Consider the following 40,532-nt stretch of genomic DNA (forward strand, 5'->3'; position numbering starts at 1 on the left):
TTCCCCGGATTTGAATAAAATTGAACACTTTTGGGAGCGCCTGAAGAAGGAGGTGGGAAAACTCAAGAACCAGTGTGAAGCCCTTTATGATGCCATCATAGAAGCTTTTAAGATATTGTCCTAACTCTCCCTTTCTTTGCTATAGCAACCATTTAAGGATTTGATATAAGGGTTGATACGGGGATAGGGGGACGCTCCAGACGCGGGCAACTCCAGACACGCAGATGAAGGCAATTCTATTACTCCCTATTCCCTAAGATTTAGTAATCTCATAAATATGGCGATTCATTTGCATCGATTCACTTAAATCGACCATCGGTAAAGGATAATCCACCCCCATCTGCACACCAAACCGTTTTTGTTCCACTGCTAATAACTTCCACGGTTGATGAATTTTAGTCGGTGGAACATGGGCTAATTCAGGCAACCAATGCTTAACATATTGTCCTTTAGGATCATACTCTTGAGATTGTTTAGCAATATTAAAATAGCGGAATCCACGTCCATCATTGCCAACTCCTGCCAAATAATTCCAATTTCCCCAATTGCTACAGGGATCATAATCGATTAAACACGATTCAAACCATTCCGCGCCCATGCGCCAATCCATACCCAAATTTTTGGTCAGAAAACTGGCGACATTTTGCCGACCTCGATTCGACATAAACCCAGTGGTGGATAACTCTCTCATATTGGCATCTACTAAAGGAAATCCAGTAATTCCCTGTTGCCAGCGTTCAAATTGTTTCCAATCCTGTTTCCAGGGTAAAGATAATCCTTGCAGTCCAGAGGCGTAAAAAATTTTATTCCCATGTTTGGCACAAATGAAGCGAAAATAATCGCGCCACATGAGTTCAAAAATTAGCCAATAAGTCGATTCATTTTTGATTCGTTCCGATTCATAGTTTTGCACTTCTTCATGAATCAAACGGGGAGATAGACAACCGAAGGTTAACCAGGGAGAAAATTTAGAAGAGCCATCTGCCCCTAACATTTGATTGCGAGTTTTTTTATAATGTTCTAAATGATTGCCCTGCCAAATATAATCTTGTATCCGTTGTAGTCCTGCTTTTTCTCCACCCCTGAAAAATAAAACGGCTCTTGGATCGGAGCGGGGGTGTTCTAGTCCCCACTCTTCTAAGCTGGGGAGAGTTCCCAGATCGACGTTAAGGGAATTCGGTAAGGGTGGAAGAGCATCAGGAGTAAGAAGGGTAGGACGTACCCTAGAGCTTTTTTCAACGGGTTTCCGATAGGGGGTAAAGACTTCGGGGATATCGGCGATCGCCCAAGGTAAGTCTTCAGGGTGGTACAATGTAGACCCCCAAAAGCCCTGGGTACTAATCTGATGTTGGCTTAAGGCTTTATTGAGTTCAGTTTCTACTAACTTTTCTTCTGCTGTGACTTCCTGATGATAATAAAGGGCACTGACGTTTAGGGTTATGGCTAACTGGGCAATCACGTTTTCCGGTAAGCCTTGGCGGATAATCAGATCGCTCCCTAGATCTCTTAAGGTTTGGCGCAAATTAGCAACACTTTCCAGGAGAAACTTAGCTCGAAAAACCCCCATCTTGGGAAATCCAAAAGAGGTGTTCTGTAACCAACGAGAGTCAAAACAATATACAGGAATCAACACAGCGCCGGTTTTCAGGGCTTGGTTTAGGGGTTCATGATCGTGCGATCGTAGATCGTTACGATACCAAAGAAGGATGGGTTTTTGGCTCATCAGTCTACGAGATCTCCTGGTGATATTTGCCTAGGGGATGGATCGATTGATTTAGCAGGCTTTTCTTCAGTTTGCCATAAAAGAGAAAGGCTTTATAAGATTGAATCGATAAACCGGGTAATGAACATGGCGAATTTGGCGGTATTGGAACAAACAGTAGCATCTATGTTTAATCCCCAAGTAGTGGCTCCTCCTGCGGGGGAAGTAGTAGAGGAACTGTTGGCTTGGGAAAAGTTGGCGAAAAGGGAGAAAATGCCCTATGGCTTCGAGCAACTGAGCGGAGCTTGGCGCTTATGTTGGATCACGGGGGAAAAACAGGGGCGATCGCTCAATTTAACGCAGATGAGGTTAGCGCAGACCTTACTGCGATTGATTCCGATTCAATTGGTGTATCATCCGTTGGCTGATTTAGAAGGTATCGATCGAGAGAAATTTGAAGCGGGGGAAGTAGAGAACCGGATTCAAATTGGTTTGTTTACTCTAGTGGTTTTTGGGCCGGCTAAACGGTTAAAGTCTAATTCCCTGCTAGCTTTTGACTTTACCACCATGCAAATCAAGTTCTTCGATAAAGTCTTATTTTCTACTCTGATTCGCAACGGAGAAAATCGCAATGCCCGATTTTATGGTGCGCCCATCCGCGAACTAGCGTTTTTCAACTATTTTTTAGTCCAAGATAAGTTGATTGCTGCTCGCGGGCGGGGCGGTGGGTTAGCCTTGTGGGGACGCAGTGCTGGTTGAGTCATAGACTTCTGGCAGAAGGTGAGGGAATAGGGGAGACGGGGAGAAATAAACCCATACCCTCATGCATTAGATTTCCTCCGTTGTTGCACTTTAGTGTTCCGAACATTTTAGGGCTAAACCCCTACAACGAATTGCAGCTAATGCACTATTTTAGATGAAACAATAGTTAAAAGAAAAGAATGAAAAAAATAGCGGGAAAAATATTTTTGCTGCTAACGATCAATTACTTGGCGGCATTTGTTTTTCAGTTGGGTTTCCTGATGGGAATAATCTACAGAGATATTTTTTTAGGGGCGGCAATAGGTTCTATATCTCTTCCTGCCCTTCTTCTACAACCCTGGTCTTTTTTTATTGTTGCTTTTTTTATTGTTGCTGCACCCTCTGGTGTATTATGGTGGCCTCTTGTGACGACGGGAATCACGATTGTACTCTACAACTTGGTTGGCAGATCGAAATTCCGGACACCAATCGACTTACTCTGCTCAACTACCCGTAGCCGAATTGCTAAGATCTGCTGGATATCTTTTGTGGTCGTGGCTTTGTCTCTTGGAGTTTCTAGGTTAGTGGATTTTCCACCCAAAAGGAGCGGGATTCCAGAATTATATTATCTGGAGAAAGCAGTTGAAAAAATCTCACCGCTTGAAGATTCCAAATACTACTATAAAGCATCTTTTATAGACTCGGAATGGCTCTGGAAAGCAAAATTGGATGAAGAACAATTTTTTTCATTGATGTCAGACTTAGGTCTAGAGCCAAAAACCGGATTAACTGAGGAAAGTAATTTTTTTCTACAAGGCCCGTATTGGTGGGAACCCAAGATTTATGAAGGATCTATGGTCTATTCGACTCCTGAGTTTCCTGATAAAAATCGCGGCAATGATGGTTTCCATGCATTGGCATCATGGAGTCCAAATGACGAAGTCATGTTTATGTGGATAAAAGAGAATTTTTAACTTCCAACAAATCACTGGTCGTGACGGTGATATCAAGTCCGTTGAATTATAGCCCTGCGCGCTAGGGAATTGGCACGAATGGCGATAGCTTGTATTGCTTAGGCTCTAAGGCTTCAAGCTGTACTCCATAGAAGAGAGAATCGCTATAACTTGTAAGTACCATACCGCGCAGCGCTATAATTACAAGCTGTAGAGACAAGGTGTGCCTTGTCTCTACCGTGATGGCGATCGCGTACATCTAGGGGTTAATTGCTTGTTCTGTTAATCCATTGAGTGCTTCAGCCATCTTATTAATAACCTGCGCCCCACAACCCTCTAGGGCATGTCGTTGGCTGAGGTAGCGCGGATCATTATAGGCAATTTTTACGCCCTGCTCATCTTGAAAAATGAGCAGCTTCTGCGGCAAGTCAATACCGATGCTTTGCTGACACCGCATGAGTGGCGTTCCAGCCATAGGGTTACCGAAAATCACCACACGGGTAGGCGGTAGCTCTAAATTAGCATTCGCAGCGTTCTGGGTATGATCGACAGTCGTAAAAACATTCAACCCATTCGATTCAAGGACTTGAATGAAGCGTTTCTCTGTTTCTTCGACGCTATAGGCACTCGGCTTAATCACCAGACCTCTAGCCGTTCGATTTTGGGCTGTTGCTGAGGGTTGGGACATAAGGGGGCTGAGGGCAAATCCTAAACTCAATGATAGGCCCAACGCAATGAGACTTAGTTTACGCATACTCACAAACCGGAAGATTTCACCCACAGCTTATCGCTCTGGCTCTGATTTGGTAACCAACTGAGACACAGAAACGACGCGATCGCCTGACAGTGATCTGCGTCGCCAAGGCGGCTCAATTACCATCACAGTTCAGCTCGTATGAAGATCATCCTCCACGATGAGGGGTGTCACCCATTAAATAGAAAATTTTGAAGACAATAAAAACATAAGAAATGAGGAAGAATACCATGCTATCCACAAAAGAAAGACTATCTGACTACATCTCACATCTGTTTGCTTCAGTCGGAGCCATGAATGCAATCTCTGCCGAAGAATTCTTCTTCTTGCAAGTCATGTCCCAAACCTTTGGAGTTGGAACCGAAGAACACAAAGCCGCTTGTCGCATCCTAAGAGGAGTACAACGAGGAAAGGTTCAGGTGATTGGTAAATCCTTAGCCAGCTAGGGAATCGGGAATAGGGAAACTAGGTTTTCCCACTTCTCAGTACAGGATAAGAAGCTTGAAAAGAAGAAGCAGATGGGGTTTGATCGCAATTAGCATCTTCATCACAAACCCCACGCACTACTATAATCAACTTTAAAAAGCACTTCAACCCCATTGGGGATAACAGAAAATTAAAGCATTTTTTATAACTTTATTTTTGCTTGTATTACTGAATGCAACAACTCTGAATTTGAGTCAACTAGCATTAGGGTTTGAAGGTAAAGTGCTTAGTGTCCTGAGTCCTCTTGTCTCATTTAAGAAAGGGTAAGTCTCAACAACTGCAAGGGTTATGTGGGGCTTGGGGAAGGGAAAATCTCAAAGAGAGTTTCAAAGAGCGCCGTTGGTGTCTCGAATCGACTCACTTATATTGAGTGTAAGTGATGCTTATAAATCCGCTACCGATCGCACATAAGCCTTCTGACCCCTGATGAAAGGGGCGATCGCCACAGCTCGATCGCGTTTGTTTTTTGATCGAGAACATTTTACAATCCAGCTTAAGGTATAGACTTTTAGCAATGCAACATCTAAAATGATGAGGCAAGAAGTAATCCTACTTGGATTGCTTAAGTCTAGCTCCTCTTTTCCTCCCCAATGGATGATTGACTCACCCATGAACACCTTCAGTCAAACGATTTGGTTAGTCCCGGCTTATGCCATCCTCGGTCTATTAATGACAATTCCTTGGTCACCGGGTTTGATTCGGCGAACCGGCCCTCGACCGGCTGGTTATATTAACTTATTAATGACATTGGCGGCTTTTATCCATAGTCTCCTCGGTTTACGGGAAGTGTGGGGTGCGCCCACTCACTATTCCCTCAATTGGCTCCATGCCGCTAATCTGGATATTACTTTTGATGTTGAAGTTTCAGCCACCACGGTCGGTGCATTAGTGGTGATTTTGGGCTTGAATATTCTCACCCAAATCTATGCCATGGGCTATATGGAAATGGATTGGGGTTGGCCCCGATTCTATGCTCTGCTGGCTGTTTTTGAGGCAGGGATGGCGGTTCTCATGCTGGCCAACTCCTTATTTTTCAGCTACGTGATGTTGGAAATCCTCACCTTGGGAACTTACCTGCTGATTGGCTTCTGGTTTAATCAGTCTCTGGTGGTGACGGGTGCAAGGGATGGGTTTCTGACCAAGCGAGTCGGTGACTTAGTTTTACTCATGGGTGTAGTTGCTCTTTACCCCCTGGCCGGAACCTGGAATTATGATGAATTAACCGTTTGGGCGAATACGGTAGAGTTGAATCCGACAGTCGCCACTTTATTGGGTTTAGCACTGCTGGCTGGACCGTTGGGGAAATGTGCTCAATTTCCCCTACAACTGTGGTTGGATGAGGCAATGGAAGGGCCGATGCCAGCAACGGTACTCCGAAATGCGGTCGTGGTTTCTACCGGGGCTTGGGTGTTAATTAAGATGCAGCCGGTTTTGGAGTTATCGCCCTTTGTGGTGAATACAGAAATTGCGGTGGGGGCGTTTACTGCCGTTAGTTGTGCGGCGATCGCCTTAGCTCAAGTGGATATTAAACGTGTATTTTCTTATGCCACCAGTAGTTATTTAGGCATTGTGTTTATCGCAGTGGGGACTGGAAACAGTCAAGGAGCGTTAATGCTGCTGTTGACCTATGCGATCGCCATGGCGCTGATGTTAATGGCGGTAGGCGGTATTATCCTAAACAATATTGCCCAGGATATTACTCAACTGGGTGGATTGTGGTCTCGTCGTCCCATTTCTGGTATTTGCTATGTAGTCGGCGCTCTCTCATTAGTGGCGGTTCCTCCCCTCGGATGTTTCTGGGGACTTGCAGAAATTGCCCATGGGTTATCCCCAACTTTATTAACCGTTTTGTTATTGGTGAATGGATTAACCGCCTGTAGTTTAGCGCGGGTGTTCGGACAACTATTTACGGGTTCCATTACAGATTGGACAAAGCGATCGCCAGAAGGATTATGGGCACTCGTTTTACCGATGATGGTTTTACTCGGTGTTGCCCTCCATTTACCCCAATTATTAGCCGTTTTAGGACTATTACCTGCTCTGAGCTTAGTAATACAACCCGCCTCTTTATTGCTAATTGGCTCGACTATAATCGGTGCTGGGATTGCCTTATTCCTCTATGTTGGCGACCGAATCCCCAAACCCATTAAACTTCCTGTTCCAGGAATTCAAGATTTCTTTGCCTACGATTTCTACACTGCCCAACTCTATAAAGTAACGGTCATCGCTATTGTGGGATTTCTGGCCAAATTTATTGATTGGTTCGATCGCATCTTAGTCGATGGTGCAGTGAATTTGATCGGTCTGTTCACCATCGCCAGTGGTGAAGGTTTAAAATACAACACCACGGGACAAGTACAGTTTTATGCCCTCTCGATCCTTATGGGCACCATTCTCTTTGGATTATTACTCGTTTATCCCCTAATTTCTGCTTTCCCTTAATCAACCCTCCCTATGCTATCTGCCTTACTCCTGATTCCCTTATTAGGCGCGATCGCCATTTTCCTCTATCCTAAACCCCAATCGAGTCGGGCGATCGCCACTATTGCCAGTCTTGCCAGTTTCGGTTGGAGTCTCTATTTACTCAAATTATTTGACCTCAACCCACCAGAATTGAGCGCAGTCCAATTTAGTGAATTCCATACTTGGATTCAACCCCTGGGTCTAAACTATAGTGTCGGTGTTGATGGTCTCTCCTTGCCTCTGCTCGTTCTCAATGGCCTTTTAACCCTCATTTCCCTCTACACCAACCGTAAAGATCTCGAACGCTCTCGTCTTCATGACAGCCTGATCTTACTGATTAACGGTGGAATTGCCGGCGCTCTAATGGCGCAAAACCTGCTCTTATTTATCATCTTCTATGAATTAGAACTGATTCCTTTTTACCTACTCATTGCCATTTGGGGAGGAGAAAAACGGGGTTATGCTTCAACCAAGTTTCTCCTCTATACCGCCGTTTCCGGCTTAATGGTAATCGTAGGATTCTTAGGACTTGTGTTCCTGGGTGACTCGGGTAGTTTTGAGTTTAGCGATCTAGACATCAATAGCCTGGATCTGATTACCCAAATCCTTCTCTTGACTGCACTCCTGATTGGATTTGGTATTAAAACTCCCCTAGTTCCCCTCCATACCTGGATGCCAGATACTTACGTTGAAGCCTCCCCCAGTACCACGGTACTGCTCGGTGGGATTTTCTCTAAGTTGGGAACCTATGGCTTATTGCGCTTTGGACTGCAACTGTTTCCTGTAGGTTGGGAAACCATTGCCCCAGGGTTAGCCATTATTGGGACAGTCAGCGTCATTTATGGAGCCTTAAGTGCGATCGCCCAACGGGACATTAAACGCATGGTCGCCTATAGTTCGATTGGTCACATGGGGTATATCCTGGTTGCAGGGGCGGCAGGGACTGAGTTGAGTGTTTTGGGGGCGATCGCCCAAATGATTGCCCACGGCTTAATTCTTGCCCTCCTCTTCTTCCTTGTCGGTATTGTCGAACAAACCACCGGCACCCGCGATCTGGAGGTTCTCAACGGCTTAATGAACCCCATTCGCGGCCTACCTCTCACCAGTGCCCTCCTGATTTTAGCCGGAATGGCTAGTGCTGGTATCCCTGGTCTAGTTGGATTTGCGGCTGAATTTATCGTCTTTCAAGGCAGTTTTGCTACCTTCCCCATTCCTACCCTACTGTGCATCCTCTCTTCAGGATTAACAGCCGTCTATTTCGTCATCTTAATTAACCGCACTTGTTTCGGTAAATTAGATAATTCTCGCGCTTATTATGCCCGCGTTACCCTGAGCGAACAATGGCCAGCCTTAGTCCTAACCGCCATTATCCTCTTTTTAGGCATTCAACCCAATTTCCTATTGCGCTGGATGGAACCAACCACCAACCGCATCGTCGCTGAACTGCATCAACCTGCTCGGATTGAAATTGCTCAAAACTTACCCATATAGAGGAGATCTCGACTATGAAATTAACAACTTTAGGCACATTAATGGCGGCTATTTTAGCCCTCCCCATTTCCCTCGCTGTCTCTGGAGCAACCCAGGCTCAAAACACCTCCATTAGCAACTTAAATCGAGAGGAAAATACCACTATTTCTGGCACAATTACTGGTTGGGGAGAAACCGATGAAAATGAGTTTATTCTCCAAGATTCCACCGGAACTATAGTCGTCGATGCTGGCCCCCGTTGGTCGCAAGACTTGAATCTGAATATCGGAGATGAAATCACGGTCACCGGAGAATTCGATGATGGAGAATTTGATGCCTTTTCCCTCACCTATGCCGATGGCACAGTGGTAGACATTCGGTATCATGATGATGAAGAATATGATGACTAGCGGGTAGCCTGTACGGTGGGCAGGAGGAGTGGCGAAGCGATCATATTCAACTTCTACACCTCTTGCCCTGTCCACCCTACTAAGCTTGTTCTTGCGATCGCAGTGAAGCAGAGGTAAGTTGTGAGTCGCCTGCTTGAGTTAATTGAAGAAGAACTCAAGAAAGATCTTGAACTTCTGAAGGAGCTAGAAGACACAAGACGTTACGAAACTCGTCCAATTCGTAGGCGTAAATATGATGCTCAGATTCAACAATTAAAACAGACAATTTAGGATCGTGAAACTGAGTTGAAAGCCTTAACGGAAGAAATAATGCCAGAACCCGAAATAGCAAAACTTGTGCCAAGGCAACCGCCGAAATTTACCTTTGAAGTAGTAACGGTAAACGGTCGAGGTGAAATCACTGAGCGGAAAAATGGGGAAGCTCAATATTACCGGGAAAACTTGGGCAAGGGAATATATCTAGATATGGTCAAGATCCCTGAAGGCACTTTCTTGATGGGGTCACCCAAAAATGAGTTAGAGCGTAGTAATAATGAAGGGCCACAGCATCAGGTAAGAGTCTCTAGTTTTTTCATGGGTCGCTATGCCATAACTCAAGCTCAGTGGAAAGCAGTTGTTAATAACGTGCCAACTATTGAGGAAGGACTTGATCCTGATCCTTCAGTTTTTAAAGGAGAGAACCGACCTGTAGACAGGGTTTCTTGGCAAGATGCAGTAGAGTTTTGTGCCAGATTATCTCAATATACGGGTAGAGCGTATGGTTTACCTTCAGAAGCTCAATGGGAATATGCTTGTCGAGCAGGAACAACAACCCCATTCCATTTTGGAGAAACCTTAACAACAGATATCGCTAACTATTATGGCAACTCCACTTATGGTAAAGGGCCAAAAGGAGAAGATCGAGAACAAACCACTGCTGTTGGTTCTTTTGGCGTAAGCAATGGCTTTGGTCTCTATGATATGCATGGAAATGTCTGGGAATGGTGTGCAGACCCCTGGCACTCAAATTATGAAGGAGCGCCAGAAGACAGGTCAGTATGGGATGAAGAACAGAATGATAATTGTTATAATGCCTATAATGATTTTTTAGTCAATTTATTCAAGAGCAATCGCCCAAGAGTTATACGCGGCGGTTCTTGGGAGGACGATCCTGGGGAATGTCGCTCTGCGTTTCGGAGCTACGGCAATTCCGACCTTCGATTCGACGACCCTATCGGGCTGCGGGTTGTCCGTCTCCCACCCAGGACGTTTTAGCTTCTCTGCCCTTTTGCCCTTTATATCAATTAACAATGAATGGATGATGGATAATGGAGAATAGAGAATGAATGCAACTATTTCTTGGTTTCCTCTGTTATGTAGTCGAGTATAATGCACCGCCCTCCACTACAACGTTCTTCGTTCTTCATTATTAATTTTTCATTATAAGAGCCATGGCCATGGAAATCGATCGCTCCAAGAACTCAACCCAAGTTCAGGCCGCAGACTATTTTCAGAGTCTGCAACAAGAGCATCAGCAAGAGCTAGAGACTATTATTACCGCACTCGAGAAACTCACCAACCTCCCAACCGAACAAATTGAAGCTGACTTCAAAATGCTCTTAGAACACTGGGTTGAACCAGAGGAAACGCCAAAGTTTCTCAATCAACGCACTAGAGCCTTTTACGAGTGGATAGAAAGCCATAGAGACATGAATTTGCCGGTATTATCGGATCGCGCCATCAGTCGCGAAAGTATTTATGGAGAAGAGAGCTGAACCATTACCTCATTGACACCAACTTACTGCTTCGCAGTATTCAAGTGACCCACCCCATGCACCCGGAAGCTTCCAGGGCCCTCGGTACTCTCTTGCAAGGTGATGATCGGGTTTGTCTGTGTTCCCAAAATTTCATTGAGTTCTGGAACGTTTGTACTCGGCCTATAGCCAAAAATGGTTTGGGAATGTCTGTTGAACAAGCGGATGCGGAGTTGACCCGACTAGAAGGGATTTTTTCAGTTCTCCCCGATCTACCAACCATTTATCCTCAGTGGCGACAATTGGTCAAGCGCTATCAAGTCAGAGGAGCGAATGTCCATGATGCTCGACTGGTTGCTGTCATGTTAGCTAGTAACTTGACCTATATCCTAACTTATAATACGGCGGACTTTCGGCGATTTTCCGAAATTACGGTCGTTCATCCCTCTGAAGTCATCCCTTAAAAGATTCGGACAGTTTAGGTTGAGGCGATGTGAATTGTTAATAATTCATTGCTACCGGGAGCGCCATGGCGATCGCTTTTCGGGGAAGAGTTTACAAATTTCTTACCAGGAATAGGTCACAGTTCCATTGTCATCACAGGGATTTATTTGCATACCGACCAGAGCAGCAGCAGTTATTTGGATATTTAATAATATTTCCCATTGCCTATTCCTATACAAATGTTGCCCTGCCCACCCTACTATATATATAGTGTTATCCAATGGGTTTAACTTGCTTGCGCTTAGGACTTGACAAAATGCACACAGCCTTAACGGGTTAGCAACCTCTATTCCCTGTTCCCTAGTAAAACTATGCCTGAAACTCTAGAGTCACCAACCACAAAAATTCCGCCTTCAACCCACAAATATGCCGAAGTCATCCATCGTCTAGAAGCCGGTGGTTCCATGTTACCGGATACCCCGGAAAACCTGATGCAAATTATCGGCATTTATAAAGCCTATGCTGTGCCGATGGATTTCTATTGGCGAGATTTACTCTATATTGCCGAGCGCGTTTTTCTTGACCCTTTACCCTTCTTTAAATACTTCTTACCCCAAGAGTATTTAGATCTCCCTAATCACTATGCCGGAGACACCGCAGATTTTCGAGTTTGGCAAAAAGGAGAAGCCAGCGCTCACCCGGAATTATTGGAATTTATGGACAAGGGAGAACTGAAGAAAAAACTCCCAAAAATTTTCCATCATCTCTGGCACGATCGCGTAAACATGGAGTTTGCCGAAGCCTGTATGCGTGCCATGCTCTGGCATCAAGGAATGGGGGGTCAGTTTTATGACTATCTGGAGAGTGAGGAATATCTCGCCAACTGTGATAAGGCCATTAAAGCTTATTTTAAGGGCAATCCCTTGATGTTGGGACTCTATAAGCTCTTCCCGCAAATGTTCTACGAAAAGGTGCGCGAACTCTCCTACTACGCTAACTTGGGCTTATTCTGGGAAGTCATGGCTCCCGTGTTTTTTGAAATGAGCGATCTTTATGATGCCGGAGAGTTCAAAACGGTCCCCGATGCCATGAATTTTCTGGTTAATGGTATCTTCATTGCTGCCGGACGACCCATTTATCACCATGTCTATATCGGTGATGAATGTTATGAAATTATTCCCAAATCTAAAGGGTTTATGTGGCTCTATGAAGCAGCATTGCCCTATGTGGAAGCCGTGTTTTACCGTACTGCGCCCTTCCGAGGAACCAAGTCCTACAACGCCCAAGCTAAACAAGTTCCCGAAGAGCAAAAAGACTTTCACTATGGCATTCTCTACGCCGATGTTTTCCCGGTGGGAACCGCAGGCATTCCCCCAACTCTTTTAATGCAAGATATGCTCCATTTCCTCCCTCCTTATTTAGAAGAGTATTACCAAAAATACTGTCGAGGAGAATATGATATGCTGATTCAGTTGGGAATTACCTTCCAGCGATCGATGTATAATGTTACCTCTGCGGTTATTCAAGCTTTAAGAGTTGCCCTACTGTATCCCTTAGACGATCCTAACCCCGAACACTTATTAAAAAATCGCCAATTCTTTGAATCCCAAATGGATCGCTTCCTCCGCCCAGAAGCTCGTTTACCCGATATCCAAAGCCAAGATTATCGTTGATTGCCCCAACCCCTAGAAACTAAGTTTTCCCTATTCCCTATTCCCGAAAAAATGCCCAACATTGTTGAAATTGCAGTCAGTAATGATGCCTTCTCCACCCTCGTCACAGCCGTTAAAGTGGCTGGGCTAGTTGAAGCACTCCAACAACCTGGCCCCCTCACGGTTTTTGCCCCCAATGATGATGCTTTTGCCAAATTATTACCGGGAACCGTAGAGAGTTTGGTGCAGAATATTCCCCAACTTCAGCGTATCCTGACCTATCATGTGGTTGCTGGACGCTATACAACCGATGAATTAAAGAATCTCGGAAGTGTGACCTCTCTGGAAGGTTCCCCCATTCCCATTCGCTGTGGTGAAATTTTTGAAGTGAAAAATGCCACGGTTTTAGCCCCAGATATTGAAGCCAGCAATGGCATTATCCATGTGATAGATACCGTGATTTTGATGGGGTAAGAGCCTCTTTTTTCTGCCGATCCTAGTGGTTAGAGATCGGTTGATCGCTGTTGCAGAATGCGCTCGGCGATCGCCAAATCAATGGGAGTCGTTACTTTAATATTCGTTTCTTCTCCCCTGACAATTTTTACTGGTAACTGGCATTGCTCAAATAAAGCTGCATCATCGGTGACTTCCCAGCCCTTGGCGCGTCCCTTTTCATGACAGTCTTTAATTGCGTCTACCGCAAACCCTTGGGGCGTTTGGGCAGCCCAAAGATCGGCGCGGTTGGGGGTACTTTCAATCCAATGCTCGGTATTGACCACCTTAATGGTATCTTTGACAGGCACAGCCGCAATTAACCCCTCGCACTCTTGAAGGGCGATCGCACACCGGTCAAACAGCTCCGGAGTCACCAAACACCGGGCCCCATCATGGATCAAAACCCTCTCAGCGCCCTCTGGCAGCGCCTGTAGGCCGTTGTAAACCGATTCTTGGCGCGTCGAACCCCCCACAATCAAATGGATGGGTTTTTGCAAGCCTAAGCGACCGATAATCTCCTCAAACGCCGGAAAATCAGTCGGTTGTCCCATAATTCCAATCCACTCAACAGTTTCCGCTGCTTCTGCTGCTCGTAGCGTCCAAGCCAGTAAAGGATCGCCCAATACGGTTAATAAGAGCTTATTGCGATCGCTCCCCATCCGCTTGCCCATCCCTGCTGCTGGAATCAATACATGCATAGTCCTTATGAATTAACAATTAATAATTTTCATGTCGGCGACAGCCGAAACAATTGATTTGTAGGGGCGGGTTTTACCATTAACTAGAATACCTACGAGTCAATTTCCTAAACCCGCCCTCCTTCTCTGTGTCTCTGTAGTTTACCATCTACGATACGCCAGCTAGAAGCCGGGTTTCTTCAAGAAACCCAGCTTCTGGGAACACAAGGACATTAATTCTCTGGACTAAACCGGGCTAACATCTCCTCACGAGAAGCCTGCATACAGACTGGAATCAACTCTTCTAGAGACCGTTCCATCATGCTGTCTATCATTCCCCCTAACTCCTCATCCAAAGAACCAAACCGCGTTCTTAATAACGTTTCAATGGTCACTCGTTAGCCTGTTGAACACCTTCTTGTATCCCTTGTTGAATACCTTCTTGTATTCCTTGTCGAATACCTTCTCGTACTGTATCTTCTCGCCATTTTAAGTAAGCCGGTGATAATTCCATAACTAACTCCTGGTCTTCGGGATTGAGATCTATCTTAGCTTGTACATTAATTCGCCATATCCCAATGAGTTCTAGGATATTACGCCGTTGTGGATCATTTTCTGGCAGTTCTAGCACTTGTTCGATCGCTCTTTTCTGGGTTCCCCCTTTTCCCAACAGTCTTAACCAGAGGGTTTCTGGGGTTTCTGGGAGTTGGTTAATCGCGATGATTCCGGTGTGGAAAATCTCAGCAAACCGGTAAACTCCGGTACACCAGTTTTCTGCGTCTGAGTGAGCGCCACAGAGATCTAAGACTCTTTCCGATACAGTGGAGGTTAAAATCCACAGGGTAGGTAAGGTTTGGGTCTCTATCGGTTGTGTATCTCGCTTGGCTTGACGGTAGAATTCGCCATGGATGTACAGCAGTTTAAGGACACAACTGCTAATTTCTCGTTTACTGGGACAGTTGCGAAAGGGTTCCCACAGGCAAGGCGTAGAAGCCAGTTGAGCCAGTAAACCCAAGGGTGGAGGATTGCTGGGAGGTTCCGGGGAGGGCTGGAAAAAGAGGTCAATTTGCAAGGTTTCCCCTGGAATTTCGCGGCTAACTTCCACAGTTCCTAGGGGTTCGAGGAGTTCTTTCAGGTAGGCTTTGGCAAATTGATCGTGGGGTTGACGAGTCATTTCGATGAAAATTGCTCTGTGGGCCTAAGACAACGGATACAATGCAAGCGTTCATATATTCTACAGAAGGTCATGAAAGTAGTAGCCCTTGTTCCGGGTGGCATTGGGGATCAAATCTTATTTTTCCCGACTCTCGATCGCCTGAAACAATCCTATCCCAAAGCTGAAATCGATGTCATTGTTGAACCTCGGTCAAAGGGAGCATATCGCGTCAGTCAGTCCGTCAACGATGTGTTTGCCTTTGACTTCAAAGACCGCAACTCTCCAGCAGACTGGGGAAACCTATTGGGCATTTTACGCGATCGCGAATATGAAATTGCCCTCTCCCTCGGTCAACGCTGGACAGTCGGACTCCTTCTCTGGCTCACGGGTATTCCTACCCGCATCAGTTACCAAGGCCCGGGGTCAATGTTCCTCTCTAAACCCATTCCCCTGAAAACCGAGCAATATGCGGCTCATATGTATTATGACCTGCTCCAAGGTTTGGATATCACCAGCCCTTGTCCCGAACTCTCCATCAATGTGCCCAAAAAAGACATTGAATGGGCCGAAAAGCAGCAGCAAGACCTCGGTATTGGTGAAGGGGGCTATCTCTTAATTCACGGTGGGTCTAGCCAATTAGCCCAAACCAAAGGCATTGATAAAATTTATCCGGTGGCAAAATGGCAAGAAATTGTCCAAACCCTCAACCAGCAACAGCCAGATTTACCCATAGTGGTACTGAAAGGCCCTGAAGATGAAGCTCTGGTTAACCAACTCCTACAAGGAAATCCCAACTTGAAGGTCACGTCTCCACCAGATATAGGTAAACTGGCAGCTATGATTGCCAATGCCAATTTAATGCTTTGTACCGATAGTGCCCCTATGCATTTGTCTGTGGCCGTGAAAAGCTTTACCATTGCCCTATTTGGCCCCACAGACCCGAAAAAATTACTGCCTGCCAGCGATAAATATATCGGTATCCCCTCCCCTACAGGCAAAATGGCAGATATCACCCCCCAAATGGTACTGGAGAAAATTCTCGGCAGTTAGCTCTCTATTGTTTGCCCTTATCTCCCAGCCCCTTCTCCCTTCGGCTCTGCCCTGGGCAAAGCCGATGGGAGAGGGCAGAGGTGCTTCGCGCTAGGGAATAGGGAATAAGGTCGGAGAATGGGCAAAGCGTCTTGCTATAACTTTGACAGGACTTACGCATTAACTCTATCCGTAGTGGATTGTTTCACCTAAAATAGTGCTTTGTTTGTAGTAAGCACTTTAGTGCTTAAAAGCCTAGCTACAGAGGGCTAGAGCAATCACTACAAACATTCGCTCGCTCTCGGTGACGGTTTATATTAGGAGTTGATGTCATCAAATTATAAAACAGCTATGAGTCGGGAAATTAGAGTCGCAATTGTTGGGATGATTTTGGGACTACTGGCTACCATTGCTACTGAAGAGATGAGATGTATTATTTTGCCGTTTACATCCAAGTGTTTGAGATGTTGGAAGGAAACACATTCCAGTGGAAATATATCGGAAATTATTGGATCGTATTTTTCAGTTATTTGCTTATGTTTCCTGGGTTTTGCGATGTTTTTTTGTCGATCCAGAAAAGGATATAAATCCAAATATACCACTAATTAATAGGATAGTCGTCATAACTGTACTCTCTTTGATTCCACCAATTACCCAGCTTGTTTACTGGATTTATAAATTGGAAAAATGTCTGTAAATAAAGCGAACTTTTTGGCTCTAAAACAACTCGCTTTTTCTCTGCCAACAAAAGAGCTTCCCAAACACTTATCGGACTTAAATAAAGTTGATTGGTTTCATCCTCAATCATTTCAATCAGCGATGGTTATTAACTTGAACCAACTTGGTATGCCTTGGTAAGGTTAATTCATGTCCAATTCAACTGTTATCGGTTCTTGGCAACCTTTGGCCGGCGATCTCTATTATTTTCTTATCCCTTATTCCCCCATCCCCCTATCCCCATGAAACCTGCCGTATTTCTAGACCGCGATGGAGTCCTTAACCAGGAAGTCGGCTATATCCATCGAGTAGAAGACCTCAATCTCATTCCCGGTGTTGCTCAAGCTGTACGTCGTTTAAACGATCGCAACTTATTCTGTTGTTTAGTCACCAATCAATCTGGCCCAGCCCGTTCTTATTATGGTATGGATCATGTTCATGCCCTCCATCAGCGCCTCTGTAACCTCCTAGAAACCGAAGCTGGAGCCGTCTTAGATACCCTCTTCGTGTGCCCCTATCTCAGCCCCCCAGAAGGCGGTACTAACCCGGAATTTGCCCGATGGAGTACCTGGCGCAAACCCAATACCGGCATGTTAGTCGCGGCCGCATGGGAACACGATTTAGACCTCAGTGCTAGTTTTATGGTGGGCGATAAAGCCACCGATATTGATATGGCCCATAATGCCGGATGTCAAGGCATTTTAGTCCAAACCGGTTATGGTTCGCGGGTACTTTCCGGAGACTATCAACACCATACCCGACCCGATTATATCGCCACAGATTTAGCTGATGGCGTGAATTGGATTCTTACATCAGGGAATAGGGAATAGGGTTGGGTTTTCGGCAAAGCCGACATGTTTCCGCAAAGCGGACTTGAACATGTCGCGAAGCAAAACGTTCCTCAACCCAAACTACATTAGATTTTGTTTGTAGTGAGGGTTTTAACCCTCTCCAGCTAGGCTTTTAAGCACTCTTCGTGCTTACACCAAACAAAGCCCTATTTTAGGTAAAACAGTCCACTACAATAATTTACTAGACCCATTATTGATTTTTAATTGTTAATTAATCATGCTGCCGAGCGAATTACTCATTTATCGCTATAGCGGTGAAACCATCATTCCCAAACGATTAAAATTAGACCGCTATTGGATAGGCATCGCCACCGACTTAATTGCCTGTTTTCAAGATCATATCAGTCAACCCCAAAAAGACCTCGATCGCAGCTTACAGGAATTTGAAGGCGAAAGTCCCGATTTTCGCATTAAGCGCGGACTCGCTCATTTATTGAAAAGCAGCTTTTCTACGTTTGAAACCATCAGTCCCCTCGACCCTCCCCTCCTCAGACAACGCATCTTTGCCCAAGCTGCCCAAGGTCGGCCGGGACTAGACTGGACAGAACAAACCTTAAATCAAGTTGCCCAAAGTTTGAGCCAAGAACTGAAGCGAGAAGTTGCTATTGATGAGTTGCGTCAAGGGCTTTATTCTGATTTAATCGAAAATCGTATCTTTACCCAATTCGATCCCCCAGAACCTGAGCCACTCCTCCACCGTTATAATCTTTCCCAAGTCCAAGGAATTTTTTATCGCGCCACCCATATTAAAATTAATGCCCATCGCAATGTTCCTGGAGAATATAAGCTCTTATTCCGCTATTTAAAACTCTTTCAACTGATGTCTTATATTGAAGGAGATGCTGACCATGGATTTACGATTACTATTGATGGGCCATCCAGTTTACTACGGGTGAGTACCCGCTATGGACTCGCTTTAGCTAAGTTGATTCCCGCTCTACTACATGTTACAAAGTGGAGCATAGAAGCTAATTTGCAAACTCGTGATTTCTATACTGGCGCACCCAAACAAGGTAAGTTTTCTTTAGATTCTCAATGTCAATTAGTCAGCCACTATCCCCCTGGTAAATCCTATGATAGTATGCTCGAATCCGCTTTTGCCGATCGCTGGGCCAAGCAGAAAACCGATTGGGTTTTAGAGCGAGAAGTCGATTTAATCCCCATTCCCGGGAGTGTGATGATTCCGGATTTTCGCTTTGTCCATCCCGATGGGCGGTCAGTTTTGTTAGAAATTGTGGGCTATTGGCGACCGAGTTATTTACAGAAAAAGTTTTATCAAGTGAAACAAATTGATGATAAAGCTTTAATTCTAGCCATCTCTGACCGCTTGAATTTAGAAAAAGCTGGAGTTAAGATAGAAGAGTGTCCTATCCCAATTATCTGGTTTAAGAATAAGTTATTACCCAAGTCTGTACTGCCAGTATTAGAGGCCATGCAATGATAAACACTCCTCATACATCTGCTATCCTATAGAGTATGGCCGTAATGAGGAACCAATCGGAGTCAATCTGTATAAAAAATGAAAAACAGTTGACCATTACCCATTACCCATGACCTATAATGAGGGTGAGTCAATGAATTTTTCTTCTGAACAAATCTGGTCTATAGAAGCTCCATATTCCCCAGTTCCTATTGGCTCTCCCTTTTATATTGAACGGTTCCCGATTGAAGAAGAAGTTTGTACTGAGTTAGAAAAACCGGGCAGTCTGATTCGGATTAAAGCGCCTCATAAGATGGGGAAAAGTTCTCTCTTAATTCGGATTATTGCCCATGCTCAATCCTTAAGTTATCCAACAATTACCATTGACTTTCAGGAAATTGATGAATCTATTTATACAAGTTTAAATAGATTTTTACGTTGGTTTTGTATTAAAATAACTTTAGCTCTCAAATTGCCGAATGAATTAGATGAGTATTGGGATCAAGAAATCGGAGCTAAAGCCAGTAGCACGTTATATTTAGAAGAATATATTTTGCAGCATTTAGATTCGCCAATTGTCTTAAGTCTCAATGAAGTGAATCGAATCTTTGATTATCCAAATTTAGCTCAGGATTTTTTGTCTTTGTTGCGGTTTTGGTATGAACAATCTAGACAAGTCAGTGAGTTTGATCGATTTCGATGGATTGTTGTCCATTCTACGGAAAATTATGTTAAGTTCAATTTGAATCAATCTCCGTTTAATGTAGGCATTCCGATCCAACTCCCCCCCTTTACTATAGAACAAGTTGAACAATTATTAAGGCGACATAAATTGACTTTAGTCGATCCATCGGATCTGGTATATGTGATGAACGTAACAGGTGGTCACCCTTATTTAGTTCGCTTACTCTTTTACTCTCTTTGTCGATCTAACTTATGCTTAAAAGATTTCCTAGATAATGATGTGTTGAAAACAAAAATATATAAGCGTCATTTACAAAAGAAATGGGGGAGTTTACAGCAGGATGCCGAGCTATTTAAGCAATTTCAAGAGTTAGTCTCTGAGGAAGAAGGATTGGTTTTAGAACCAAGAGTTGCTTATAAGTTGGAGAGTCTAGGATTAGTCAGTATTGTGGGCGATCGCGCTCAAGTTTCCTGTGAACTTTATCGCGATTTCTTCTTGAATTATGCCTTTATCACGCCTTCCCCATCAAATCAGCATCTGGAAAAACTAGAACAGGAAAATCAAAAGCTAAAACAATTGATTCATACGGATAGTTTAACTCAAGTGGCTAATCGTCGCCGCTTTGACAGTTACTTAGAAAATGAATGGAATAGATGCTTAAAAGAAACGCTATTTATTTCCTTGGTTTTGGTTGATATTGACTGCTTTAAAGAGTATAATGATACTTATGGGCATCAGGAAGGCGATCGCTGCCTACAAAAAGTCGCACGAAAGATAGCCCAATGCCTCAACCATACCGATCATCTGCTGGCTCGCTATGGTGGCGAAGAGTTTGCCATCATTTTGTCAGGGAAGAATCCGATTGTTACCCTGAACCTGGCTGAAGATATTATGGAGGCAGTCAAAAGCTTAAAAATTGAGAATATCAATTCTAAAGTCGGGTCTAAAATTGTTACGATTAGCCTGGGAATTGCTAGTATCATTCCTTACATCAAAGATCATCCAGATGACCTATTCAAACGAGCCGATCAAGCCCTTTACCAATCCAAGGAAAAAGGTAGGGATCAAGTCACTTTAAAGTAATTTTTAATTTATATTATGTCCATCTATCAGGTTGGTGGTAGCTTAAGAAAAGATTCATCAAGTTATATTCAAAGACAGGCTGACACTCAGTTATATAATGCGTTGAAGAAGGGTGAATTTTGTTATGTTTTAAATTCCCGACAAATGGGCAAATCGTCTCTATTGGTCAGAACCCGATATCAATTAGAGCAAGAAGGATGGAAATGTGCCACAGTTGATTTAACCAGTATTGGCAGTGAACATATCACTCCCGAACAATGGTATAAAGGGATCGTAAGTGAATTAAGACGAGGATTTAAGTTATTTAAGACATTTAATTTAAAGGAATGGTGGAAAACTCAAGAGAGTTTATCCATCACCCAGCGCTTAACCCAATTCATCTATGATATTTTGTTCGCCACATTTGAGCAAGAAAATCTAGTCATTTTCATTGATGAGATTGATAGTATTTTAAGTTTGCCTTTCCCGATTAATGATTTTTTTGCTTTCATTCGCTTTTGCTACAATCAACGCGCTTTAGAACCGGATTATAATCGATTAACATTTGCCATTTTTGGGGTGGCGACTCCCTCCGATTTAATTGCCGATCCATCCCGAACTCCCTTCAATATTGGCACAGCCATAGAATTGAATGGATTTACGTTTTCTGAGATGCAACCCTTAGCTCAGGAATTATCAGCAAATTACCTGAATCTGAATCGAATTATCAAGCGGGTTTTGTATTGGACAAATGGACAGCCTTTTCTGAGCCAAAAGTTGTTTAAAATTCTTGCCCAAGTGAGTGAAGAGATCGATGAAAAATCAGCAAAATTATTAGCTGGAAATGAAGAACTTTGGGTCGAGCAAGTTGTCCGGGAAAAAATTCTCGATCAATGGCAATCTCAAGATGAACCGGAACACTTAAAAACAATCCGCGATCGCCTGCTCGACAATCCCCAGCACAGTGCCCGACTCTTGAGTGTTTACCAGCGTATCCTCCAAGGGGAGAGAGTTCACAATGACGATAGTTGGGAACAGATTGAACTGATCTTATCTGGTTTGGCGATCAAGGAAAAGGGGGTATTACGGGTTAAAACTCGGATTTATGAGCAAATTTTTAATCAAGACTGGGTGAGAGAGCAATTAAATGATCTGCGCCCTTACTCCCAAATGTTACAGGCTTGGTCGATCAGTGGTCAAACGGATACGTCCCGATTATTGCGAGGACAAGCGCTTCAGGATGCCCAAGTTTGGGCCCAAGGAAAACGTTTAAGTAATGAGGATTATCAGTTTTTATCGGCATCGGTTGAGGTGGATCGGCAAGCGGTACAAACTGCCCTCGAAGCCGATCGCACCAAAGAGGTAGAAGCACGGTTAAAACAAGAACAACATCTCGCTCACTTACAACGCCAATTTCTCTGGGTTCTCAGTCTTGCTCTACTGATTGCCAGTGGATTGGGAATCTTGGCCTTTTGGCAATTTCGACAAGCGAGACTGAGCGAACAACAAGCCAGAATTAGTGAAATTAGAGCGTTGGTTTCTTCCTCTAGGGGACTCCTGATTGCTGATAAAAAATTGCTGGCTTTAGTTGAAGGAATTAAAGCCAAACGTCGCCTACACAGTCTGAATAATAGTTCTTCAACCTTAAACCAACAGGTTGATAGAATCCTAGAACAGGGAATCTATGAAATTGTTGAAGCCAATATTTTATCGGGGAATCAAGCCGGAATTCCTGAACTGGATTTTAGTCCAGATGGGCAATTGATTGCTACGGCGATCGCCGATCATACCCTTAAACTGTGGACACCTGAAGGCGCTCTGCTCAAAACCCTCCAAGGTCATCAAGCGCCCGTCATTGCTGTTACCTTTAGCCCCAATAGTCAAATCCTTGCCTCTGCTGCAATGGACAATACCCTTAAACTCTGGACAAGGGAGGGTGAATTACTTAAGACTTTAACCGGCCATACCAACATTATCTTTGGCATTGCCTTCAGTCCTGACGGCCAAACCCTGGCATCCGCATGTAGGGATGGTACAGTTAAACTCTGGACTCTGGAGGGTCAATTACTCAAAACATTGCCCCATGAGAGTGGAGTGCGAACGGTGAGGTTTAGCCCAGATGGGCAAATCCTCGCTTCTGGGAGTGAAGATCGCACGATTATTTTATGGACATTAGAGGGCAAACGCCAAGCGACCCTCAACGGTCACCAGAATGCCATCACTGATATCGTTTTCAGTCCCGATGGCCAAACCCTGGCTTCTTCTAGCTTAGACCAGACGATCAAACTCTGGAACTTAGCCAGTCCTCACCCTCAAGAACTGAGAACCTTAGAAGGACATCAGGGACAAATCTGGAATCTGCGCTTTAGTCCCCAGGGTCAGATCTTAGCCTCGGCTAGTGACGATCGCACTGTGAAAATTTGGACAGTCGAGGGTACAGAGATAGCCACCTTAGTTGGTCATCGCAGTCGGATCAGGGCCCTGGATTTTAGTCCCGATGGTCAGACTCTAGCTTCTGGAAGTGCGGATACAAGGGTGAAATTATGGCGACTATCCCATCCCTTACAGACTATTTTTGCTGAAAGCGATCGCCAAAACCAGACCCTGGTTAGTCAGGATGGCCGCCAATTACCGTTACTAGATTTGACTGAAACCCTTAATCATTGGCAGTCTTCTCCTGAATCCTTAACCGGTTCCTACCCTCATAAGATTGGAGTCTGGAAAAACGAACATTCCGATGGCCAGGTGAAGACAACCGCAGGGCAAGTCTGGAGACGAGATGCGAGTCTGAGATTAGCTGTTGCGGGGAAAAATGACGGTGTTCGGAAAGTCAGTTTTAGTAAGGATCGTCAGATGGTTCTCCCTCTCTATGGCTCTAACAATGGCACGATTGAGATTCAACGGTTAGATGGCTCTATCGTCAGTGTGCTTCAAGGTCATCAGTCGATTGTTTGGGGAACAGACTTTAGTCCCGATAGTCAGTTAGTGGCGACTGCCAGTTCCGATGCTACGGTTAAACTGTGGCATGTGGATGGAAGGTTATTAAAAACTTTGGATGGACATCAAGCGAGTGTGTTTGATGTGGCGTTTAGTCCTGATGGTGAGTTTCTTGTGTCCGTGGGTCAAGATCAAACCATTCGCTTGTGGAATTTAGAGACGTTTGCAGTGCAAGTTTTTCAGGCAGATCGCGGCTTACATAGTGTAGACGTGAGTCCTGATGGTCGCTCGATAGCAGTGGGGACGTTAGATAATGCGGTGGAACTTTGGGATCGGGAGGGCCGGCGATCGCATGTTCTCAGTGGCCATGAAGGGGCTGTCACTGCCTTACAATTTAGCCCAGATGGTCAGTTATTGATATCTAGAAGCAGCGATCGCAAGGTGATTGTTTGGAATATGGATGATATCCTCACCGCTAATCCCCTGGATTTAGGCTGTGATTGGGTTCGGGATTATTTGGTCAATAGTCTGAATGTGGAAGAGGGCGATCGAGGGGTTTGTGGATAGGGAATGGGGAATAGGGAATGGATTAACCTTTACCGCGCGAAGCGTTGTATTGAATCGCCCAATTGTGCATCGCAGTCAAGACTGGCTCTAAGCTGCGTCCAGTGGGAGTGAGGGAATACTCCACTTTAGGGGGCACTTGAGAGTAAACAACGCGATCGATGAGTCCATCCTGTTCCATTTCTCGCAGTTGTTGAGTCAGCATTTTCTGCGTTACTCCAGAAATTGCCCGTTGCAGTTCCCCAAAGCGTTTCACCCCAGAGAAAAGTTCGCGCAAAATCAGAACTTTCCACCGTCCCCCAATCACTTTGATCGTGGTTTCTACGGCGCAGGTTAGGCGAGTTGAGGACTCAATTGGACTGTGCATCGTTACTTTTTGGGTACTATGGCACTTTGAAGTACCGTCTTTACAGGCTCAGTTGAGCTGAACTAAACTAATGATTAAGAGTTGAGCTGGGTCTTTCTGTTATGGTTAACGCACCCTTAAAAACACCACAAATTGTGCTTCGTAAATCCTCAGAACGAGGACAGGCAAACCATGGATGGTTAAAGTCGAATCATACCTTTTCATTTGCCGGTTATTACGATCCAAAATATCAAGGCTTTCGCCATCTTTTAGTGATTAATGAAGACCGAATTCAAGGCGGTTCTGGATTTGGAACCCATCCGCACCGAGATATGGAAATCATTTCTTATGTAATTAACGGTGCGTTAGAACATAAAGATAGCATGGGCAATGGGTCGGTGATTAATCCCGGAGATGTCCAGATTATGAGCGCTGGAACCGGAGTAACCCATAGCGAGTATAACCATTCTCAAGAGGATACGACCCATTTTTTACAAATCTGGATTGCACCGAATCAAAAAGGTCTGAAGCCAGGCTATCAACAAGAGTATTTTAGTCCAGAATCGAAACAAAATCAACTGCGATTGTTAGTTTCTCCCGATGGTGAGGGCGGTTCAGTGGTGATTCATCAAGAGGCAAAAATATTTGCGTCGATTTTAGATCCACAGGTGCAGGTCTCTTATAATTTTGCGCCAGAGCGTTATGGATGGATACAAATGATTCGCGGGAAACTATCCGTCAATGGTATGGTATTAGAAACGGGAGATGGAGCCGCGATCGCCAACCTCCAAACCTTAAATTTACAAGCGGAAGAATCCTCGGAATTTCTGCTCTTTGATTTAGCTTAGTTGCTGTTACAGCGCTTCGCGCGGTAATAGGTAATAGGAAAATCATTTTTCACGCTATAATGCCCTGAGTAAGTTTGAGGATTGAACTTCAATTTTACTTGTCCCAGGGTGATAGAAGAGGGATAGCGTTTCTTTCTTCTATGAGGTACAGCTTGAAGCCTTAGAAACTAAGCCATACAAGCTATTGCAAAGCAAGCCTAGCGCGAAGCACTATATATGCCTCTCCTGCTTTGGGAGAAGCGCTCCCTTCGACTCCGCTCAGGGCGCGCTGGGAGATAAATGAAACGGTTTAAAACTCATTTTCTCACTCAATTAATCATGTCCAACTCCACTAAAATCCTGGCCTTTGCTGGCAGCGCTCGCCAGGACTCTTTCCATAAAAAACTGGTGAAAATCGCTGCTCAAGGAGCTACTGATGCGGGGGCAGAAGTTACGTTTATTGATTTGCGTGATTACCCGATGCCCATTTATGACCAGGATTTACAAGAACAGGACGGATTTCCGCAGTCCGTTTTAGCCTTGAAGCAGTTCTTCAAATCTCACAACGGTTTGTTAATTGCCTCTCCAGAATACAATAGCTCCATTAGCGGGTTATTGAAAAATACCATCGATTGGCTCTCTCGTTCGGAACCGGATGAATCCCCTTTAGCGCTCAGTTGTTTTCGGGGTAAAGTGGCCGCAATTATGAGCACCTCCCCTGGAGGATTAGGCGGTTTAAGGGGATTGGTGCATTTACGAGCAATTTTGGAGAATATTGGCGTAATTGTTTTACCAGATCAAAAGACGATTCCAAATGCATTTGAACAGTTTGATAGTCAAGGACAACTGAAGGAGCAAAGGCAACAGGAGTCGGTACAAGCAGTGGGAAAAAAGTTGGCTGAATTAGCGATGAAATTGCAATAGGTAATGGTAAGGTCGCAAGATTTTTTGCCCCTACTTATGATTTTTTGCGCGTTTTTTTGATCTTTTGTTTAATGGTTTTCTGTAGACTGGGTTCACGTCCAATCTTGGCAATCAGTGCAGAAGAGTTAACATCTCGATCGCCCTCATACCCACACTGGGTACAATGATAGACGGGCTTGCTGATGTCCATTTCTGGGTCATAGGCTAGGCATTTACAGCAGATACGGGATAAAGGTAGGTCAGCAGCGAACTTGATGCGCTGGGTAGACTTGCCAAATTCTTGGGTTTTCTTGTCGATTAAGTCAATCTGTTGACCGATCGCCGCGTCTCGATTACTCTTATTTTGTCCTGTAACGGCCGATGCTTGATTTTTGTCAAATCCGCTCCCGTCTTCTTTCGCTTTGGCTTTTGCCTTTCCCACTTTCTTCTGTAGTCCATCCTCTACAGCAATACCCGACGAATAGGTGGTTAAATAGGAAGCAATGCGGTATTGATGCGATCGCCGTCTGCGTTTCGTTTTTTCGTGGATACGTTTAATTTTCTGTTTGCACTCCTTCACCCCTTGGGAGTCTCCGCACTGTTTCCAGCGCAAGCGTTGGATAGTACTGGCGTTTAAATCAACGCCAATATGGGCGCATAAATCCTCAACCGTGCGGCAAGTTTTGAGAATATCCGCATCCCCTTCCGAGACATAATCCAAGAGATTAGTGTCCGGATGATGAATCCAGAGAATCAGACGACGGTAGAGCTTCTCGTCCAGTTTCTGCTGTGCTTTTGCCAGTTGCTCTTGGGACTCTCGATAAAACCGGGGTTTACTGATTTGTTGACTGCGGGTTTCTCCCCCCTCATTCACCCAACTCACCGAGCAATAATTCTCCTCTTTCCATCCCCAATCGATGCCGGCATATCCCCTCGGTTCAACCTTTCGCACTCGTCGGGGCGTTTCTTCGCGGGTGAGTTGCACGAAAAAACCCGATGCTTTCTCCACAATTTGCATAATTTTCACCCGACTCTTTCCCCAGCGTTTATCGAGTCCAGGTAGGTGGACATCCCCAAAACCAGGAATTTTCAGCACATCGCTCCCAATAGCACGGACAGCATCAGCCGATTGGGGTTTCTTCCCTCCCGCGTTGGGGTTGGGGTGGCGAATGGTATTCACTGGGGTGTTCGTTCCTTTGAATTTCGGCTTACCTCGGCGTAGGGATTCTTTACTGTAACGGTCTTTGACATATTTATCCCAAGCGCCCCCTAGTTGTTCGAGTAATCCCATCCGATACTTTTGTTGCACGTTGAGGATTAATTGACGGTCTAAGTCTTTGAGCAAATCGGGGGTAATAATTGTTGGATCTTGTAAATCTCTGGCTCTGGCAAGGATACCTAAACCTCGTTTGGAGTCCTTCATGGCTGAATTGCTAATTAGACCCGGGTTATGGTCTCGTTGGATGGGACAGGAGTAGCCATATCCCCTAACCCATCCAGAGGCTTTAACCTCGGCGCGGGTAAACACATGATCTTTATCAGCCATTCTCTGGTGGCCAGCTTTTGTAGTAGCTGTGGGGTAGGCTTGGCAAGCAGCGACAATCCACCGAGAGCGCCTGTCAAGGACGGGGGAATGGGCGACCCAGGTTTTTGAGAGGTCATCCTTGACTTGGTGACGGACGAGGGTACATTTGGAGACATAAGTTTTAGACACCTTGTCATAGTGCCAATTTTCATCAGCGTTGATCAGTTGCCCTAGGGCAAAATTCCATAGCCGCCTCAAGCCTTCCTGGTATTCACGGATGATGGCGATCTGGTCGGATGTAAAATTGGCCTTGAATTCACTAACTTTACAGATCATTAAGCGTGGTTGAAATTTGCGTTTTGGTGGTATAGTAAATCCTAACATCTTACGATGTTCCCTGGTTTCGAGGGATACGGCGGTGTAGCTTCGGCAGCCGCAATCTGCTGGTGAGATCAACCAGCGATTTCTAATAGAGATTAGTTATTCATGAACCTTGAAAACTGAATATTCGGATTGCCCTCTAATTCACCGCAATCTCTATTCGCTTTTGGAAGAATTCCGACACGGGGTAGATGTTAAGTTGAAGTGATTCCGAGATAGGCTACAGCCCCGATCCCGATTGACTTCTAAGGACTCAACTGCTCAATCGACCGTCGGCCCTTATGCAGTCAGGGTTTCAGCGATTTTGGCAGGATCGAGGTCTCTCATTCAGCCATCTTTGGGGTTCAGTGTCGGAAACTGAGTGTCAAAGCTATGGCTGATAAGGATTCTACAGCAAGCGGTTTCAATCCACAGCAATCTCTATTAGATTTTGAAACGAATCAACTCCTAATGTGGAGTGAACGATATAAGCAGAATGTTTCAATCCACAGCAATCTCTATTAGATTTTGAAACAACCCGATCCGACTACTTAACGCCTGATGACAAGAAGTTTCAATCCACAGCAATCTCTATTAGATTTTGAAACTCTTGTAAGCAAGTGGGGCTAACCACCTACATTTACGTTTCAATCCACAGCAATCTCTATTAGATTTTGAAACCTCGGTAAATGGTTCCGAATTTCCGGATTTTCTGGTTTCAATCCACAGCAATCTCTATTAGATTTTGAAACAGGCTAATGGAAAATGGGAGAGAAAAAACAAGCAGGTTTCAATCCACAGCAATCTCTATTAGATTTTGAAACTGGAAGCTTTCTTCTGCTTCTAGCTCTTCGGCTTCGTACCGTTTCAATCCACAGCAATCTCTATTAGATTTTGAAACATGGCGGGAACCATCATCACAATTCGACGCAACATCCAAGTTTCAATCCACAGCAATCTCTATTAGATTTTGAAACTCCCCCGACTCCATCATTCAAGGAAATTGTAGTTGGATCAGTTTCAATCCACAGCAATCTCTATTAGATTTTGAAACTGCCAAACTGGGCATGGATTTTTTGGATACATTAGTTTCAATCCACAGCAATCTCTATTAGATTTTGAAACTATTGTGAGACCATCGCAGCTTTATTGATTCACGTTTCAATCCACAGCAATCTCTATTAGATTTTGAAACCTGTGTTTTTGTGGCGCGAGACTTGCTGAAGGATGGATTCAGTTTCAATCCACAGCAATCTCTATTAGATTTTGAAACAGATTCTGATTCTAGTTGGATTGGATGAAAGATAGTTTCAATCCACAGCAATCTCTATTAGATTTTGAAACGGCAAGATAGGAGTTCGCCGTCATGAAATCGGTGGGTTTCAATCCACAGCAATCTCTATTAGATTTTGAAACAAAACTTCAGTTGGTTTAGCATTAGGGCAAAACCAAGTTTCAATCCACAGCAATCTCTATTAGATTTTGAAACGCATTAAAAGGTGTTTTTAATGACAAAGATAGTCGGTTTCAATCCACAGCAATCTCTATTAGATTTTGAAACGGAGCATCAAACCTTCTCTTTTTCTGCCAATCGCGAAATTCGTTTCAATCCACAGCAATCTCTATTAGATTTTGAAACGCTGGGCAGGCGGGTCAGTCGATTTTGTTTATTGCCCATGTTTCAATCCACAGCAATCTCTATTAGATTTTGAAACTTACCTTTAAAGTCTTTTCCTATCAGCGAGGGTTTCAATCCACAGCAATCTCTATTAGATTTTGAAACTCAAAGATTTTATAGAGGCTTGCGGAAAGAGCAAGTTTCAATCCACAGCAATCTCTATTAGATTTTGAAACACCACAGGGGTTCAGTTTTATGAATCACTGCTATCTAGTTTCAATCCACAGCAATCTCTATTAGATTTTGAAACGTTTTGACCAAGGATTTGTGGAGGCGGCTAAAACAGTTTCAATCCACAGCAATCTCTATTAGATTTTGAAACTACGTTGTCCGAAACGACTATCTCAAAATTGAGGAGTTTCAATCCACAGCAATCTCTATTAGATTTTGAAACATCTCGACAAATAACCGACTCTCATTAGCCGATGACACCAGTTTCAATCCACAGCAATCTCTATTAGATTTTGAAACCGGCAAATTGGGGCCCACCTTTCTGGCAAACAAGAGTTTCAATCCACAGCAATCTCTATTAGATTTTGAAACTTGAAACTACTAATGATTAACCTCTTGCATCCATTGTTGATAAACAACCTGCTGTAACGTTTGACTAAAATCGCGACAAATAGAGATCAAAATCTGTGGACGTTGGTAACCTAGACTAATTAAACGTTTCTTAGCAATTTTGAACAATTGACAGTCAGTTTTAGCCACAAATTGCAATTGTGAAGGTGAGTCGTCAAAGAGGTCAAGATAGCCAAAACTAGAACCAGAGGAAATTTCCTTAATGGGGATTAACTGGTCTTCAGAGCGCTTAGAAGAGGTCACTGTCCCCGATCCAACAATATAACAAGCATTCATCACTTTACCTGCGGGGAGGATGATTTCATTTTCTAAAAACTGTTCTTGGACTAATTCTTGGGAGATTAAAATGAGTTCGTCTAAGCTCAGGCTTTGGAAGAGGGAGAGATTTTGTAAGAGGACAATGGGATTCATACATTAAGAGGTTTTGTTATTTGAAGTTTGCTCTAGGGTTGAGGAATCTAAAGACTGCTCAATTAATCGGACGATCGCCATATCTTGAAAATTAGTAACTAAGACCAAAATCCGATTTGCAAAACTCCGATAGCGCTCATCCTGTTCCAAGGGTTGCGCTAAGGCTTCAATCTCCGCAATATCGCCAATTTTTGCGGCTTGATAAATTTGTTCTAAAATATGCCGGGGTGGGAGCAGTTTTTCACAATCATCACTGACGGCTGACTGTTCAGGCTCAGGGGAAATTATATCCTCATAAATCCACTCAAGTTTTAAATACCTTTGCAAACATTGAAATAACTGTTGAAGCTCCACAGGCTTTTGAATAAAATCCTGACAACCGACTTCTAAACTGTTTTCTTGATCTTTAGCTAAAACACTGGCTGAAGAAGCAATAATAATTGTGTCTTTAAACTGGGACAGGGTACGCAATTTACGCACCATTTCAAATCCATCTAAAACTGGCATGACTAAATCAGTAATGATTAAATCCGGTTGAAAACCAATCGCCTGCTGAAATCCATCTTCCCCGTGTTCTGCCTCTTGACATTCAAATCCTAAGGAGGTTAACACCGTGACTAAGATTTCACGGTTGACTGATTTATCGTCCACAATTAATATCTTATAGCGATCGCCTCGATAACCGATTATTTGTCCAATTTGGCTCACTGTATCCGTTTCTACCCATTCCGAAGCAATGGGTAATTCAACCTCAAAGTAAAAGGTACTGCCTTCTCCAGGTTTACTGATCACTTGAATTTCACTCCCCATCAAACGAACAATTTTCTGGGAGATGGTTAACCCTAAACCGGTTCCTTCAGCTTGTTGTATTTTATTCCCCACTTGTTCAAACGGCAAGAAGATTTTACGTACTTGTTCAGCAGTCATGCCCACCCCAGTGTCTTGCACCGTAAACCTGAACAGTCTTTTATTGGAGTCTGCCAAAGGTAAGGCTTCTACCCTCAGTTCCACACCTCCACTATCGGTAAATTTAATTGCATTCCCTAACAGATTAAGCAAGACTTGACGCAATCGTTTTTCATCCATAGTTACGGATGATGGCAAGTCTGGATTTAAGGCAAAATCGAACGTAATCCCTTTGCTTTCTGCGGCAATTCGAGACATTTCGACGACACCAAATAAGAAAGAAGCGAGATGGATATTTTGAGGTCTTAATTCTAGTTTTCGAGCTTCAATTTTGGAGAGATCGAGAATATCGTTAATTAAATTCAGTAAATGGTTTCCCGATTGTTCAATCACTTCTAAACCGCGATCTTGATGCTCCGTATCTTTAGCCTGTTTGAGAATTTGGGTATACCCCAAAATTCCATTTAAGGGTGTGCGTAATTCATGACTCATATTGGCGAGAAATTCGCTTTTAGCTTGGTTGGCAACTTCTGCCGTTTCTTTGGCTTCGGCTAATTGAGCAGTGCGTTCTTTGACTTTTTGTTCTAGGTTATTGAAAGCTGTTTTTAATTGGTGTGCCATGCGGTTGAATGCAGTAGCTAGGGCTTTTAATTCTACGATCGCACCTTCTGACACCTGTTGACCTAAGTCTCCTTTAGACATCGCTTCTGACGATTGTGCCAGATCTAGTATGGGTTTGGTAATCCAGCGAGAGGTATAAATTCCCAGTCCAATGGCGATCGCCAAGGCAAGCAAACACAACCCAATCGTGGTGTAAGTATTGGCATTAATTTCTGCGATAAAATCTTTTTCGGGCATGACAATAACGACCAGCCAATCTAACCCCCATCGATCTTGATAGGGCAAGACTTGAACAAAGTGTCGTTTGCCATTGACTTTGCAAATCAGTTTCTCTAATTGATAGATGTGATTTAAGTCGCCAAACTTTTGCTCTAAAAACTGAGCCGTTAATTGGGTCAACTGATTTTCACTGTTAATGGCTAATAAGCGTTCTAATGTATTTTCTCCCGCATTAACAGAAAATGGATTTTCTCCGGTGGAATTAGCGACTAATAGACCAGAACGCTCTAAAATAAATGCTTGCCCAGTTTTCCCAATTTTTAACTCGCTGAGAAACTGATTAATATCTAATAAAGTAAAATCTGTGGCCACCACCCCGACCAATTCCCCCTCTGGATTGTACACTGGATCTCCAAAGGTTAGGGCAAGTTTGGGACTGGCTAAATAAGTATAAATCTCACTCCAAACCGATTGATGCTTCGTTGCGGGGGCAATGTACCAATCACGAGTCCGGGGATCGTAGTTCGGTGAAATATTCAGGATTTGGGTGGGTTGCCCTTGAGGATCGGTTGCATAGACATGCAGATTATAATCCGTCGTGCGATCGCTATTCCAGATGTTTAAGCTGTGGTCATCCAGCCGTTGGATACCATAAAATTCTCTGTTTTCGTTAGCCACTTGAATAAAACTAATTTGCTCAAATAACCCCATCTTTTTAAAAAAGAATTGAGCTAAATTAGGATCCCGTTCTAGATTAACATGCCCCAGAGCAATGGCATTCAAAATACTCTGATTAACTAAGTAGGGTTTGCCTAAATAGCTATTGAGATGTTGTTCGATTCTCGCCCCAATTTCTGTCTGTAATTGGGTCGCAATATTGCCAACTGCCTTTTGTCCATTGCGGAGGGAGAGCCATCCAGTTAAGCCCACTATGGTACATATTTGTAAGACAAATGGGACAATTAACACCAATCGCAAATGTAACTTCATAATCAAAAGAAGGTCATTATTGACTTAATCAGCAGTTCCTTCCCTCTTCTGTCATCTACACAGTACCAAGTTTTGTATCACAACCCTATTCCCGATTCTCTAGCGCCCAGGGCTATATGTATACTCAGTGACTGTACTGTTATATTAGCTTAGAATTGGAGACTCTAGGGTAATTTCAGTTTCTTCAAGGCTTTGCTTGAGGAAGGCGCTAAAGCGTTTGCAAATTTCCAGAATCATATCGGGTTTTTGGTAAATCAAGTCGAGGAAGCGATCGCTCTCTAATTTGAGTAAAGTACAATCCGTTTCGGCAATCACATCCACCCAAGCAGGATTTTGATTAAACAGTTGGGCTTCTCCAAAATAATCCCCTGAACTTAAAGTGGCTAGAATTTTTTGTCTTCCGCCCATAGTTTTGACAATCTGCGCAGTCCCGGAAGCAAGAATATAGAAATGGTGACGTAGGGAACCTTCGGCTACGATCGCTTCTTGAGGAGCAAAATGTTCTTCGATCAATTCCTGATTAATCAGCAGTAACTCATCCAAGCAAAAGTAACGGAAGAGATCGACGCGGGTGAGGATATAAATCCGTTGCAGGGTTGGATTTTGATGACAGATGAGACTTCCAGCCGGAAATAGGGTTTTTGCTACGTCTTGAACGAGGGGGTCTGGGGTTTTGATCAGGGTTCGGGGAATATCAACCAAGGCCACCATTGCACCGAGTTCTAACCATCGGTCTTGGGACGCAAGGCATTCCAAAATCAGTTTATAGCCTTGGGTTTTCATCCATTGGGCATCGGCATTGATTTCCTGTTCTAGGGATTGACCGCTGGCCCAAGTTTCTAAAAAGGGCAGTAGGGGTTGCACAAATCGACGATAGCGCAGGGAGGCAATAGTTTCTACTGCATTGGCCCGATCGCGTAAATTGTGGGAATGAATCACCTGTTTGAGTGCATCTAGGGTGGCGCTACACCCTAGGGTGGACAGGGAATGGAACACCCGTTCTAAGACGCGCTTTTGATAATCATCAATGGCGATCGCCAAAAGCTTCCACTGGGGACGGTCTGCGGGAAGCTGCTGCAACCATTCCCAACTGCGGCTAAATTGGTGCAATTCGGGCGCTAAATACTCATAAAGGCGGTCTTCAGCCCGGGGTGTGCCCATATATCCCAAGGTCGAGATAGCTGCATCGACGACTTCTGAGTCGGGGGATTCTAGATAAGATTCGACCCAGTGCAGAGCTTTTTCTCCAGCATGGGCTAGGGCTAGGGCTGCTTGCTCGCGCACATGGGGATGGCAATCCATTAAGGCTTGGGCTAAATAGGGGAATAAGTTTTCTTCTGGTGCTTTGCCCAAAATTTCAATGGCAGTTGCTCTCATTTGTGGATCGGAATGACCGAGTTGGGAGGCGACTAACTCCCGAATCTGGGGAGTTTTGTGACATTCTAGGGTGGTCAAATATCGTAGTCCCTGCTGCTGTATTTCCAAGGGAGCATGGCGGATTAGGGGTTCGAGCAGGATCAACAGGTCTGGGTTGCAACTGCGAGCGATAATATGGATGAGATTTCGTTGGCTATAGGAGGGCAAATCAACCGCCCAATCCTCTAAATTGGTTGGTAATGATGTTTTTGAGGTTTGCAGCTCTACCAGGGTGATCAGGGCGCGAATTTCGGCATCTCCCATTGCCCAAAATTGCGATCGCTCAGGTTCGGGAACGGGTTCTTGACATAAAATCAACAGTTCTAAGGCGATCGCCCGTGCTAACTGGTCTGTTGAGTCTAACAAGTTTCGGGTACAAAAGTGTTGATCCTGGGAGGGAATTTGACTCAGAAAGGTAACCACTCCCTGACGCAGTTCGGGATGGGTGTGGGAAAACAGGGTTTTGACTTCCGGTAAAACCTGGCTAGGGTTAGGGAGACGAGTCGCTAATTGTAACCCTAAAAGCTGGGTTTGGCGATCGCCACTGGTGAGCATATTTTTTACTTCCTCTTGATAGGAAGAGGGGAGCGTAACCCATCCGGTTTTGACTCCATCTAAATTCACCAAACCTTCCGTTACCATGGTCATTAAAGAGTCCAGATAACTGCGACCGGTGAAATAACCCACCCCACTATGGATAACACTTAAACCCATACCGAGTAAGGTTGTTGTGGTTAAGCTTCCTAAGTGTTGGGCACTGAGGAGAATCAGACCGCCTAAAACTTGTCCAATGGGGGAAAATAGACCTTCACTAAGAACCCGAAACCGCCCTAGAATTCGGGGAGGAACGGCGTTATAGTTGAGCAATCGCACGGCTTCAGCCATGCCATAATTGAGGGAACGTTGGTTAATATTGATAAAAACCGCCGAGCCTAAACCCGGGGCGAGAAATAAACCGACAAAACTCGCTAAGGTGGTGAGGGGATAAATCAGATTCATGCGTCGCACTCCCATTTTCTGAATTAACCAGGGAGTAACGAGGGACGATAAGCCAAATTCCAATAGACTTAACAAGGCGGCCATTAAAGCCAGGAAACTCGCCAATTGTTGGGCATTGTCTAGGGAGTCGGCGTAGATCGCTGAATATTGATATTCTCCTAACAGGCGCACTAATAAGAGTAAAAACGTATTAGCCGTCAGAAACAGAAGAATGGGATAGCGAGAAATCAGTTGGGGAAATTGGCGCAGGGAGTCTTTTAGGGTTTCTACGTGTTTCTGGGGCTGTTGGTGGAGTTCGTTAACTTCAATATCATTTTGGTCAATTTCAATATAGACCATTTCGGCGATCGCCAACCCATATAATCCGGGCAGTGCGATCGCCAGTACGGAGGGTTCAATCACCTGAAGGGCAATACTGGCGATCGTATTAGCCAGTAAATAGCCTAAACTCGAGGCTAAATTGAGATAGGATGTATAACGCTTGAGTTCTAAAGTTGTAAAGTAATCGGCTACCAGATTCCAAAAACCAATTTTAATCACCAGCACGCTGACGACTTCGGAAAAAATATAAAAGACAAACAGAATATAGAGTCCAGAATCTAACCATCCCAGAATTCTTAATCCCGACATAAATAGTGCACTTCCCAAAAGGAGCAGTTGCAAGAGACGCTTATGGGAAAATCGACCAATAACTTGGGAGAAAAAACCAGAAATAGTGATAATACAAATTGGCGTTAACGTATACAGTAACGGCAGTTTATCCGCCCCTGCCTTAGCTAAAAATAGAGAACGAGCCAGTAAGGACGCTAACCCTTGGGTTCCCACTAGAGTTAAGGCCAGCAGAAGAAAGGCACCCAGTCTTTTCAGTTGATCTTCAGATAAGCCTAGGCGCTTTTTAAGTAGGGATAAAAACATGGGATTGGGAGAACCAAATGTTACGGGTTAACGACAGAGCGATAATGCTCCGCATCGCTGGCGCGATCGCGGATATATTCTATCAGAGAATCGGAGATTAAATATCCCGTATCAACAACATTTTTTCCTTCAGAAAATAAGGTATATCCGTCTCCTCCTTTGAAGAGAAAACTAGAGGTGACTACCCGATAGGTTTTATCCAGCTCCAGAGGACGATAAGCACCATCTACTTGTCGAGTTTGGATACTGAGCATCCGCGAACCCACCGGTAAATCAGATTGCCAATCCAGTTTAAGTCCAGCCACTTGGGGAAAAGAACCATGGAGTTTATCCACTTGACTCACCCCATATTCTAGAAGCTCTTTAATCTGTTTTCCCGTTAAGTCTACTGCAATAATTGTATTGGAAAACGGAAACACTTCTAACACTTCTCCAATGGTGATCTCTCCCGCAGGAATACTCCCTCGAATTCCACCACCATGGGTAATCGCAATTTCGGTTTTTTTACCTGCTGTTTTCGCCAGTAAAGCTTCCCCTAACAGGGTTCCCAGGTTAGTTTCTTCTTGTCGAACATAGGGGCGATCGCCATTGAGTTTAATGGGAGTTTTACCAATCACTTTACTCTTCAGTTGTCGAATCGGTTCAGAAAAAGTTTCTAACAAATTTTGAAGTTCGGTATCATCCGTTATTTCTGCATTCACAGGATGCAGATCCCCTTTCCAGTGTTGTAGATGTCCTTGGCGGTCAAATGTGATATCTAAATCCCCTAGATATTTTCCCCATTCCCAATTGGTAACTACTAAAACCGGCTGACCACTCGGTGTTTTTTCCACGATGGGATAGGGATAAGTTGCATCAGGCATATCCCCGATTCTAGTATGGGAATGCCCCCCAATAATCACATCAATGCCATCCACTTGACGGGCTAATTCCAGATCTTCAGTAATTCCTAAATGAGTCAGGGCAATAATTTTATTAACTCCTTCCTGAGTTAACTCCTCAACTGCCTGTTGAGCTGCTGAAACTGGATCTAAAAACTCAACCCCTTCCCCAACCTCTGCCATGGTTATCGTTTTTGGGGTAGTTAGTCCCAAAACACCTATTTTTTGTCCATTTTTTTTCAGGAAAATCCAGGATTTCACCAATCCAGAAAGGGGAGACATCACATCTATTTTTAGATTAGCTGAAACAATAGGAAAATCACTGCTGTGAATGAATTTTGCTAGAACCTCCTGACCCCGATCAAATTCATGATTGCCTAGAGTCATGGCATCATATTCTAAAGCATTGTAAAATTTACTATCAGCTTGCCCTTGATAGGTATTAAAATAGAGTGTACCTTGGAATACATCACCTGCATCTAAGAGTAACAGGGGTTGATCGGCACGTTTACTTTCTTCTCTGAGTCTGTCAATCAGGGTTTTGCGTTTACAAATTCCCCCCAATGTGCCATTTTCTCCCATCTCTACCGGTTCTAAATGGGCATGATGATCGTTCGTATGTAACAGACGGAGTTCAAATGCGTCCGCACTCCAGAACTGATTACTGACTAGTCCAATAATCACCGCTAGAATAATGCCCAGTAGCACTTGTAGACTTCTTTTCCAATAGACTGAAGTTCGAGCCATGGGTTTGTGGTTTTAGAAGTTTCAATAAGGTATTCCCCTTCTAGGATATCTTAATATTGAATGCCCCTAAAACTTTGATAAACTAAACTTGAATCAATGACTGGCCTGAGATCCTATGCCCTCTGTCCCCTTTTATATTGTTGACGTTTTTGCCGTTAAACCCTACAGCGGCAATCAATTAGCCGTCATCCTCAATGCTGGAGAGCTGACTACGGAAACCATGCAAACAATCGCCAAGGAAATCAACTTTTCAGAAACGACGTTTATTTTAGGCGATCGCCCCGAAAATGGCGGCTACCGAGTTCGCATCTTTACCCCAGTCCAGGAACTCCCCTTTGCGGGACATCCCACCCTAGGAACCGCCTACATTATCCAGAAAGCAATCATTGGCTCGGCCGTCGATCAAGTTATCTTAAATCTACAAGTGGGACAAATTCGGGTCCATTGGCAAACGAAGGATCAAACCTCAGAAATCTTATGGATGAAGCAAAACCCTCCAGAATTTACCACCACCTATCCGAGAGAAGCCCTTGCCCCTATTCTGAGTTTAGAACCGGAAGACATTGACGATCGCTTCCCCATTCAAACCGTCTCTACCGGTATTCCCTTTATTATCGTTCCCCTGAAAACCCAAGCTGCCCTCAAACGATGTCGAATTGAACAATCCTTATATTTTGAATTTATAGAAAATAAACCAGCCAAAGAGATTTTTGTATTTTGTCCCGAAACCCATTACCCCGAAAACACCTTTAGTGCCCGCATGTTTGCTGATTCTTTAGGCATTCCCGAAGATCCAGCCACCGGTAGCGCCAATGGCTGTTTTGCCGGTTATTTAGTGGAACAGAATTATTTAGGAACTCAGGATATTGACGTGCTAGTCGAACAAGGCTATGAAATTAATCGCCCCTCCCTATTACGCCTGAGAGCCAAACGGAACCAGCAGACCATTTCTGTTGAAGTCGGAGGTCAAGTCATCCCCATTGCTAAAGGGGAGTTTTTTCTATAGCCCATCATATCAAGCCCACTTATGGGACCCATTTGGGATCTTAGGAGCATGTCGTTTCAATAGGAGACGGAGAAAGCAAAGGTCAATCTTATATCAAATCCGGTTAATTGGCCACTGTTAGGATTTACAAATCCGACTAACCACAGCCATTCATATTTCCAGTTAACTTTTTCACCTCTTTGAACCCAAATCATCCGATTGACTCGATTTAAGCCAATGCGATGTTCGTCTTCAGCCCATACTTCTACGGATGCATTACTGTATTCCTTTTTAACCTCAGCAACTCTCTGCGCAATTTTTTTTTCCACTGCTGTTGCTCTTCTGGGTCACTGTCTATATGAGCTGGGCGAGGTCTTCTTCTCACATATTCTAGACTTCGTAGGTAATCCCATCCTCTTTGAGGGGCTACTGGTCTATCAAGTAGTTCACTCATCCATTGAGCTACTTTTGACCCATTCCAGAGTCCTCCATCTGGGGGCGCTGATTGTAGCACTGACCAGAGTTGAGCCTGTTGCTCATCGTTGAGTAGTGGAGTGCGGCCGTGATTTTCTTGACGTTTATCTCCTAAACTTTCCGGCCCAAGACGGTTGTATCCTCGCACTAACTCATAAATCCAATGGAGGCTGTATCCTGTGATGGCAGCTACTTCTTTGCTTTTTTTCCCTGTCGCCAGAAGCCACATAATCTGGTAGTGGCTTCTGGCAATTGCTTCCGAAGCACCACGATAGCAGTGATAGAGTTCCTCCGTACTTCAATGAGGAACCAGTTGCAGTTGTCTAGGCATGGTTGGATGATAGCG

At 44.2% G+C, this 40,532-nt stretch carries 34 protein-coding genes and 1 CRISPR repeat array; of the genes, 20 read left to right on the top strand and 14 right to left on the bottom strand.

Translation table 11 applies throughout. The annotated features are described in order from the left end of the window. Positions 1–253 precede the first annotated feature (253 nt). On the bottom strand, positions 254–1,723 hold the full coding sequence (locus tag J7529_RS17640) for a DASH family cryptochrome (protein ID WP_318730059.1): 1,470 nt from the start codon (positions 1,721–1,723) through the stop codon (positions 254–256). Between J7529_RS17640 and J7529_RS17645 the strand changes: the two genes are divergently transcribed. Next, positions 1,715–2,461: a hypothetical protein gene (locus J7529_RS17645; protein ID WP_318730060.1), complete on the top strand. Its 747-nt coding sequence runs from the start codon at positions 1,715–1,717 to the stop codon at positions 2,459–2,461. The genes J7529_RS17640 and J7529_RS17645 overlap by 9 nt on opposite strands. A 182-nt stretch (positions 2,462–2,643) precedes the next feature. Then, entirely contained in the window at positions 2,644–3,417 is a 774-nt protein-coding gene (locus J7529_RS17650; protein WP_318730061.1) for a hypothetical protein, read from the top strand. Between the two features lie 238 nt (positions 3,418–3,655). On the opposite strand, the gene J7529_RS17655 is transcribed toward J7529_RS17650, so the two are convergent. Beyond that, positions 3,656–4,084: a DUF302 domain-containing protein gene (locus J7529_RS17655; RefSeq protein ID WP_318730062.1), complete on the bottom strand. Its 429-nt coding sequence runs from the start codon at positions 4,082–4,084 to the stop codon at positions 3,656–3,658. A 296-nt stretch (positions 4,085–4,380) separates the two neighbouring features. Between J7529_RS17655 and J7529_RS17660 the strand changes: the two genes are divergently transcribed. Then, a complete protein-coding gene (locus tag J7529_RS17660; protein ID WP_271940025.1) occupies positions 4,381–4,596 on the top strand; it encodes a hypothetical protein in 216 nt (71 codons plus the stop codon). A 423-nt stretch (positions 4,597–5,019) separates the two neighbouring features. On the opposite strand, the gene J7529_RS17665 is transcribed toward J7529_RS17660, so the two are convergent. Then, positions 5,020–5,247: a hypothetical protein gene (locus J7529_RS17665; protein WP_318730063.1), complete on the bottom strand. Its 228-nt coding sequence runs from the start codon at positions 5,245–5,247 to the stop codon at positions 5,020–5,022. On the opposite strand from J7529_RS17665, the gene J7529_RS17670 reads away from it, so the two are divergent. The 9 genes from J7529_RS17670 to J7529_RS17710 all read left to right on the top strand — a co-directional run bounded on the left by J7529_RS17670 (position 5,246) and on the right by J7529_RS17710 (position 13,282). Next, positions 5,246–7,078, top strand: a complete 1,833-nt coding sequence (locus J7529_RS17670) for an NAD(P)H-quinone oxidoreductase subunit F (protein ID WP_318730064.1) — start codon at positions 5,246–5,248, stop codon at positions 7,076–7,078. The genes J7529_RS17665 and J7529_RS17670 overlap by 2 nt on opposite strands. Positions 7,079–7,090: 12 nt before the next feature. Continuing rightward, complete coding sequence (locus J7529_RS17675; protein WP_318730065.1) at positions 7,091–8,590, top strand: NADH-quinone oxidoreductase subunit M; 1,500 nt, start codon at positions 7,091–7,093, stop codon at positions 8,588–8,590. Positions 8,591–8,604: 14 nt separating this feature from the next. Then, complete coding sequence (locus J7529_RS17680; protein ID WP_318730066.1) at positions 8,605–8,979, top strand: hypothetical protein; 375 nt, start codon at positions 8,605–8,607, stop codon at positions 8,977–8,979. A 120-nt stretch (positions 8,980–9,099) separates the two neighbouring features. Further along, entirely contained in the window at positions 9,100–9,249 is a 150-nt protein-coding gene (locus tag J7529_RS17685) for a hypothetical protein (RefSeq protein ID WP_318730067.1), read from the top strand. 39 nt (positions 9,250–9,288) lie between these two features. Then, a complete protein-coding gene (locus tag J7529_RS17690) occupies positions 9,289–10,233 on the top strand; it encodes a formylglycine-generating enzyme family protein (RefSeq protein WP_318730068.1) in 945 nt (314 codons plus the stop codon). Positions 10,234–10,409: 176 nt separating this feature from the next. Next, positions 10,410–10,733 (top strand): hypothetical protein, encoded by a 324-nt coding sequence (locus J7529_RS17695; protein WP_318730069.1) that lies wholly within the window; start codon positions 10,410–10,412, stop codon positions 10,731–10,733. Positions 10,734–10,744: 11 nt separating this feature from the next. Further along, complete coding sequence (locus tag J7529_RS17700; protein WP_318730087.1) at positions 10,745–11,176, top strand: type II toxin-antitoxin system VapC family toxin; 432 nt, start codon at positions 10,745–10,747, stop codon at positions 11,174–11,176. Positions 11,177–11,527: 351 nt separating this feature from the next. Then, complete coding sequence (locus J7529_RS17705) at positions 11,528–12,829, top strand: CO2 hydration protein (protein ID WP_318730070.1); 1,302 nt, start codon at positions 11,528–11,530, stop codon at positions 12,827–12,829. Positions 12,830–12,880: 51 nt separating this feature from the next. After that, positions 12,881–13,282 carry a fasciclin domain-containing protein gene (locus J7529_RS17710; protein ID WP_318730071.1) on the top strand — a complete coding sequence of 134 codons (402 nt, stop codon included), beginning with the start codon at positions 12,881–12,883 and terminating at the stop codon, positions 13,280–13,282. A 29-nt stretch (positions 13,283–13,311) separates the two neighbouring features. Here J7529_RS17710 and ispD read toward each other — a convergent pair whose 3' ends face one another. The 3 genes from ispD to J7529_RS17725 form a co-directional block, all read right to left on the bottom strand. Then, positions 13,312–14,001, bottom strand: a complete 690-nt coding sequence (gene ispD / locus J7529_RS17715) for a 2-C-methyl-D-erythritol 4-phosphate cytidylyltransferase (protein WP_318730072.1) — start codon at positions 13,999–14,001, stop codon at positions 13,312–13,314. Positions 14,002–14,213: 212 nt separating this feature from the next. Continuing rightward, positions 14,214–14,375, bottom strand: a complete 162-nt coding sequence (locus tag J7529_RS17720) for a hypothetical protein (protein WP_318730073.1) — start codon at positions 14,373–14,375, stop codon at positions 14,214–14,216. After that, positions 14,372–15,154, bottom strand: coding sequence for a hypothetical protein (locus J7529_RS17725; protein WP_318730074.1), 783 nt, complete (start codon positions 15,152–15,154; stop codon positions 14,372–14,374). The genes J7529_RS17720 and J7529_RS17725 overlap by 4 nt, the downstream gene beginning before the upstream one ends. Before the next feature lie 72 nt (positions 15,155–15,226). Between J7529_RS17725 and J7529_RS17730 the strand changes: the two genes are divergently transcribed. After that, positions 15,227–16,186 carry a glycosyltransferase family 9 protein gene (locus J7529_RS17730; protein ID WP_318730075.1) on the top strand — a complete coding sequence of 320 codons (960 nt, stop codon included), beginning with the start codon at positions 15,227–15,229 and terminating at the stop codon, positions 16,184–16,186. 580 nt (positions 16,187–16,766) lie between these two features. On the opposite strand, the gene J7529_RS17735 is transcribed toward J7529_RS17730, so the two are convergent. Then, a complete protein-coding gene (locus tag J7529_RS17735) occupies positions 16,767–16,973 on the bottom strand; it encodes a hypothetical protein (protein WP_318730076.1) in 207 nt (68 codons plus the stop codon). A gap of 151 nt (positions 16,974–17,124) precedes the next feature. On the opposite strand from J7529_RS17735, the gene J7529_RS17740 reads away from it, so the two are divergent. From J7529_RS17740 to J7529_RS17755, 4 genes are all read left to right on the top strand, one after another. After that, on the top strand, positions 17,125–17,712 hold the full coding sequence (locus tag J7529_RS17740) for an HAD family hydrolase (RefSeq protein ID WP_318730077.1): 588 nt from the start codon (positions 17,125–17,127) through the stop codon (positions 17,710–17,712). 238 nt (positions 17,713–17,950) lie between these two features. Further along, the gene (locus J7529_RS17745) at positions 17,951–19,174 is read left to right on the top strand and encodes a DUF790 family protein (protein WP_318730078.1); all 1,224 of its coding nucleotides are present in this window, start codon (positions 17,951–17,953) and stop codon (positions 19,172–19,174) included. Between the two features lie 133 nt (positions 19,175–19,307). Next, positions 19,308–20,921 carry an AAA-like domain-containing protein gene (locus tag J7529_RS17750; RefSeq protein ID WP_271940011.1) on the top strand — a complete coding sequence of 538 codons (1,614 nt, stop codon included), beginning with the start codon at positions 19,308–19,310 and terminating at the stop codon, positions 20,919–20,921. A 15-nt stretch (positions 20,922–20,936) separates the two neighbouring features. Beyond that, the gene (locus tag J7529_RS17755) at positions 20,937–24,404 is read left to right on the top strand and encodes an AAA-like domain-containing protein (RefSeq protein ID WP_318730079.1); all 3,468 of its coding nucleotides are present in this window, start codon (positions 20,937–20,939) and stop codon (positions 24,402–24,404) included. A gap of 22 nt (positions 24,405–24,426) precedes the next feature. On the opposite strand, the gene J7529_RS17760 is transcribed toward J7529_RS17755, so the two are convergent. Continuing rightward, entirely contained in the window at positions 24,427–24,768 is a 342-nt protein-coding gene (locus J7529_RS17760) for a winged helix-turn-helix transcriptional regulator (RefSeq protein WP_271940009.1), read from the bottom strand. Between the two features lie 101 nt (positions 24,769–24,869). Here J7529_RS17760 and J7529_RS17765 point away from each other — a divergent pair, with 101 nt between their 5' ends. Continuing rightward, positions 24,870–25,595, top strand: a complete 726-nt coding sequence (locus tag J7529_RS17765; protein WP_271940008.1) for a pirin family protein — start codon at positions 24,870–24,872, stop codon at positions 25,593–25,595. Between the two features lie 318 nt (positions 25,596–25,913). After that, positions 25,914–26,498 (top strand): NAD(P)H-dependent oxidoreductase, encoded by a 585-nt coding sequence (locus J7529_RS17770; RefSeq protein ID WP_318730080.1) that lies wholly within the window; start codon positions 25,914–25,916, stop codon positions 26,496–26,498. A 34-nt stretch (positions 26,499–26,532) separates the two neighbouring features. Here J7529_RS17770 and J7529_RS17775 read toward each other — a convergent pair whose 3' ends face one another. The 5 genes from J7529_RS17775 to J7529_RS17795 form a co-directional block, all read right to left on the bottom strand. Beyond that, complete coding sequence (locus J7529_RS17775; RefSeq protein WP_318730081.1) at positions 26,533–28,338, bottom strand: zinc ribbon domain-containing protein; 1,806 nt, start codon at positions 28,336–28,338, stop codon at positions 26,533–26,535. Between the two features lie 445 nt (positions 28,339–28,783). Next, positions 28,784–30,583: direct repeats of the CRISPR family, unit length 37 nt; unit sequence GTTTCAATCCACAGCAATCTCTATTAGATTTTGAAAC. A gap of 9 nt (positions 30,584–30,592) precedes the next feature. Next, on the bottom strand, positions 30,593–31,033 hold the full coding sequence (locus tag J7529_RS17780) for a Crp/Fnr family transcriptional regulator (RefSeq protein ID WP_271940006.1): 441 nt from the start codon (positions 31,031–31,033) through the stop codon (positions 30,593–30,595). Positions 31,034–31,036: 3 nt separating this feature from the next. Then, positions 31,037–33,769, bottom strand: coding sequence for a hybrid sensor histidine kinase/response regulator (locus J7529_RS17785; protein ID WP_318730082.1), 2,733 nt, complete (start codon positions 33,767–33,769; stop codon positions 31,037–31,039). Between the two features lie 144 nt (positions 33,770–33,913). Then, positions 33,914–37,099 carry a HEAT repeat domain-containing protein gene (locus tag J7529_RS17790; RefSeq protein ID WP_318730083.1) on the bottom strand — a complete coding sequence of 1,062 codons (3,186 nt, stop codon included), beginning with the start codon at positions 37,097–37,099 and terminating at the stop codon, positions 33,914–33,916. A 20-nt stretch (positions 37,100–37,119) separates the two neighbouring features. Beyond that, complete coding sequence (locus J7529_RS17795) at positions 37,120–38,727, bottom strand: bifunctional metallophosphatase/5'-nucleotidase (protein ID WP_318730084.1); 1,608 nt, start codon at positions 38,725–38,727, stop codon at positions 37,120–37,122. Between the two features lie 115 nt (positions 38,728–38,842). Between J7529_RS17795 and J7529_RS17800 the strand changes: the two genes are divergently transcribed. Continuing rightward, positions 38,843–39,733, top strand: a complete 891-nt coding sequence (locus tag J7529_RS17800; protein ID WP_318730085.1) for a PhzF family phenazine biosynthesis protein — start codon at positions 38,843–38,845, stop codon at positions 39,731–39,733. A 244-nt stretch (positions 39,734–39,977) separates the two neighbouring features. Here the strand turns inward: J7529_RS17800 and J7529_RS17805 are convergent, their stop codons facing one another. Continuing rightward, the gene (locus J7529_RS17805) at positions 39,978–40,415 is read right to left on the bottom strand and encodes a winged helix-turn-helix domain-containing protein (protein ID WP_318730086.1); all 438 of its coding nucleotides are present in this window, start codon (positions 40,413–40,415) and stop codon (positions 39,978–39,980) included. Positions 40,416–40,532 lie beyond the last annotated feature (117 nt).

The sequence above is a fragment of the Roseofilum sp. Guam genome (genome assembly GCF_017746735.1).
GTDB lineage: Bacteria > Cyanobacteriota > Cyanobacteriia > Cyanobacteriales > Desertifilaceae > Roseofilum > Roseofilum reptotaenium.

Coding starts and splice junctions, on each gene's coding strand:
- J7529_RS17640 (WP_318730059.1), bottom strand. CDS start 1,723: ATGAGCCAAAAACCCATCCTTCTTTGGTATCGTAACGATCTACGATCG.
- J7529_RS17650 (WP_318730061.1), top strand. CDS start 2,644: ATGAAAAAAATAGCGGGAAAAATATTTTTGCTGCTAACGATCAATTAC.
- J7529_RS17655 (WP_318730062.1), bottom strand. CDS start 4,084: ATGTCCCAACCCTCAGCAACAGCCCAAAATCGAACGGCTAGAGGTCTG.
- J7529_RS17660 (WP_271940025.1), top strand. CDS start 4,381: ATGCTATCCACAAAAGAAAGACTATCTGACTACATCTCACATCTGTTT.
- J7529_RS17670 (WP_318730064.1), top strand. CDS start 5,246: ATGAACACCTTCAGTCAAACGATTTGGTTAGTCCCGGCTTATGCCATC.
- J7529_RS17665 (WP_318730063.1), bottom strand. CDS start 5,247: ATGGGTGAGTCAATCATCCATTGGGGAGGAAAAGAGGAGCTAGACTTA.
- J7529_RS17675 (WP_318730065.1), top strand. CDS start 7,091: ATGCTATCTGCCTTACTCCTGATTCCCTTATTAGGCGCGATCGCCATT.
- J7529_RS17680 (WP_318730066.1), top strand. CDS start 8,605: ATGAAATTAACAACTTTAGGCACATTAATGGCGGCTATTTTAGCCCTC.
- J7529_RS17690 (WP_318730068.1), top strand. CDS start 9,289: ATGCCAGAACCCGAAATAGCAAAACTTGTGCCAAGGCAACCGCCGAAA.
- J7529_RS17695 (WP_318730069.1), top strand. CDS start 10,410: ATGGCCATGGAAATCGATCGCTCCAAGAACTCAACCCAAGTTCAGGCC.
- J7529_RS17705 (WP_318730070.1), top strand. CDS start 11,528: ATGCCTGAAACTCTAGAGTCACCAACCACAAAAATTCCGCCTTCAACC.
- J7529_RS17710 (WP_318730071.1), top strand. CDS start 12,881: ATGCCCAACATTGTTGAAATTGCAGTCAGTAATGATGCCTTCTCCACC.
- ispD (WP_318730072.1), bottom strand. CDS start 14,001: ATGCATGTATTGATTCCAGCAGCAGGGATGGGCAAGCGGATGGGGAGC.
- J7529_RS17725 (WP_318730074.1), bottom strand. CDS start 15,154: ATGACTCGTCAACCCCACGATCAATTTGCCAAAGCCTACCTGAAAGAA.
- J7529_RS17730 (WP_318730075.1), top strand. CDS start 15,227: ATGAAAGTAGTAGCCCTTGTTCCGGGTGGCATTGGGGATCAAATCTTA.
- J7529_RS17735 (WP_318730076.1), bottom strand. CDS start 16,973: ATGATTGAGGATGAAACCAATCAACTTTATTTAAGTCCGATAAGTGTT.
- J7529_RS17740 (WP_318730077.1), top strand. CDS start 17,125: ATGAAACCTGCCGTATTTCTAGACCGCGATGGAGTCCTTAACCAGGAA.
- J7529_RS17745 (WP_318730078.1), top strand. CDS start 17,951: ATGCTGCCGAGCGAATTACTCATTTATCGCTATAGCGGTGAAACCATC.
- J7529_RS17750 (WP_271940011.1), top strand. CDS start 19,308: ATGAATTTTTCTTCTGAACAAATCTGGTCTATAGAAGCTCCATATTCC.
- J7529_RS17755 (WP_318730079.1), top strand. CDS start 20,937: ATGTCCATCTATCAGGTTGGTGGTAGCTTAAGAAAAGATTCATCAAGT.
- J7529_RS17760 (WP_271940009.1), bottom strand. CDS start 24,768: ATGCACAGTCCAATTGAGTCCTCAACTCGCCTAACCTGCGCCGTAGAA.
- J7529_RS17765 (WP_271940008.1), top strand. CDS start 24,870: ATGGTTAACGCACCCTTAAAAACACCACAAATTGTGCTTCGTAAATCC.
- J7529_RS17770 (WP_318730080.1), top strand. CDS start 25,914: ATGTCCAACTCCACTAAAATCCTGGCCTTTGCTGGCAGCGCTCGCCAG.
- J7529_RS17775 (WP_318730081.1), bottom strand. CDS start 28,338: ATGATCTGTAAAGTTAGTGAATTCAAGGCCAATTTTACATCCGACCAG.
- J7529_RS17780 (WP_271940006.1), bottom strand. CDS start 31,033: ATGAATCCCATTGTCCTCTTACAAAATCTCTCCCTCTTCCAAAGCCTG.
- J7529_RS17785 (WP_318730082.1), bottom strand. CDS start 33,769: ATGAAGTTACATTTGCGATTGGTGTTAATTGTCCCATTTGTCTTACAA.
- J7529_RS17790 (WP_318730083.1), bottom strand. CDS start 37,099: ATGTTTTTATCCCTACTTAAAAAGCGCCTAGGCTTATCTGAAGATCAA.
- J7529_RS17795 (WP_318730084.1), bottom strand. CDS start 38,727: ATGGCTCGAACTTCAGTCTATTGGAAAAGAAGTCTACAAGTGCTACTG.
- J7529_RS17800 (WP_318730085.1), top strand. CDS start 38,843: ATGCCCTCTGTCCCCTTTTATATTGTTGACGTTTTTGCCGTTAAACCC.
- J7529_RS17805 (WP_318730086.1), bottom strand. CDS start 40,415: ATGTGGCTTCTGGCGACAGGGAAAAAAAGCAAAGAAGTAGCTGCCATC.